Here is a 57,671-nt window from a genome sequence, read left to right on the forward strand (position 1 = left end):
TGATGGTGACCAGGTAGACCGTATTGCCTAATGAAGGGATCAATTCATCAATTAGCACTGAGCCAAGCAGTTGGCCTGCTGTTGACGCTACGCCCAGCATCAATAGTCCTAAGCCTCTCACCAGAATCGCCATTAGCCCGATGGACAGCAGACCCAGCGGACCACCGAGATACATCCACCATGTATCGGGTAACTGGATGGTGACATGGCCTAATGCGATACGTATCGCCAGCGCCGCGCCCAGGACACAAAAGCCGACGATGAAGTTCCATGTAATGGACACCAGCATGGAGCCCGTTGCCTCGGCGACTTTCGCATTTCCTGCAGGCTGCCAGCCAGCGAGTAACCCTGCCAAAAAGGGGAGGATAGCGAGCAGGATAAACGAGGTTGAGTGCCACTGTGGCGACACGACAAAAATGGTGGCGATAACGGCGAACAATGCGCCAGTAATGCGCCATGGCGTAAAATATTTCTTCTCCTCCACACCGATGCCAAAACGGTCGCACAGCAGGCCGGAAAGGAGCAGGGCGGAAATTAATGCCGTTTGAAAGGTGGCAACGCCCAGCGCGCTGGCGGATGCGCCTTCAGAAAATACGACCATCGCCCCGCATAATCCTGCAAACCAATTCCATAGCGGGATTTTTCTCTTTTTAATCAGAGTAGGGATTGAGGCGAATTGCTGGCGTGTTTCTTTGCGCGCAATAATAATAAAAAACATGACGACCAGACCGCTGGCAAACGAGATTACTGCGCAAGCATTACCGTCTTGTAACCAATGTCCTAACTGCCCATTAACGGCAGACTGCATCGGGGAAAGCATACCGGCTAAGATGGTGGCAAGCATCAGTAAGGGGGTTGAGTACTTATTCTTGTTCATACATCAATCCTTATATTTTATAAAAGGAGTAACTTTCGTTACTCCATTGTTTTTTATTTTCTGGCGATGAATTGAAGCGTGTTGACCCACAGGTCGGTATAAAATGGCCATGACATAAACTGCTGGGTTCCCCAGTGTGGGGAGCAGTCACTCATAAAGCAGGCGGTTTTACCCTGTTGGTATTCACCGAACACTAACAATGGGTCATTATTTATTGTTAATACGACATCGGCATCGTCTCTGGCGACGGCCTGGTTATATCCAAGAAATACCGGGTAATCTGAGAACCCGTTAACAACAGGATGTTCAGGTGAGACAGCCTCAGCACAGATACCCTCGGGCTTTTCTACCCGGTCATCGCCATCAAGCATAATAACTGGCAGAACCTCAGCAAGAACGGTGTTCTTATAATTGGCTTTTGCCTCAATACCCATGAATGACAGATAACCGCCAATCATGAGTAGTCCACCGCCATTTTTGACGTACTCTTTAATAGACTCCAGAGCGTTTGGTTTTATTTTTAGCTGATAAAATGTCTCGTTTTGCAACAGGAAGGTATTACTACCAATGTCGCTAATAACAATCACATCGTAACGGTTTAATTCGTCAATACTCTCTGGAAAGGCAATTTGTACCGTGTGGGCAGGCATGTAATCAATATCAACGCCGCCCTTCCTCAAGCATTCCAGTAACCATGTGGCGCCTTCTTCATATTTACTGGAGGTGAAACTGTCATAACCTTTTGAATGAATCATATGAATATGCCAGGATTCTCCAATAAAGAGCACCTTTAGTTTTTTCTGCGTATTGTTCATAGTCTGCTCCTTGATTTAGTGAGTAGAGATAGTTTGTTTGTAATGTGAACCCTGAATACGATGAAGAACGGAGTCGTTTTCCGGCATATCAGAGGCATTAGGCGTTTCAACCGCAAGTGAGGCAAATGCGCTGGCGTAGCACAATGCGGATGCCAGTGACTTTCCTTTTGCAAGGCCAGATGCGAGGGCGCCATTGAAAGCGTCACCCGCTCCCGCCGTATTTTTTACAACTGCCGGAAATGCCGGGGAATAGATGAATTGTGTGCCGTCATAAGCAAGCGAACCTTTGCTACCTAATGTAATAATGGTATTTTTGACGCCTTTCTGATGAATAATTTTGGCCGCGCATTTGGCTGATTCGATATCATTAACCGCCATATTGGCCAGCAGGCCTGCTTCCGTTTCATTTGGCGTAATATAGTCAATGTTATCAATGATGGTGTTAACCATGTCATTGTACGGCGCTGGATTGATGATGACCGGTATGTCATTTTTTTGTGCGAGACGAATTGTTTGCTGCAGCGCTTCGTAATTCGTCTCCAGTTGGACAAGAACAATATCTGAATGAACAATGGCTTCTTTCTGAATGGTGATTTCATCAGGGGAAATTGTCATGTTGGCGCCAGGGTAAATAGCGATGACGTTATCTCCGGTATCTCCATTCACCATGATGGTTGCTGTACCTGTTTGTGTTTCTTTGGTCTGGTAGATAACACTTTTATGGATTTTTGATGAGTTTATAAAATTAATGGCGTAATCACTAAAATGATCTGAGCCTACTTTAGTAATAAAATGCACATCAGAATCGGCATAGCTTGCTGCTAATGCCTGATTACATCCCTTACCGCCGGGTGAAAAAATAAATTTATCGGCCAGCAATGATTCTCCCGTTGAGGGTAATCTCGGTAGATAACTGATAATATCAACATTGAACGAGCCAATAACACATACATTATTTTTCATGGCAGAGAGACCTTTTTTTATTTTCTGCGCTGATTCATATTTTTCCAGCACATAAGCAATTTCATTTTTTGCGACGTTATCAAGAGAATCAAGGGTAATAAATGCACCACCATGACAGCGAGTAAGATATCCCTGTCCGGCAAGTTCATTGAGATCTGAACGAATAGTTTCCTTTGTTACCTTGAGACTTTTCGCCAGATTTGAAACTTTTACAACTCCCGAAATACTGAGTTCCTTCAATATTCTATGATGGCGTTCAAATTTCATTTTTTACCTCACCGTGGTTAAATTAGTCCCGGGAGGAGTATATTGTTGTGATTGTCACCATAAAGTGATGGCAGAAACCAAAAAAAAACAAAAATGTAATATTAATATTGCTAAAATTACGGAAAAAACGGTGATAAAGCTTAAAGCGGCAATAACCATGAAATTCAGGTGGTTATTGTTTTGATATAGGGGAAGTAGGTTGCAATAACTGGGATGTTGTGAAGGTTTGTGACGTTTCGCCCCACAGGGTGGGGCGGGGAAGCGCTATTTCACGCGCGCCATAAAGTACGCATCAACGTACTCACCGTTGCGCAGGCCGTATTTCTTACCGGTGCCTTCGATTTCAAAGCCGTACTTCTTATACACCGCCACCGCGGGCTCGTTATCAACAAACACCGTTAACTCAATACGCTCGACGCGCAGCCAGTTGTCGCACATGTCGATCATGGTGTGGATCAGCGCGCTGGCAATGCCACGATTGTGCCACCGGGCATCCACGCAGATACCAAAATCGGCCACGTGGCTGCGACGGGGACGTTGGGTGACCTGAATAGAAAGATGGCCAACGACAATATCGTCAATGCAGGCAACCAGTTGTTTAACCCCGGCTTGCTCGGTTAGCCGCGCCTGCCACATTTCGAGGGAAGGATGAGGAACCTGTAGCGTGTTGTGGTACACCTCCGGCTGGGCGTGGATCTGACGAATGGCGTCGTAATCTTTCGGTTCAGCGTGGCGTATCACTATTTCACTCATTCCTTATCTCCTGCAGGGGTAATTGTGTATTTACACTCGCTGAGAAAGAAAATTCCGTCAACTGCATTTTTTTGCAAAAAGAAGTAGACAAGTGCGAATGAGAATGATTATTATTGCCTTGCATTCAGGGGAACCCCTACGGAGAACCTGAAAGCACGACATTGCTCACATTGCTTCCAGTATTATTTTGGCCAGCTTTTGCTGGCTTTTTTTTTGGGTTTTGTTTCAGCCTGGCTTACTTGTCATTTTGTCCCCGGGAAGTGCTCGTGCTCCTCACGTACATTTAGTACGCTCCGGGCCCTGCGCGCTTGCCGTGAACAATCTGCCTGCGCCACTTACGCCCGATCTTGAGGCATCTGCTTTTGTAGGCCCAAAAAGGCAACGCCGCATCCGGCAAAGAATCCAACATTCAGTCTCCTCACGCTTTGCGCTATGGTGTAAACAATCATCTTCAAAAGGATCGTCTCATGACCTTACACTGCGCATTTATTGGATTCGGCAAAAGTACCACCCGTTACCATCTCCCCTATGTTCTGAATCGTAAAGATACCTGGCATGTCGCGCATATTTTCCGTCGTCACGCTAAACCGGAAGAGCAGGCGCCACAGTATTCACATATTCACTTCACCAACGATCTGGATGAGGTGTTGGGCGATCCGCAGGTAAAGCTGGTGATCGTCTGTACGCATGCTGACAGCCATTTCGAATACGCCAAACGCGCGCTGGAAGCGGGTAAAAATGTGCTGGTTGAGAAACCTTTCACGCCGACGCTGGCGGAGGCAAAAGTGTTGTTCGACCTGGCGCGAAGCAAAGGACTGACCGTCACGCCATATCAGAATCGGCGTTTTGATTCCTGTTTTCTCACTGCTAAAAAAGCGATAGAGAGCGGGAAACTGGGCAAGATTGTCGAAATTGAAAGCCATTTCGATTATTACCGCCCGGTAGCAGAAACCAAACCGGGCCTGCCGCAGGACGGCGCATTCTATGGACTTGGCGTCCACACTATGGATCAAATTATTTCGCTATTTGGCCGCCCGGATCATGTCGCGTATGACATTCGTAGCCTGCGTAATAAAGCGAATCCGGATGACACCTTTGAAGCGCAACTGTTTTATGGCGATTTGAAGGCTATCGTTAAAACCAGCCATCTGGTGAAAATCGACTATCCGAAGTTTATTGTTCACGGCACCAAAGGTTCGTTTGTGAAATACGGTATCGATCAACAAGAAACCAGCCTGAAAGCGAACATTATGCCTGGCGAACCCGGTTTCGCCGCTGACGAATCCGTCGGTGTGCTGGAGTATGTCAATGACGACGGCGTTACGGTGAAAGAAGAGGTGAAACCGGAAACGGGTGACTATGGTCGTGTTTATGATGCGCTGTACCAGACGTTGACCGTCGGTACGCCTAATTACGTCAAGGAATCTGAAGTTCTTACCAACCTGGAAATCCTCGAACGTGCCTTCGAACAGGCAACGCCTGCGACGATAACCTTGGCTAAATAGCCCTTACAGACTCCTCTGCGCTTATTCATATTTTTTGAACAGAGGAGTCAATTTTCACCCTCTATGATCCCGGACGGAATGAGTCCACACTTATTCCATCGAAAACATCTGGGGGTGAACACAATGATCTACTTACGCAAAGCAAACGACCGCGGTCATGCGAATCATGGCTGGCTTGACTCCTGGCATACCTTTTCTTTTGCCGATTATTACGATCCGAACTTTATGGGGTTCTCGGCGCTACGTGTGATTAACGACGATGTGATCGACGCAGGCCAGGGTTTCGGCACGCATCCGCATAAAGACATGGAAATTTTGACCTATGTGCTGGAAGGTGCCGTAGAACACCAGGACAGTATGGGCAATAAAGAACAGGTTCCGGCAGGTGAATTCCAGATTATGAGCGCCGGGACCGGCGTTCGCCACTCCGAGTACAACCCGAGCAAAACGGATCGTCTGCGGCTGTACCAGATCTGGATCATTCCGCAAGAAACCGGCATCACGCCGCGCTACGAACAGCGTCGCTTCGACGCCGCGCAGGGCAAGCAACTGGTGCTTTCGCCAGATGCTCGCGATGGTTCGCTGAAGGTCCACCAGGATATGGAGCTGTACCGCTGGGCGCTGCTCAAAGATGAGCAGTCGGTGCATCAGATTGCCGCTGAGCGCCGCGTCTGGATACAGGTGGTAAAAGGTAACGTGACCATTAACGGTACCAAAGCGACGACCAGCGACGGCCTGGCGATTTGGGATGAGCAGGCAATCTCGATTCATGCCGATAGCGACAGTGAAGTGTTGCTGTTTGACTTGCCGCCAGTTTAACGTGCTGTAACCTTTTGTAGGCCGGATAAGACGCGAAAGCGTTGCCATCCGGCTTTTCATCGTTTGTCATTAATTCCGCACGTCCGTGGTAAACTGGGCAAATCTATCCCTTTTATACCTTTCAGGACGATGAAAAAGAAAAGACCCGTACTTCAGGATGTAGCCGACCGCGTGGGCGTGACCAAAATGACGGTCAGCCGCTTTTTGCGTAACCCGGAGCAGGTCTCCGTGGCGCTGCGGGGCAAAATTGCCGCTGCACTTGATGAGCTGGGTTATATTCCCAATCGCGCTCCTGATATCCTTTCTAACGCCACCAGTCGCGCTATCGGCGTGCTGTTACCGTCTCTCACCAACCAGGTTTTTGCGGAAGTGTTACGCGGCATTGAGGCCGTCACCGACGCGCATGGTTATCAAACCATGCTGGCGCACTACGGCTATAAGCCCGAAATGGAGCAGGAGCGCCTGGAGTCGATGCTCTCCTGGAATATCGACGGTCTTATCCTCACTGAGCGTACCCATACGCCGCGCACCTTAAAAATGATCGAAGTCGCCGGGATTCCGGTGGTGGAACTGATGGACAGCCAGTCGCCGTGTCTCGATATTGCCGTTGGTTTTGATAACTTCGAGGCCGCCCGTCAGATGACCGCCGCGATTATCGCGCGTGGTCATCGTCATATCGCCTATCTGGGGGCGCGCCTCGACGAACGTACTATCATCAAGCAGAAGGGCTATGAACAGGCGATGCGGGACGCAGGCCTGGTTCCTTACAGTGTGATGATGGAGCAATCTTCATCCTACTCTTCCGGTATCGAACTCATGCGCCAGGCGCGACGTGAATACCCACAGCTTGACGGTATTTTTTGCACCAACGATGACCTGGCGGTGGGGGCGGCCTTCGAATGCCAGCGCCTGGGGCTAAAAATCCCGGACGACATGGCGATCGCCGGGTTCCACGGTCATGACATCGGCCAGGTGATGGAACCGCGTCTGGCAAGCGTCCTGACGCCGCGCGAGCGAATGGGCAGCATTGGCGCGGAACGTCTGTTGGCCCGCATTCGCGGCGAAACGGTCACGCCGAAAATGTTAGATTTAGGTTTCACCTTGTCACCGGGCGGATCTATTTAGTCTGACAACTTTGAAGTAGCTCACACTTATTCACTTTTGGCACGAATGGTCATTGCGTCGTGAATGGTGCGGCTGGACAATGTTACCGATAACAGTTACCCGTAACAAATTTTGCAACTTGTAGAGTGGGGGCCCGCTTTGAGCACGACTAATCATGATCACCACGTTTACGTTCTGATGGGCGTATCAGGCAGCGGTAAATCCGCTGTCGCAAGCGCCGTGGCGCATCAGCTTCATGCCGCGTTTCTGGACGGCGATTTTCTGCATCCGCGCTGCAATATTGAAAAAATGGCTTCCGGCGAGCCGTTGAATGATGATGACCGCAAACCGTGGTTACAGGCGCTGAACGACGCCGCTTTCGCGATGCAGCGTACCAATAAAATCTCGCTGATCGTCTGCTCCGCACTGAAAAAACACTATCGCGACCTGCTGCGCGAGGGAAACCCGAACCTCTCCTTTATCTACCTGAAAGGTGATTTCGACGTCATTGAAAGCCGTCTGAAAGCGCGCAAAGGTCATTTCTTCAAAACCCAAATGCTGGTGACGCAGTTTGAAACGCTGCAAGAGCCGGGTGCCGACGAACGCGATGTTCTGGTGGTGGATATCGACCAGCCGCTGGAAGGCGTCGTGGCGAGCACCATTGAGGTCATCAATAAAGGCAGTACGCTGTGAGTACATTAACACTGGTTTTAACCGCCGTCGGTTCCGTCTTACTGCTGCTGTTTTTGGTGATGAAGGCGCGTATGCACGCCTTCGTCGCGTTAATGGTCGTCTCGATGGGCGCGGGGCTTTTTTCAGGGATGCCGCTTGATAAAATCGCCGCGACCATGGAAAAAGGGATGGGCGGCACGCTGGGATTCCTGGCGATTGTGGTCGCGCTGGGGGCGATGTTCGGCAAGATTCTGCATGAAACCGGCGCGGTCGATCAGATAGCCGTCAAGATGCTTAAATCCTTTGGCCATAACCGCGCGCACTATGCGATTGGCCTGGCCGGGCTGATTTGTGCGCTTCCGCTGTTCTTTGAAGTGGCGATTGTGCTGCTGATAAGTGTGGCATTCTCTATGGCGCGTCATACCGGCACAAACCTGGTGAAGCTGGTCATTCCGCTGTTTGCGGGCGTGGCGGCAGCCGCGGCGTTTTTGTTGCCTGGGCCTGCGCCGATGCTGCTGGCTTCCCAGATGCATGCTGATTTCGGCTGGATGATCCTGATTGGGCTGTGCGCCGCTATTCCTGGCATGATTATCGCCGGGCCGCTGTGGGGGAATTTTATCAGCCGTTACGTTGAGCTGCGTATTCCTGACGACATTACCGAGCCGCATCTGGGTGAAGGTAAAATGCCTTCTTTCGGCTTCAGCCTGTCGCTGATCCTGCTGCCGTTGGTGCTGGTAGGGCTGAAAACGATCGCCGCGCGTTTTGTGCCGGAAGGTTCCACCGCTTACGAATGGTTTGAGTTTATCGGTCACCCCTTCACTGCGATTCTGGTCGCTTGTCTGGTAGCGATTTATGGCCTGGCGATGCGTCAGGGGATGCCGAAAGACAAAGTGATGGAAATCTGTGGCCACGCGCTGCAACCGGCGGGCATTATCCTGCTGGTGATTGGCGCAGGCGGGGTGTTCAAACAGGTACTGGTTGACTCCGGCGTCGGCCCGGCGCTGGGCGAAGCGTTAACCGGTATGGGACTGCCGATTGCCATTACCTGCTTTGTGCTGGCGGCGGCAGTGCGCATCATTCAGGGTTCCGCGACCGTGGCGTGTTTAACCGCGGTCGGTCTGGTGATGCCGGTCATAGAGCAACTGAATTTCTCCGGCGCGCAGATGGCTGCGCTCTCTATCTGTATCGCCGGCGGTTCAATTGTGGTTTCTCATGTTAACGACGCTGGCTTCTGGCTGTTCGGTAAATTTACCGGCGCGACCGAAGCGCAGACGTTAAAAACCTGGACGATGATGGAAACTATCCTCGGTACGGTCGGCGCGATTGTCGGGATGATTGCTTTCCAACTGCTGAGCTGAGTCTTGTTGCCCGGTGGCGCGGTGCTTACCGGGCCTGGAAACGGGCACATATCGACACCGTAAGCCGGGTAAGGCGTAATCGCTACCCGGTTTTTTATTGAGGTGTGCATGGCAATCGCCCAACGACATTTTGCCTCGCCATGTTTCAGTACGCGCATAAAAGCAGGCAAATTTCTACGCTGATCCATAATTAGGATCAATAAAACAGCGACGGAAATGATTCCCTTCCTAACGCAAATTCCCTGATAATCGCCACTGGACTTTCTGCTTGCGCGGTAAGGCAGGATAAGTCGCATTACTGATGGCTTCGCTATCATTGATTAATTTCACTTGCGACTTTGGCTGCTTTTTGTATGGTGAAGGATGCGCCACAGGATACTGGCGCGCATACACAGCACATCTCTTTGCAGGAAAAAAACGCTATGAAAAATGTTGGTTTTATCGGCTGGCGCGGAATGGTCGGCTCTGTTCTCATGCAACGCATGGTAGAGGAGCGCGATTTCGACGCTATTCGCCCTGTTTTCTTTTCTACCTCCCAGTTTGGACAGGCGGCGCCCACCTTCGGCGACACCTCCACCGGCACGCTACAGGACGCTTTTGATCTGGATGCGCTAAAAGCGCTCGATATCATCGTGACCTGCCAGGGCGGCGATTATACCAACGAAATTTATCCAAAGCTGCGCGAAAGCGGATGGCAGGGTTACTGGATTGACGCGGCTTCTACGCTGCGCATGAAAGATGATGCCATTATTATTCTCGACCCGGTCAACCAGGACGTGATTACCGACGGCCTGAATAATGGCGTGAAGACCTTTGTGGGCGGTAACTGTACCGTTAGCCTGATGTTGATGTCGCTGGGCGGTCTCTTTGCCCATAATCTCGTTGACTGGGTATCCGTCGCGACCTATCAGGCCGCCTCCGGCGGCGGCGCGCGCCATATGCGCGAGCTGTTAACCCAGATGGGTCAGTTGTATGGCCATGTCGCCGATGAACTGGCGACGCCGTCTTCCGCAATTCTTGATATTGAACGCAAAGTTACGGCATTGACCCGCAGCGGCGAGCTGCCGGTTGATAACTTTGGCGTACCGCTGGCGGGAAGCCTGATCCCCTGGATCGACAAACAGCTCGATAACGGCCAGAGCCGCGAAGAGTGGAAAGGCCAGGCGGAAACCAACAAGATTCTCAATACTGCCTCTGTGATTCCGGTTGATGGTTTGTGCGTGCGCGTCGGCGCGCTGCGCTGTCACAGCCAGGCGTTCACCATCAAGCTGAAAAAAGAGGTATCCATTCCGACGGTGGAAGAACTGCTGGCGGCACATAATCCGTGGGCGAAAGTGGTGCCGAACGATCGTGATATCACTATGCGCGAATTAACCCCGGCGGCGGTGACCGGCACGTTGACTACGCCGGTTGGTCGTCTGCGTAAGCTGAACATGGGGCCAGAGTTCTTGTCGGCGTTTACCGTAGGCGACCAGTTGTTATGGGGCGCCGCCGAGCCGCTGCGTCGAATGCTGCGCCAGTTGGCGTAGTAGCTATTGCAGCGCTTATCGGGCCTGCGTGTGGTTCTGTAGGCCGGATAAGGCGCGTCAGCGCCGCCATCCGGCGGGGAAATTTGTGTTAAACCAGGGGTGCATCGTCACCCTTTTTTTGCGTAATACAGGAGTAAACGCAGATGTTTCATTTTTATCAGGAGTTAAGCAGAGCATTGGCTATTCTTTAAGGGTAGCTTAATCCCACGGGTATTAAGCCTAACCTGAAGGTAGGACGACGCAGATAGGATGCACAGTGTGCTGCGCCGTTCAGGTCAAAGAAGTGTCACTACCTGATGTTGAATTCAGTGAGATGGAGTGACGCCACAAAACAGGATGACAAACCATGTCCAGTCGTATCGATAGAGACGTGATTAATGCGCTAATTGCAGGACATTTTGCGGACCCTTTTTCCGTACTCGGAATGCACCAGACCCAAGCCGGACTAGAAGTCCGCGCCCTATTACCTGACGCCACCGACGTATGGGTGATTGAACCCAAAACCGGACGTAAAGTCGGCAAACTGGAATGTCTCGACGCTCGCGGTTTTTTCTGCGGCGTTTTACCCCGACGTAAAAATTTCTTTCGCTATCAGCTCGCCGTGACCTGGCACGGACAGCAGAACCTCATCGACGATCCTTACCGTTTTGGTCCATTAATACAGGAAATGGATGCCTGGCTATTGTCGGAAGGCACCCACCTGCGTCCTTATGAAACGCTGGGCGCGCACGCCGATACGATGGATGGCGTCACCGGCACCCGTTTCTCCGTTTGGGCGCCTAATGCTCGTCGCGTTTCGGTTGTCGGGCAATTCAACTATTGGGATGGGCGTCGCCACCCGATGCGTCTGCGCAAAGAGAGCGGTATTTGGGAGCTGTTTATCCCCGGCGCGCATAATGGACAACTGTATAAATTCGAGCTGCTTGATGCGAACGGTAATCTGCGCATTAAAGCCGATCCCTATGCTTTTGAGGCGCAGATGCGTCCGGAAACGGCGTCGATGATTTGCGGACTGCCGGAGAAAGTGACGCCAAGCGAAGAACGACAAAAAGCCAATCAGTTTGATGCGCCGATCTCGATTTATGAGGTGCATTTAGGTTCATGGCGCCGCCATACGGATAACAATTTCTGGCTGAGCTATCGTGAGCTGGCGGATCAGCTTGTGCCTTACGCCAAATGGATGGGCTTTACGCACCTTGAACTCTTGCCGGTCAACGAACATCCGTTTGACGGCAGTTGGGGCTACCAGCCGACCGGCCTCTACGCGCCGACCCGCCGCTTTGGTACGCGGGACGACTTCCGCTATTTCATCAATGCGGCCCATGCGGCGGGCCTTAACGTCATTCTCGACTGGGTGCCGGGCCATTTCCCGTCCGATGAATTTAGCCTCGCGGAGTTTGACGGCACCCACCTCTATGAGCACAGCGACCCGCGCGAGGGCTATCACCAGGACTGGAATACGCTGATCTACAACTATGGTCGTCGTGAAGTCAGTAATTATCTGGTGGGCAACGCCCTGTACTGGATGGAGCGTTTTGGGATTGATGCGCTGCGTGTCGATGCGGTGGCCTCTATGATCTACCGCGACTACAGCCGCAAAGAGGGCGAGTGGATACCGAACGAGTTCGGCGGTCGTGAAAACCTGGAAGCCATTGAGTTTCTGCGTAATACCAACCGCATTATTGGCGAGCAGGTGCCCGGCGCGGTCAGCATGGCGGAAGAGTCGACAGACTTCTCTGGCGTGACGCGTCCACCGGAAACGGGTGGGCTGGGGTTCTGGTACAAGTGGAATCTGGGCTGGATGCACGACACGCTGGACTACATGAAGCTGGACCCGGTGTACCGCCAGTATCATCACGACAAGCTGACCTTTGGTATGTTGTACAACCATACCGAAAACTTTGTTCTGCCGCTGTCGCACGATGAGGTGGTTCACGGCAAGAAATCCATTCTCGATCGTATGCCGGGCGATGCGTGGCAAAAATTCGCCAACCTGCGCGCCTATTATGGCTGGATGTGGGCCTTCCCCGGCAAGAAACTGCTGTTTATGGGGAATGAGTTTGCCCAGGGACGCGAGTGGAACCATGACGCCAGCCTCGACTGGCACCTGCTGGAGGGGGGCGATAACTGGCACCACGGGGTTCAGCGTCTGGTGCGCGATCTCAACCACACCTATCGCCACCATAAAGCGTTGCATGAGCTGGATTTTGATGCTTACGGCTTTGAGTGGCTGGTGGTCGATGACAATGAACGCTCGGTACTGATTTTTGTACGCCGTGATAAAGCCGGTAACGAGATCATCGTCGCCAGCAACTTTACGCCCGTGCCTCGCCACGACTACCGCTTTGGCATCAACCAGCCGGGACGCTGGCGTGAAATTCTCAATACTGATTCGATGCATTATCACGGTAGCAACACCGGCAATGGCGGCGTGGTGCACAGCGATGAGATCGAAAGCCATGGCCGTCAGCACTCTCTTAGCCTGACGTTACCGCCGTTGGCGACGATCTGGCTGATGCGGGAGGGGGAATGACGCAGCTTGCGATCGGCGAAGCAACGCCGCATGGCGCAACGTATGACGGTCATGGCGTGAATTTCACGCTCTTTTCCGCCCATGCGGAGCGCGTAGAGCTGTGCGTTTTTGATTCCCGAGGGAATGAGCGTCGCTATGACCTGCCAGGACGTCGCGGCGATGTCTGGCATGGTTATCTGGCAGGCGCCAGGCCAGGTTTGCGCTATGGCTATCGCGTACATGGCCCGTGGCAGCCAGCGCAGGGGCATCGGTTTAATCCGGCGAAGTTACTGCTTGATCCTTATGCGCGCCGGGTCGAGGGCGAACTAAAAGATCATCCGCTGTTGCACGGCGGACACGATGAACCGGACTACCGCGATAACGCGGCGGTGGCGCCGAAAAGCGTGGTAATCAGCGACCATTATGACTGGGAAGATGACGCCGCGCCGCGCACGCCGTGGGGAAAAACGGTCATCTATGAAGCGCATGTCAAAGGGCTTACCTACCTGCATCCGGAACTCCCCCAGGAGATACGCGGCACCTATAAAGCGCTCGGTCATCCGGTCATGGTGGCGTACTTCAAGCAGCTTGGCATTACGGCGCTGGAACTGTTGCCGGTGGCGCAGTTTGCCAGCGAGCCGCGCCTGCAACGTATGGGGCTGACCAATTATTGGGGTTATAACCCGATGGCGATGTTCGCGCTGCATCCCGCCTGGGCCAGTTCGCCCGAGACGGCGCTGGACGAGTTTCGCGATGCGGTGAAAGCGCTGCATCGCGCGGGGATTGAGGTCATTCTGGACATCGTATTAAACCATAGCGCCGAACTGGATCTGGACGGTCCAACCTTCTCCCTGCGCGGAATTGATAACCGTAGCTATTATTGGATAAGGGACGATGGCGATTATCACAACTGGACGGGGTGCGGCAACACGCTCAATTTAAGCCATCCCGGCGTGGTGGAATACGCGTGCGAGTGTTTGCGCTATTGGGTGGAAACCTGTCATGTCGATGGTTTTCGTTTTGATTTGGCGTCCGTCATGGGGCGCACGCCGACGTTTCGCCAGGATGCGCCGCTGTTCGCCGCGATTAAAGCGTGTCCTGTGTTATCAACGGTCAAGCTGATTGCTGAACCGTGGGATATTGGCGAGGGCGGCTATCAGGTCGGGAATTTTCCGCCACCGTTTGCCGAGTGGAACGACCATTTTCGCGATGCGGCCCGCCGATTCTGGTTGCCGCGTAACCTGACGACCGGGGAGTTTGCCTGTCGTTTCGCCGCTTCCAGCGATGTGTTTAAACGCAATGGCCGCGCGCCCGGCGCCTCTGTCAATCTGCTCACGGCGCATGACGGTTTTACGCTCCGGGACTGCGTCTGTTTCAATCAGAAACACAATGAGGCGAACGGTGAGGAAAATCGCGACGGCACCAACAGCAATTACAGCGACAATCATGGTAAAGAAGGATTAGGCGGTCCGCTTGATTTAATGGAGCGGCGGCGCGACAGCATTCATGCCCTGCTGGCGACGCTACTGCTCTCTCAGGGAACGCCGATGCTGCTGGCAGGCGATGAACACGGCCATAGCCAGCACGGCAACAATAACGCCTACTGTCAGGATAATGCCTTAACCTGGCTGGACTGGCAGCAGGCAAACCGTGGGTTAACCACGTTTACCGCCGCGCTGATTCGTTTGCGTCAGCAGATACCGGCTTTAACCGGCGATAGCTGGTGGGAAGAAGGCGATGGCAACGTGCGTTGGCTAAATAAAAACGCGCAACCCTTGAGTGCGGATGAGTGGCAAAACGGGCCTAAGCTGATGCAAATTCTGTTGTCGGACCGTTTTCTGATTGCGATAAATGCCACGCTTGAGGTGACAGATATAGTTTTACCCGAAGGGGAATGGCGCGCCGTTCCCCCATTCGCTGGAGAGGATAATCCGGTGATAACGGCGGTCTGGCAGGGACCTGCGCATGGACTGTGTGTGTTCCAGAGAGGATAAAAAAGGAGTTAATCATGGTGAGTTTAGAGAAGAACGATCGTGTAATGTTGGCGCGCCAGCTGCCATTGAAATCTGTTGCCCTAATCCTGGCCGGCGGCCGCGGCACGCGTCTAAAAGATTTAACGAACAAACGCGCCAAACCAGCCGTCCACTTTGGTGGGAAGTTCCGCATCATCGATTTCGCCTTATCTAATTGTCTGAACTCCGGGATTCGCCGTATCGGCGTGATCACTCAGTATCAGTCCCATACGCTGGTGCAGCATATTCAGCGCGGCTGGTCACTGTTTAGCGAAGAGATGAACGAATTTGTCGATCTGCTGCCAGCCCAACAGCGTATGAAGGGCGAAAACTGGTATCGCGGCACGGCAGACGCGGTGACCCAGAACCTGGATATTATTCGTCGCTATAAAGCGGAATATGTCGTCATCCTGGCAGGCGATCATATCTATAAGCAGGACTACTCGCGTATGTTGATCGATCACGTTGAAAAGGGCGCGCGTTGCACGGTGGCCTGTATGCCGGTGCCGATCAAAGAAGCGACGGCGTTCGGCGTGATGGCGGTCGATGAAAGCGACAAGATTATTGATTTTGTCGAAAAACCGGCGAATCCCCCCGCAATGCCTGGTGACGCCAGCAAATCGCTGGCCAGTATGGGCATTTACGTTTTTGACGCCGATTACCTGTATGAATTGCTGGCGGCAGACGATAAAGATGACGCTTCCAGCCACGATTTCGGTAAAGACATTATCCCCAAAATCACCCGCGAAGGTATGGCTTACGCGCATCCTTTCCCGCTCTCCTGCGTGCAGTCCGATCCGCAAGCCGAACCGTACTGGCGCGATGTAGGTACGCTGGAAGCTTACTGGAAGGCGAACCTGGATTTAGCCTCGGTGACGCCGGAGCTGGATATGTATGACCAGAACTGGCCTATCCGTACGCATATGGAATCGCTACCGCCTGCGAAATTCGTGCAGGACCGCTCAGGTAGCCACGGTATGACGCTGAACTCGCTGGTCTCCGGCGGCTGCATTATCTCCGGTTCGGTGGTGGTGCAATCTGTGCTCTTCCCACGGGTGAGAATAAATTCTTTTTGTAATATTGATTCGGCAGTGTTGTTACCTGAGGTTTGGGTAGGGCGCTCCTGCCGTTTACGTCGCTGTGTTATTGACCGTGCCTGTATTATCCCGGAAGGCATGGTGATTGGTGAAAATGCGGAAGAGGACGCTCGTCGTTTCTACCGTTCAGAAGAAGGTATTGTACTGGTCACGCGTGAAATGCTGCGCAAACTGCAGGTCAAACAGGAGCGATAATGCAGGTTTTACATGTATGTTCAGAGATGTTCCCCCTGCTGAAGACTGGGGGGCTGGCGGATGTGATAGGCGCGTTGCCTGCGGCACAAATTGCGGATGGTGTTGATGTTCGCGTTCTGCTTCCAGGGTTTCCCGATATCCGTCGGGGGATACCCGACGCGCATGTGGTGAGCCGCCGCGATACTTTCGCAGGTAAGATATCGCTGCTGTTCGGGCATTATAACGGCGTGGGCATTTATCTGATCGACGCGCCGCATCTGTACGAGCGTCCAGGCAGTCCCTATCACGATACGAATTTATATGCCTATACCGATAACGTGCTGCGCTTTGCCCTGTTAGGGTGGGTCGGCTGTGAAATGGCCTGCGGACTTGATCCATTCTGGCGCCCCGACGTGGTGCACGCCCATGACTGGCACGCTGGGCTGGCGCCCGCCTATCTGGCGGCGCGCGGGCGGCCGGCGAAATCGGTCTTTACCGTACACAACCTGGCCTATCAAGGCATGTTTTATGCAAAGCATATGGATGACATCGAACTGCCGTGGTCATTCTTTAATATGCATGGGCTGGAGTTCAACGGACAACTCTCCTTTTTGAAGGCCGGTTTGTACTATGCCGACCATATTACGGCGGTGAGCCCGACCTATGCGCGTGAAATTACTGAACCGCAGTTTGCTTATGGTATGGAAGGCCTGCTGCGCCAGCGTCATCTGGAAGGGCGCTTGTCCGGCATACTGAACGGCGTGGATGAGAAGATCTGGAATCCGGAATCCGATCTGCTGCTGGCGTCGCGCTACACGCGCGATACCCTGGAAGAGAAGGCGGAAAACAAACGTCAGCTACAAATTGCGATGGGGTTGAAGGTTAACGACAAAGTGCCGCTGTTTGCCGTGGTAAGCCGTCTGACCAACCAGAAAGGTCTGGATCTGGTGCTGGAGGCGTTACCGGGGCTGCTGGAGCAGGGCGGGCAGTTGGCGCTACTCGGCGCGGGCGATCCGGTGCTTCAGGAAGGGTTCCTCGCGGCGGCGGCGGAACACCCAGGGCAGGTTGGCGTACAGATCGGCTATCACGAAGCTTTCTCGCATCGCATTATGGGCGGCGCGGACGTTATTCTGGTGCCCAGTCGTTTCGAACCGTGCGGCTTAACGCAGTTATATGGCTTAAAGTATGGCACGCTGCCTCTGGTGCGGCGTACCGGGGGGTTGGCCGATACGGTCTCCGACAGTTCGCTGGAAAATCTGGCGGACGGTATCGCCAGCGGTTTTGTCTTTGAAGACAGTAATGCCTGGTCGTTGCTACGCGCGATTCGGCGTGCTTTTGTGTTGTGGTCACGGCCTTCGCTTTGGCGGTTTGTACAACGGCAGGCGATGGCGATGGATTTTAGCTGGCAAGTTGCCGCGAAATCATACCGCGAGCTGTACTATCGCTTGAAATAGTCATCCAGGAATCATTTATATGAATGCTCCGTTTACTTATGCATCGCCCACTCTCAGCGTTGAGGCGCTTAAGCATTCTATTGCCTATAAGCTGATGTTTACGATTGGTAAAGACCCGGTCATTGCCAATAAACATGAATGGCTGAACGCCACGTTGTTCGCGGTGCGCGATCGTCTGGTGGAGCGCTGGCTGCGTTCTAATCGAGCCCAATTATCGCAGGAAACCCGGCAGGTTTATTACCTGTCGATGGAGTTTTTGATTGGTCGTACCCTCTCTAACGCGCTGCTCTCGCTGGGCATTTATGATGACGTTAAAGGCGCGCTGGAGGCCATGGGCTTAGATCTCGAAGAGCTGATCGATGAAGAGAATGACCCAGGGCTTGGCAACGGCGGCTTAGGACGGCTGGCGGCTTGCTTCCTGGACTCGCTGGCGACGCTAGGATTACCGGGTCGCGGGTATGGCATTCGCTACGATTACGGCATGTTTAAGCAGAATATTGTCGACGGGCGGCAAAAAGAATCTCCGGATTACTGGCTGGAATATGGCAACCCGTGGGAGTTCAAGCGCCACAATACGCGCTATAAGGTGCTTTTTGGCGGGCGCATTCAGCAGGAAGGTAAAAAAGCGCGCTGGATTGAGACGGAAGAGATTCTGGCCGTCGCGTATGATCAGATCATCCCCGGTTACGACACCGACGCCACTAACACACTGCGGCTGTGGAATGCGCAGGCCAGTAGTGAAATCAACCTCGGTAAATTCAACCAGGGCGACTACTTTGCGGCGGTGGAAGATAAAAACCACTCTGAGAACGTTTCACGGGTGCTCTACCCGGACGATTCCACCTATTCCGGACGCGAGCTGCGCCTGCGCCAGGAGTATTTTCTGGTCTCGGCGACGGTACAGGATATCCTGCACCGTCATTATCAACTGCATAAAACCTATGAGAATCTGGCGGATAAAATCGCCATTCACCTCAATGATACGCATCCGGTGCTGTCAATTCCGGAGCTGATGCGCCTGCTGATTGATGAACATAAATTTAGCTGGGACGACGCGTTTGAGGTGTGCTGTCAGGTCTTCTCTTATACCAACCATACGTTGATGAGCGAGGCGCTGGAGACCTGGCCTGTCGATATGCTGGGGAAAATTCTGCCCCGTCACCTGCAGATTATCTTCGAGATTAACGACTATTTCCTGAAAACGTTGCAGGAGCAATATCCCAACGATACCAGCCTGCTTGGACGCGCGTCGATTATTGATGAGTCGAACGGCCGCCGGGTACGGATGGCCTGGCTGGCGGTGGTGGTCAGCCATAAAGTCAACGGCGTTTCTGAACTCCATTCCAACCTGATGGTGCAGTCGCTGTTCGCGGATTTTGCGAAGATTTTTCCGACCCGTTTTTGTAACGTCACTAACGGCGTTACGCCGCGCCGCTGGCTGGCGCTGGCAAACCCGCCGCTGTCTGACGTGCTGGATGAGAATATTGGTCGTACCTGGCGTACCGATCTTAGTCAGCTCAGCGAGCTAAAGCAGCATTGTGATTATCCGCTGGTCAATCATGCGGTGCGTCAGGCGAAGCTGGAAAATAAAAAACGGCTGGCGGTAGTGATAGCGCAGCAGCTTAATGTGGTGGTTAACCCGAAGGCGCTGTTTGACGTGCAGATCAAGCGTATTCACGAGTACAAACGTCAGCTGATGAACGTGCTGCATGTCATTACCCGCTATAACCGCATTAAAGAAAATCCGGAGGCCGACTGGGTGCCGCGGGTGAATATTTTTGCCGGTAAGGCGGCTTCCGCCTATTACATGGCAAAACACATTATTCATCTGATCAACGACGTGGCGAAAGTGATTAACAACGATCCGCAGATTGGCGACAAGCTGAAAGTGGTGTTTATCCCGAACTACAGCGTCAGCCTGGCGCAGGTGATCATTCCCGCTGCCGACCTGTCTGAGCAGATTTCGCTGGCAGGGACAGAAGCTTCCGGCACCAGTAATATGAAATTTGCCCTGAACGGCGCGCTCACCATTGGTACGCTGGATGGCGCGAACGTAGAGATGCAGGAGCATGTCGGCGAGGGGAATATCTTTATCTTCGGTAATACTGCCGAAGAGGTGGAAGCGTTGCGCAGGCAGGGTTATAAGCCTCGCGACTATTATGAAAAAGATGAAGAGCTACATCAGGTACTGACGCAGATTGGTAGCGGCGTCTTTAATCCGGAAGAGCCAGGCCGTTACCGCGATCTGGTAGATTCGCTGATTAACTTTGGCGATCACTATCAGGTGCTGGCGGACTACCGCAGCTACGTGGACTGCCAGGATAAGGTGGATGAGTTGTATCGTCGCCCGGAAGAGTGGACGACGAAAGCGATGCTCAACATTGCCAATATGGGCTACTTCTCATCGGACAGAACCATCAAAGAGTATGCCGAAAATATCTGGCATATTGATCCGGTGCGGTTGTAGCGGTTTAACGCTTGAGAACGGGGCCAAACGGCCCCGTTTTTTATCGTGGTATATTCGGGGGGTATGCCGATATTCGTCTGCTGAATCTGTTAGCGGCACTTGGTCTCTGTCATGGAAAAAGGGTTGAGTACTGGTGTATAGTATTAGCAGAAAAATCCATAATTAATTGATAATAATATGAAAAAGATTACGACATCTATTCCGGCTCTCGATAAAATTATGCGCGTATTTGCTTACCTTCTGGAGTGCGATGGCGCAACGTTTACCCAGATCCATCAAAATTCAGGGATTGCGAAAAGCAGTACCTCATCTTTGCTCAACGGCATGGTGGAGCATGGGTTATTACGCCAGGAAAAAGACAAGTATTATCTGGGGCTACGCCTGTATGAATTAGGTAATAAAGCGGCGGAACAGTATGACATTAAAAAAATCGCGTTACCGATTCTTGAAGAGATTCGCGATAACACCGGCCTGACCTGCCATCTTGGCGTTCTGGAGGGCGATGCCCCCATTTATCTTCTGAAAGTCGAAAGCCCACAGGCTATTGTGATTCGAAGCTGGGAGGGCAAGCGCCTCTCATTACATAGCTCAGGGCTGGGGAAGGTGCTGATTGCATGGCTTAGCGGGGAAGAGCTGGAGGAGTTGCTGCCTCCAGATCAGATATTAACGCGTTTTACGGATACGACGATCACGGATGTGAATATCCTTAAGCAGGAGTTAGCAGGAATTCGCCGTCGCGGCTGGGGTTATGATAATGAAGAAGACTCCCTTGGCGTGCGCTGCATTGCGGTGCCGGTATTCAATACGCAGGGGAAAGTGATCGCCGCCCTGAGCGTATCCGGCGTTACGTTCCAGATCCCCGATGATAAACGCGAGTCGCTTGCTACGCTGATGATGGATGCCAGCCGTAGCCTGACGCGTCTGATGTGCTGAAATAAAAAGACATAGCGGGCAAGAAGCCCGCTTTCGTCATCGCTTAAAGTCCCGCACGCTGTAAGATCTGCTTCAAATTCGAAATATGTTCTTCATTTGCCGGCAAAACGGGGGGCATTACATGAGTTGAAATATCGACTCCGCTAAGCTGAATTGCCTTTTTGATTATCCCGAAGAAAGGTGAATCCAGGCTGTAAATAGTGGAAAGCGCGGACAGCCGGCGCTGTAATCCGAACATTGTCTCATACTCTTTTTCACACCACGCGCGGTAGATCCCGCAGGTTAGCTGCGGCGCAAAGTTCGCTGTCGCTGGGATCCCGCCGTTGCCGCCTAAGATAAGTGTATCCATCATATATTCATCATAGCCGGAGAAAATAACGAAGTCCGGACGCACTGGCCTGACATTATTGATGATTTCACGAATATGGCTGATATTATCAACGGTATCCTTAATGCCGATAATATTGGGGTGATCTTGCGCCAGCCGGGTAATTAAATCAACGCTAAGGTCCTGTCCCGTCAATGCTGGAAAGTTGTAGAGAATCACCGGGCTTTTTATGTTATTAGCCACGGTTTTGAAATGATGATAAATATACTCATCGGTCAATCTGGCATAGTAGGGATTGAGTACCAGCACGGCATCGACTTCGAGTCGGTCGGCATGCTGACCATACTCAATCACTTCCTGCGCGCTGGTGCTGCTAATACCTAATAGTACTGGAATACGGCGGTTAATATGACGGACGCAAAACTCTGCGGTTTCCAGACGCAGCGCATTGGTCATATGGCAAAATTCCCCTCCACTGCCCAGCAGTAATACGCCATTGACCTTGCTTGCAATAAGATGATCCAGCAAGGTTGCCATGCCGACTTTATCTAACTCTCCCTGCGCATTAACAATGGTCGGAACTGGCGGAAATACGCCGTGAAATTTCGTAATCTGAGTCATGTATTGATCCTTAAAACAGGCGAGCCGTAGCCCGCCAGGGATATTATTTAAGCCAGGCTCCGGCCATTAATGATGTTGCATTAGCGGTGAACTGTTTAAAGACGCCGCGACGGTTTGAATAATCAGGTTTCTTCCAGCTTGCACGACGCTCTTCAAGACAGCGGCGTATTTCCTCTTCTGTTTTAAACACTCCGTCGATCCCTACGATATTGAGCTTACGGCCTTTCACATCCATTTCGATTAAATCACCATCTTCCACCAGGGCAATCGGCCCGCCATCAGCGGCTTCTGGCGAGACGTGTCCGACACATGGCCCGCTGGTCGCTCCAGAGAAACGACCGTCGGTAATCAATGCGACTTTTCCGTCGAGGCGTTTGTCATACACGATGGCATCGGTGGTCATCAGCATTTCCGGTGCGCCAGAGCCTTTTGCGCCTTCGTAGCGAATGAAAATGACGTCGCCGGGTTCGATATGGTTATGGATGATGGCCTGCTGAGCGTCTTCTTCGGAGTTAAAGACCCGAGCAGGACCGGTATGGTGGTGCATATCCGGCGCACAGGCCGCGTATTTAATGACCGCTCCTTCAGGCGCGATGTTGCCTTTCAGTACCGCAATCGACCCTTTTTTGGTGGCATTTTCTGGTTTACGGATCACCTCCTCCGGACTGACTTTGTAATTGTTGAGGTAACCGTGGTTACGGGTAAAGAAGCCAGATTGATGGAGCATTTCCAGGTTGTCGCCGAGCGTACGGCCAGTCACGGTAAGAACATCAAGATCCAGATAATCGCGCAGATACCATTGCACCATTGGCACGCCGCCAGCGAACCACATCATTTCGGTAACGTATTCACCGCTGGGCTGAATATTGGTCAGATAAGGGATTTCGTTATTGATCCGATCAAACAGTTCGGGCTTCAGCTCCCATCCAAGTTCATGAGCGATGGCCGGAAGGTGGATCATCGCATTGGTGCTGCCACCAATAGCAGCATGGACTTTGATAGCATTTTCAAACGCCGCAGGAGTCAGGATCTTATGGGTGGTGATATTTTTCTCCGCCAGATACAGCGCCTGGTGGCCTGCGGTTCTGGCAACGCGGCGAATTTCCGCCAGGGTCGATGGCAGCAAAGCGCTGCCTGGCAGGGCCAGCCCCAAGGCCTCCGACATGCACTGCATGGTACTGGCCGTTCCCATAAACTGGCAGGCTCCGGCGGTGGGGCAACCGCATTGCTGCATGGCTTCCACTTGCTGAATGCCGATTTCGCCTTTCTTCAACTTAGCAGTGATCCCGCCGAGGTCAGAAGTACTCATATTCGGTGCCGGACGCATAGAACCGCCGGGAATATGCAGCAGCGGCAGGTTCAGGCGTGCGGCGGCAATCAGATGCGCCGGGATAGATTTATCGCAGCTTGAGATCAGAATACCGGCATCATAAGGCACCACTGAGGCATGAATTTCGACCATGTTGGCAATAGCTTCTCGAGATGCCAGGATGTAATTCATCCCATCGTGGCCCTGACCCCAGCCGTCGCAGATATCCGTCACATGGTGACGGACCGCGCGACCGCCGCTTTCATGAACACCCAGCACGGCTTCATCGCCCAGTTGGTTAAGATGGAAACTGCCCGGATGACTTTCGCCATAGCAATCATCCACCAGGACCTGCAGTTTATTGACATCTTCTTTGCTGTAATTCATTCCAAGACGCAGGGCGTCGAGCTGCGACCACAGGTCGCGAGCATGTTGACATTTTTGGCTCATTTGGCGATTCCTTCCTGTTTAAGTGACGCACCCGGCGTCGAGGTGTTAGGTGTGTTACTGCTACCTGCAGGACGAGCGGTAACAGAAGGTAAGCTGAAAAGCAGTCCAACGGCGATAAGCAGGGCGGCAACCAGTACGGTCATTCCTGCTGTTTGCGAGAACGTCACCGTTAACAGCCCGACGAGGTACGGACCGATAAAGCCGCCAATGTTGCCCAGGGCGTTGATCGTGCCGCGCACGCCGCCCAGAACGTTGGGGGCGAAGAGTAATGGCGGCAGCGTCCAGAATGGACCGGCATAGGCTTGCAGGAAGAACCCGCAAATAACCATCATGCCGTAGGCGAGCCAGACGTTATCTTTCAGTAATAAGGAGAGGGCGAGGCAGACCGCGAAACCCAGCAGAGGAATAGCCGTGTAAAGGCGGCGATTCATCGTTTTATCACACCATTTGGCGATGTAATACTGACCGATAATGCACAGAACGTAAGGCGCCGCAGTGAGTACCCCAACGATGGTCATGCCGCTGCCGGTCAGGTGTTTAATCAGATTTGGCATCCATAGCGCGAAGCCATAGAAGCCGACCTGTACGAAGAAATAGATACCGACAAGCTTCCACAGGTTGATGCTTTTTAATACGCCGCGAATGCTGCTTTGCTCTCCGCCAATACTCAACGCGCGATCGGCCAGCAATTTTTGTTCGATCCAGGCGCGCTCTTTCGGATCCAGCCACTTTGCCTGATGCGGGTGATCGGAAACCAAAGGTAGCCAGACAAAGAGCAGTCCCAGAGAGAGCAAGCCTTCGATGATAAACATCTCCCGCCAGCCGTAGGTTTCAATAAGCCAGCCGGAAAGCGGCCCGGTAATAATAGAAGCGACGGCCAGGTTCATCTGGAAATAGGCGATAGCCCTGGCGCGCTCCTCATTTGGGAACCAGTGGCCAATCAGCGCCAGAATGGCGGGATACACAGCACCTTCCGCCACGCCGAGCACAAAGCGGATAATCAACAACTGCGTCGGTGTCTGAACAAAACCGGTCAGCAGGGCAAAGCCACCCCAGGCGACGATTGTCCAGGCAATTAACTTTTTGGCGCTTAGCCGCTCGGCTATCTGACCGCCGGGAATTTGCAGGAAGATATAACCAATAAAGAAGATCCCGGCGACCAGACCGGCAAAAGAAGCCGTCATGCCTAAATCTTCATCCATGCCGCCTGCGATCCCAATGGCGATATTGGTCCTGTCCATATAGGCCACGATATAAACGAGGATCGTGGCTGGAATAATATGCAGCCAGCGCCCTCGTGTGGTCGGTTTCTCTATTTCAATGCTCATCATTGCATCCCTTTAGTATCAAAAATGTGTTCTGTATATGGAACTACTGTTCTGTATATTGACACTATGCCGACGTATTCATACAGCGTCAATTCCATACTCTAAGGAAGGTTATATTTTGTGATTTGCTTCAAAAATGAACGGAGGTAAGGTGAGAAAGAGCGGATAACCCAATGGAAACTGCTCATCGGTCTAATACATAGCCAAAATTGTGCGCTGCCTCACAGGATAAGATTATGCTCTCACCTGGTCATTGTGCGTTCAGAGTAAACAGCATTAAATTCTTTATGTGGAATTTGTGTTCTGTATATTGAACTTTAATGCTTTTTAAGGAGAAACAATGGTTACTACCGCGATCTTTCCGTCACGATATGTTCAGGGTAAAGGAGCGTTGACAACGCATCTCCCGCAGGAATTGGCCGCACTCGGTCATAAGGCGCTGATTTTGCAGGATCCTGTTGTTCACAGCACCTACCGGGATGCGGTTGCAACAGCACTGCACGGGGTGATTGAATTTGATATCGAAGTATTCAGTAGCGAGTGCAGTGATGAGGAAATTGCTCGCATCTCCGCACGCGCGCAGGAAATTGGCGCCGATGTGATTGTCGGTATGGGGGGTGGGAAAACCCTGGATACGGCAAAAGCAACCGGCGCCAGCCTGCGGCTGCCTATTGCCGTGGTTCCTACTCTGGCCTCAACGGATGCGCCGTGCAGTTCACTGGTTGTTATCTATACGCCAGAAGGGAAATTCAAACGCTACCTGATGATTCCACGTAACCCGACGCTTGTGCTGGTGGACAGCAGTATTATTGCTGCCGCGCCGGTACGCTTTTTGGTTTCCGGGATAGGCGATGCGCTGGCAACCTGGTTTGAAGCGGAAGATTGCCGCATCAAAGGGGCAGGCAATATGACCACCAGGCCAGGACCGATGACCGCATTTGAGCTGGCGCGCTTTTGCTACACCACCTTAATGCGCTATGGGCGCCTGGCGAAGCTTGCCTGTGAACAACATCAGGTTACTCCGGCGCTCGAACATGTTATCGAAGCGAATACACTATTATCCGGGCTCGGTTTTGAAAGCGGTGGGCTGGCGGCGGCGCACGCCATTCATAACGGTCTGACGGTACTGCCCGCCACGCACAAATACTGGCATGGGGAAAAGGTTGCGTTTGGCACGCTGGCAATGCTTATGCTCACCGATAGAGCGCCTGAGCTTATCGAGGAGGTTTATCAATTTTGTGAAGATATAGGCTTGCCCACCACGCTGGCGGATATTGGTCTGGCTGGCGTTAGCGATGATGAACTGCTGGCCGTTGCCAGGGCGTCTTGTCAAACTGGGGAAACGATGCACAACGAGCCGTTTACCATTACGCCGGAGGCTGTGCAGGCGGCATTGCGGGCCGCCGATGCTGTTGGGCAGGCGCGGAAAAAGATCGATCTTGCAGGTTAATGTGAGCCTGTAAATAAAAAACGGCAGCCGGAACTTTCAACTTCTGTCTGCCGCTATCGTGAATGTTTTAACGTCGTGATTTCAGAAAAATGCTTGGAGGGTGCTCAGGACTACCGGGTTTATACTTCCGTTATCGCAGGGATTAGCGGATAGAAAAATGAAAAATGCTAATTGGCTTTTTTTGTCAATCATAATGGCGTTTATCGGCGTGCCGCTGCTGGTGAACATTATTACGATTATCGTGGGGGGAATGTGGGCGTGCATTAGCGTTCTTGAAAATAGTATCCCCGTCGCGCAATCTATTGAGAAGGCTACCATTATCCCGGTAGTGCTTCTGGGCGTAGGGTTAATTTTTCTTTGTGGCCGGATATGGGGAAAGGGAAATGCATCAGAGGTAAATCCAGAATGGCGTGATTGCTGCCTGCTTATGCCCGCTCTGGTGGTGCTGATGGGGTGGGTCATCCTGATGTTTCTCACCGATCTTAATATTCGCGCGATAGGGCGTAAACCCATCGCCCAGGTGGTGCAAACGCTTTGGTTAGTACCCAGCGTAATATCCTTTTTCAACGGCTGGGTATGGGCAGTGTTGCTCATCCCGGTTGGCTCGCAGCTCTGTTTTGCATTAGGGTATGGCGGTGCGCGTTGGGGAGTGCTACGCGGCGGTGCGGGCTACTCTTGTCGTAATCTGCTGGTGATTTGCCTGCTGTTTTTCGGGAGCTGTGCCGTATACCAGTCACATCTTTATGCCGTGAAGTATCCCGCTCCCGAGAGCAGTGAATATCTTTATTTCCGCGATTATCAGGCGCACACATGGGGCAACAAGCTAACCGGGCTGCGCGATGAACCGACACTTCTGCTCACCCAAAATTGGCCGCGGCTCGATGGCGCAACGGCTGGCTTGCCGTTATACGCCTCGGCTTTTTATGCGCTTACGCGCTTTCCGGATGATATCTGCCCTGAAGACTACCTTGAAAACCAGGGAACCATTGAAGCCTATCAAAATATCCTTAACGGCAATGCCGATCTTATTTTTGTCGCCCAGCCTTCCACTGCTCAAAAGCAATTGGCCGAGGCCAGTGGCGTAAAACTGGTTTACACCCCCTTTGCACGTGAAGCGTTTGTGTTTATCGTCAACCAAAACAATCCCGTGTCATCGTTGAGTGATGTACAAATTCGCGGCATTTTTAGCGGAAGAATCACCCACTGGAATGAGGTGGGCGGAGAGGCAATCGACATTAAGCCCTGGCAGCGACCGGAAAACTCTGGCAGCCAAACGGCGATGCTGGCGAAGGTAATGAAAGAAACGAAGCTGATGCCAGCGCAAACAACATCAGTGGCAACCGCGATGGGGGAAATGGTGGATATCGTGGCTGAGTATCGCAATACGCACAACGCCATTGGCTATACCTTTCGTTATTACGCTACGCAGATGCACAGCAATAAAGAGATTAAATTACTGGCGATAAACGATGTTGCGCCGACGGTTGAAAATATTCGTAACGGCAGTTACCCGTACACGGTTGATGTTTATATGGTCACCCGTGAACACCCCACAGCGGAAACACAAAAGCTGGTGGACTGGTTTCTAAGCCCGCAGGGACAACAGTTGGTGCAGGATGTGGGATATGTGCCGCTGTATCCGGCCGCGAAATAAAGGGACTAAATGGAAGATGTTAAACTATATGTGGAACGGGTTGGCGTAGACCCGATCAGCGGCGCTGGTATTCGTATTGCACGGCGTGAATCCACTTCGTGGCATAAAGATATTGTTGCTGAGCTGATTAATCAGGTTCTCCGGTGTGGCGCGGCATTAATCATCGTCGCTGTGCTGACCGCCTGCGATGATCGCCAGGTAAGCTATTTTCCTGATTATGCCGCCATACCGGAGCAATCCGGTATCTGGACCTGGCTACCTGTGTTCTTTCCATCGTCCGCCAGTGAAATAGAGATGACGTTTAACCTGGACAGCAATCTTTTTTATGCTGACTTTAGCGTGGCCGACGGTGATAAACGCGCGCATTTTGAAAGCGTACTGGGGGAGGAGAGCGTGGTTCATTATGCCAACTTTTCTCATAAAAGCTGGTGTAAAACGGGGAAAACTCTCTGGAATAGCGAAGCGCGGGCAAAACCCTTTTTTATTACCAAAATAAGTGTCGATCGCTACCGTATCACTAATCATATGCCCGGCTGTACAAAACCCGGCGAGTGAATGCGGTATGTGGCGAAAAGGGCGGTATAAACCGCCCCGGATTTTATTACGACGCCAGTGAAAGTTGGTGTTTCTCAACATACGTCGCCAGCCACTGGGTGATGCGGGATTGCTGCTCGGCGGTCAGCCACATGCCTTCTTTGGTGCGACGCCAGATAGCATCTTCAGTACGGCGCACCCATTCGTGATCCACCAGGTACTTGAGTTCCGCTTCGTAAAACTCATGACCGAAATCTTCGCCTAAATCAAGCAGCGACGTGGCTTCGCCGAGAATCCACTCCGTGTTGCTGCCGTAAGTGCGCGAATAGTGGCGCGCCAGCGATTCCGTCAGGAACGGATAACGACGACGCAGCTTCGCCGCGTAATCTTCGCGGCTGCCGTCGATGTCGCCGCCGGGCAGTACGCACGTTTTGGTCCATGCCGGGCCGATGCCTGGATAATAAGACGCCAGTTTTTCCATCGCATGTTCGGCCAGCTTACGGTAGGTCGTGAGCTTACCGCCAAACACGGAAAGCAGCGGCGCTTTGCCGTTTTCATCATGAATATCAAGGGTATAATCGCGAGTGATCGCCTGCGGTGAGTCGGACTCATCATCGCACAGCGGACGGACGCCGGAGTACGTCCAGACGATGTCATCGCGCCCCAGTTGTTTCTGGAAGTGCGCGTTATAAACCTTCAACAGGTAATTAATTTCGCTCTCTTCAATTTTTACCGCTTTCGGATCGCCTTTATATTCGACATCGGTTGTGCCAATGATCGAAAACTCTTCCATCCACGGAATGACAAAGACGATACGCTTATCTTCGTTTTGCAGAATATACGCCTGCTTCTGATTATGGACGCGCGGCACGACGATATGGCTGCCTTTGATCAGGCGGATGCCATACGGTGACGGCAGGTGCATCCCTTCGTCGAAGAACTGTTTGACCCACGGTCCGGTGGCGTTAACCAGTCCGCGCGCCTGCCAGACATATTTTTTACCGGTGTCGATATCTTCCGCTTCGACAATCCACAGGCCATTTTCCCGACGAGCGGCGGTTGCGCGAGTACGGGTAAGGACTTCGCCGCCTTTACGCACCACCATCTGTGCGTTAGCCAGCACCAGACGCGCATCGTCTACCCAGCAGTCGGAATATTCGAATCCGCGCACGATTTCCGGTTTGAGCACCGAATCTGCGCCAAACCGCACACCGGTGGAACCGGGTAAACTGGTACGTTTGCCGAGGTGATCGTACATAAACAGACCGATGCGGATCATCCAGGCTGGACGTAAATGCGGGCGGTGCGGCAGACGAAAACGCATCGGGAAGGCGATGTGCGGCGCCATTTTCAACAGCACTTCACGTTCGGCCAGCGCTTCGCTGACCAGACGGAACTCGTAGTGCTCAAGGTAGCGTAAGCCGCCGTGGATAAGTTTCGAACTGGCGGAAGAGGTTGCGCAGGCCAAATCCTGCGCTTCCAGCATGAGTACGGACAAACCGCGCCCGGCGGCATCAGCCGCGATGCCTGCACCGTTAATGCCCCCGCCTATCACGATCAGATCTTTGGTTTCCATGCTGCCCTCTTGCACTTTCGTTAAAGTTCAAAAATGTTCGTTATCGAACATAATAGCAAAGAAACGCGCTATTGGTAACATCGAAAAAACATTTTAGAGTGATATGTATAACATTATGGCGCTAAGCTACTCCGTCAACGTACACTGGGCGATAAAATGCCTTAATTGGCTTCACCGGCAATAATGAAAGAGCGATTCATGGAACAATTTGAATGTATCACTGTAGAAGAGGCGTATCAGAAACTGCACCAGGGCGCGGCGGTGCTGGTCGATATTCGCGATCCGCAAAGTTATGCCATGGGTCATGCGCCGCAGGCGTTTCACTTGACTAACGATACGCTGGGCGCGTTTATGCGTGAGCATGGTTTCGATACCGCCGTGATGGTAATGTGCTATCACGGCAACAGTAGTAAAGGCGCCGCGCAGTATCTGCTCCAGCAAGGCTATGATGCGGTTTACAGCATTGACGGCGGGTTTGAGGCCTGGCATCGCCGTTTCCCTGCCGATGTCGCGAATGGCGCGTAATCCCATAAAGATGCAGCCTCCGACGAGAAGGGTATATATACTGTCTTCTTTTGTATGGACTAAGCGACAGCAATAATGTTGATGATTACTTCCTTTGCGAATCCTCGCGTGGCGCAGGCATTTGTTGATTACATGGCCACCCAGGGCGTCATTCTTACTATTCAGCAACATAATCAAAGCGATATCTGGTTGGCAGATGAATCGCAGGCCGAACGTGTGCGGGGCGAGCTGGCGCGGTTTATAGAAAATCCCGGCGATCCGCGTTATCTGGCGGCTAGCTGGCAGTCCGGGCAGACTAACAGCGGGCTACGCTATCGCCGTTTTCCCTTTCTCGCCACGCTGCGTGAACGAGCCGGCCCTGTTACCTGGATCGTGATGCTCGCCTGCGTGCTGGTCTATATCGCGATGAGTCTCATCGGCGATCAGACGGTGATGGTGTGGCTGGCGTGGCCGTTCGATCCGGTTTTAAAATTTGAAGTCTGGCGCTACTTCACCCATATCTTTATGCACTTCTCACTGATGCATATTCTTTTTAACCTGCTGTGGTGGTGGTATCTCGGCGGGGCGGTAGAGAAGCGCCTGGGCAGCGGTAAATTAATCGTCATTACGGTGATAAGCGCACTGCTAAGCGGCTATGTACAGCAGAAATTTAGCGGCCCGTGGTTTGGCGGACTGTCTGGCGTCGTCTATGCGCTGATGGGTTACGTGTGGCTGCGTGGAGAGCGCGATCCGCAAAGCGGAATTTACCTCCAGCGCGGCTTAATTATTTTTGCATTATTGTGGATAGTCGCTGGTTGGTTTGACTGGTTTGGCATGTCTATGGCGAACGGCGCGCACATCGCCGGGCTTATCGTCGGTTTAGCGATGGCCTTTGTTGATACGCTGAATGCGCGAAAACGAACGTGAGGCGTATCCGGCCTGTGGTCGAGATATTTTTCCAGGCCGGGTAGGGCGAATGCCGCTATCCGGCGCAAGGTTGGTTACTTTCAGAGATTATTCATGAAACAAACACAACGGCATGACGCGATCATTGAACTGGTAAAAAAACAGGGGTACGTCAGTACGGAAGAGCTGGTGGAGCATTTTTCTGTCAGCCCGCAAACCATTCGTCGGGATCTTAACGATCTGGCGGAACAGAATATGATTTTGCGCCACCACGGCGGCGCGGCGTTGCCCTCCAGCTCGGTGAACACGCCGTGGCACGATCGTAAGGCGACGCAAACGGAAGAAAAAGAGCGCATCGCTCGCAAAGTCGCGGCCCAGATCCCCAATGGTTCAACGCTGTTTATTGATATCGGCACGACGCCGGAAGCCGTAGCGCACGCCCTGTTAGGGCACAGTAATTTGCGGATCGTGACCAACAATTTGAACGTAGCGAACACGCTAATGGCGAAAGAGGATTTTCGTATTATCCTCGCCGGCGGTGAACTCCGTAGCCGCGACGGCGGCATTATTGGCGAAGCGACGCAGGACTTTATCGCCCAGTTCCGTCTCGATTTCGGCATTCTCGGTATTAGCGGTATTGATAGCGACGGCTCGTTGCTGGAATTTGACTACCATGAGGTACGCACCAAGCGCGCGATTATCGAAAATTCGCGCCACGTGATGCTGGTGGTGGATCACTCCAAATTTGGTCGTAATGCGATGGTAAACATGGGCAGCATTAGTATGGTCGATGCGGTCTACACCGATACTCTGCCGCCGCCGGGCGTGATGCAGGTGTTGACGGAGAACCATATCCAACTGGAGCTGTGTTAAAGAGACTGTCTTATCAGGCCTACACTCTGCGCGTGATCGTAGGCCTGATAAGCTCATCAGGCATTAATTTAAACCCCATACCCCATCATCTTCAGCAACTGCTGCGCGTGCTGTACCGCGTCCTGACGGTGCGCGACGCCGAGTTTCTGGTAGAGGTTGCGGATATGCGTCTTAATGGTGGTCGCGGCCACCGCCAGTTCGCCGGCAATCTGTTCGTTGCTGTAACCGGAATAGATAAGCCCTAACACCTGCCATTCACGCTGGGTGAGCGGGCTGGTGCGAATAAGCTCCGGGACATCCGGATGGTTAAGCAGGCGCTCGACGAAGCCTTCGTCAAAATGGGCGAATTTATGCCGGTGATGTTGGTTAATCTCTCGCAGGATGCGCTGCGCGCGATGCTGCTCCATCTCCGGTAGCGTATTAAGCTGGATAAGCTGACGCAATTGTTGCGCCATGGCTTCGCCTTCAATCACAAAATGGCTGATAAATCCGGTGCGGTTGGCAAGCTGTAAGGCATCAAGCAATACGCGCTGGGCGTCGTTTTTCCGCCCGGATTGCCAGTAAAGCTGATTGAGTAACAGCAGATTGCGGTTTAAATCGCTCATTAAGCGCAGGCTACGGGCATTCTCATTTAACTCTTCCAGCACGATTTCCGCAGGCTCGAATTCGCCCAGCAGGATCTGCGCGCGGGCGATATTCCGCCATTGCCCTTGCAGAAAATGGTTATTGGCAAACGCCGGTTTGGGCGTATGACGTAACCAGTTGGCGGCGGATTTTTTGTCGCCGGTTAACTGCCAGTAAATGACACGCACCTTATCGGCGTTAGAGATCCAGTCGCAGTGATAACGGCCATTGCCTAATAAATTTTCCAGTCGGTTAAGCTGACTACGGGCATTATCCAGATCGCCGCGCGCCAGCGAGCACTGCACCAGTAACGTCAGGCACTGCAACTGTTGTTGCGGCTGGAAGGTGGACAGCACAGCGATACCGCTGCGCGCCGAGGCCTCCGCTTCGTCAAGGCGCGCCCACGCCCACAGCAATTGCGCGCGGATACGTACCAGAAACTCATGCATCGGCAGTTGTTCCAGATGTTGCTCTTTGATCAACTGGAAGGCTCTCTCCTGCGTTTCCCATGCGGCCTGCAGGAATCCCTGGGCGAACTGAATTTCACTTTGTTGAATTAAGCTCCACAGCGCGTAATGCCAGACGTCATGATGGCGCGCCATTTGTTCGGTTTGCTGCATCAGCGATAAAGACTGGCTGAGATCGCCTTTACAGTGCAGCACTTCGCCGTGAACGGAGGTCGCGACAATACGGCTATAAAACCAGGCGAGAGGAAGCTCATCCAGCGCCAGTTTCGCCAGCCGCTCTGCCTCTTCCGGATTGCCGTCGTTGATGGCGACCTGGGCGCGCAGCGCGTTAAATTCAGCATGTAGCGTGCCGTCCATGACCCCTTTGATCTCTTGCTCGGCGCGCGCCAGCAGCGTATTCACTTCGCTGTAGCGGTGTTGGCTTTGCATCAGCCAGGCCTGTAACAACACCAGCCGCGGATTTTCCAGCAGGCTTTCCCACGGCAGCGCTTTTAATGACTCTTCCAGCAGCGCCAGTTCACTGTGATTAAACAGCCCCCACGCATGGTTAAGCAGGATATCGCGCAGCATTTGCGCGTCACCCGCCGCCAGCGCATGATGAATAGCTTCGCTGGGAAAACCCTGTTCCATCCAGCTTTCTGCGGCCGCGCGGTGGATCTCCGGCAGTTCCGCCGCCAGTTCCCACTGGCAACGCTGGCGCAGAAAGCTACCAAACAACGGGTGATAGCTAAACCATTCGCCCGTGTCGTCCATGCGTTGCAGGAATAACCCCTGGCGCTCAATCTCCTCCAGCCGCATCTGGCCGTTTTCTTCGCCGGTCACGCGCACGATCAACGCGTCATTCATTGAGCGTAAAATCGCGCTTTTAAGTAAAAAATGTCGGGTGCTGACATCCACGTTATCCAGTACTTCGTCCACCAGATAATCAGAAAGGTGGCTGGCATTAATCCCGGCAAGACGGCGGGCGGAGTGATGCGCAGAGGTATGGTTCTGGCGCGCGGAAAGGGCGATCAACTGTAGCGCAGTGGCCCAACCTGCCACATCGTCGCACATGCGGCTGCTCTCAGCGGCTTCAATGGGCGACGAAAGACGACGGTCAAAAAATTGCTTTGCTTCCTGATGGTTAAAAGCCAACTGCTGGCTGCCGATTTCCAACAGCTGATCGCGCACGCGCAGGTTAGCGATGCCCAGTTGCGGCAAATTACGCGATAACACCACCAGGGTGAAATTTTCCGGCTGATGCCGTAAGAAAAAGCGCATCGCGTCGTGAATCACCGGATTGGTAATCAAATGGTAGTCGTCAATCACCAGATAAAGCGGGCGATGCCACTGCGCCAGTTCAATAAAGAGCTGTGCGAAGAGGGACGTCAGGCTGGCATACTGACGTTTTTGCGCCATCGCTTCGCTGGTAGAGCAGTGTCCGCCAGTGGCCTGTTGGATAGCGGCAATTAAGTAGCTGGCGAATCGCTCTTGCTGGTTATCGCCTTCGTCGAGAGAGTACCAGCCTAATTCATTTTTGCCCGCCGCCCACTGTGAGACAAGCGTGGTTTTCCCATAGCCAGCAGGACTGGTTACCAGGGCGAGCCTGAAATTGTTCGCGCCGGAAAGTTTAGCCAACAGCCGCTCACGAACCACGGTATGGTCGAGACGAACCGGACGACTTAATTTAGACGGAATCAACATAGCAATCACTTCACTGTGGGAAATGGGGGGAACTGCGATTTTTTTTGCGCTTCGTAATTAATAGATATAAGGTCGGCCAGAAAGCATTTTAATGCAAGCTAAGCAGACTTTTTATGTGTCTGAATTTGCACTCTGTCACAATTCTAAATAACGGTATTAAAAAAGTATTCGGCGCGGTTGAAACGAGCGTCAGAGCTGGGCTGAGGTCATATTTCCGTTATTGTAAATAATGTCCTGGACAGGATGCGGATTTAACACAATGGCGATACCAGGCGTTTAATTAATTATGTTAAGTTAGTGAACCTCCCGCTGCTGAATATTTCAGGTAAGAAACTATTTCGGCGTTCATATAATCTTCGAAAATATCCCTTCGCGATTTACTGTTATTTCTGTTTATTCATTTGATTATGCGTAACACTGGGTGTCGTTGACAGGAATCGGCGCGTTTATACAGGGGGAAGTGGCGGCGATCACACTTTTATGCTCATCCCCGCTCCTCCTCCCTCCCTAATCATTGCCGGGAGGAGGAAGGTCAACATCGAGCCTGGCAAACTAGCGATAACGTTGTTTTATTACCCGAGGACGGATTTCCTATGTCACAGCCAACCTTCAATAAAGATCAATTCCAGGCCGCCCTGACGCGTCAGTGGCAGCGTTTCGGTTTACTGTCGGCGTCCGACATGACGCCTCGTCAGTGGTGGCAGGCCGTTAGCGGCGCACTGGCGGAATTACTGAGCGCGCAACCGGTAGTGCAGCCGACGAAAGGCCAGCGTCATGTGAACTACATTTCGATGGAATTTTTGATTGGCCGCCTGACGGGAAATAACCTGTTAAATCTGGGATGGTACCAGGACGTTAGCGATGTGCTGAAAGCGCACGATATTAATCTGACCAATCTGCTGGAAGAGGAAGTCGATCCGGCGCTCGGCAACGGTGGTCTGGGACGTCTGGCCGCCTGCTTCCTCGATTCGATGGCCACCGTCGGGCAGTCCGCTACGGGCTATGGTCTGAACTACCAGTATGGGCTGTTCCGTCAGTCATTTGTTGAGGGCAAGCAGATGGAAGCGCCGGATGACTGGCATCGCGGCAGCTATCCGTGGTTCCGCCACAACGAGGCGCTGGACGTCCAGGTTGGAATCGGCGGTAAAGTCACCAAAGAAGGGCGCTGGGAGCCAGGTTTTATGATTACAGGCCAGGCCTGGGATCTGCCGGTGTTAGGCTATCGTAACGGCGTCGCGCAACCGCTGCGTTTGTGGCAGGCGACCCACGCGCATCCGTTTGATCTGACCAAATTCAACGACGGCGCTTTCCTGCGGGCGGAACAGCAGGGTATCGATGCGGAAAAACTGACGAAGGTGCTTTATCCCAACGATAACCACACGGCGGGTAAAAAACTGCGTCTGATGCAGCAATACTTCCAGTGCGCCTGCTCGGTAGCGGATATTCTGCGTCGCCATCATCTGGCCGGACGCAAACTGCATGAGCTGGCGGATTACGAGGTCATTCAGTTGAACGATACTCACCCGACTATTGCCATCCCTGAACTGCTGCGCGTGCTGATTGACGAGCACCAACTGAGCTGGGATGACGCCTGGGCTATCACCAGCAAAACCTTCGCCTACACCAACCATACCCTGATGCCGGAAGCGCTGGAGTGCTGGGACGAGAGGTTAATCAAAGCGCTGTTGCCGCGTCATATGCAGATTATCAAGCAGATTAACGATCGCTTTAAGACGCTGGTCGATAACACCTGGCCTGGCGATAAGCAGGTATGGGCAAAACTGGCGGTGGTGCATGACCGTCAGGTACGCATGGCCAATATGTGCGTGGTCAGCGGCTTTGCGGTCAACGGTGTGGCGGCGCTGCACTCCGATCTGGTGGTGAAAGATCTGTTCCCGGAATATCACCAGCTTTGGCCGAACAAATTCCACAATGTCACCAACGGCATTACGCCGCGTCGCTGGATCAAACAGTGCAATCCGCAGCTTGCGGCGTTGCTGGATAAAACGCTGAAAAAAGAGTGGGCTAACGATCTCGACCAGTTGATCAACCTCGAAAAATACGCTGACGATGCGAAGTTCCGTCAGCAGTATCGCGACATCAAACGGGCGAACAAAGAACGGCTGGTGAAATTTATCCAGGCCCGTACCGGGATTGAGATTTCGAGCCATGCGATTTTTGATATTCAGATCAAACGTCTGCACGAGTACAAGCGTCAGCATCTGAATCTGTTGCATATTCTGGCGCTGTACAAAGAGATCCGCGAAAACCCGCAGGCTGATCGCGTACCGCGCGTATTCCTGTTTGGCGCGAAGGCGGCGCCGGGCTATTACCTGGCGAAGAACATCATTTTTGCTATCAATAAGGTTGCGGAAGCCATTAATAACGACCCGGCGGTGGGTGACAAGCTGAAGGTGGTTTTCCTGCCGGATTACTGCGTCTCGGCGGCGGAAATGCTCATTCCGGCGGCGGATATTTCCGAGCAAATTTCCACTGCCGGGAAAGAGGCGTCCGGCACTGGCAACATGAAACTGGCGCTGAACGGGGCGTTGACAGTGGGAACGCTGGACGGCGCTAACGTTGAAATCGCTGAGAAGGTGGGTGAAGAGAATATCTTTATCTTTGGCCATACTGTGGAAGAGGTCAAGGCGCTCAAAGCCAAAGGCTACGATCCGGTGAAATGGCGTAAAAAAGACAAAGTGCTGGATGCGGTGCTAAAAGAGCTGGAAAGCGGTCAATACAGCGATGGCGATAAACATGCCTTTGACCAGATGCTGCATAGCCTCGGCAAACAGGGGGGCGATCCGTACCTGGTCATGGCGGACTTCGCCGCTTATGTCGAGGCGCAAAAGCAGGTGGATGCGCTGTATCGTGACCAGGAAGCGTGGACGCGCGCCGCGATCCTCAATACCGCGCGCTGCGGTATGTTCAGTTCCGATCGCTCTATTCGCGATTATCAAGCCCGTATCTGGCAGGCAAAACGCTAAGGGAGCGCGATGGAAAATAAACGTCTCGATAGTGCCGCGCTGGCGGCGGGGATCAGCCCCAGTTACATCAATGCTCATGGCAAACCGCAGTCTATTGGCGCTGAAACCAAGAGACGTTTGCTGGCGGCGATGCACGGCACGACAACAGGACCACAGGCGGTCGTGCCGAATGTGAAGGTTTATACCGCGGGTAAAAAAATGGCGTTGCCGGTAGAGGGGCGCGGTGAGTTTTCCTGGCTGCTGACTACGGAAGAGGGCGAGCATTACAAAGGGCGCGTGACGGGCGGTAAAAAACTTAACCTGCCGGCTACGTTGCCGGAGGGCTACCACACCCTGACGTTGACCCAGGATGAACAGCGTACGCACTGCCGTATTATCGTCGCCCCGCCGCGATGCTATGAGCCGCAGGCGCTGCTGGAAGGGAAAAAACTGTGGGGGGCCTGCGTCCAGCTTTATACTCTGCGTTCAGAAAAAAACTGGGGTATTGGCGATTTCGGCGATTTGAAGTCGATGCTGGTCGACGTGGCGACACGCGGCGGCGCGTTTATCGGCCTGAATCCGATCCACGCGCTTTATCCGGCGAATCCGGAGAGCGCCAGTCCCTACAGCCCCTCGTCTCGTCGCTGGCTGAACGTGATATATATCGACGTCAACGCCGTCGAAGATTTCCGCCTGAGCGAAGAGGCGCAGGCATGGTGGCAAATGCCCGCCACACAGCAAAAGCTGCGACAGGCGCGCGATGCGCAATGGGTGGATTACGCTACCGTTACCGCGCTGAAAATCACGGCGCTGCGGATGGCGTGGACGCGCTTTGCCGCTCGCGACGATGCGCAAATGGCGGAGTTTCGTCACTTTATCGCCCGCGAAGGCGAAAGCCTTTACTGGCAGGCGGCATTCGACGCGCTGCATGCGTATCAGGTGAAAGAGGATGAGCAGCGCTGGGGCTGGCCAGCCTGGCCGGAGGCGTACCAGTCGGTAGAGTCTCCCGCTGTAAAACAATTCTGTGAAGCGCACCGCGAAGAGGTGGAGTTTTATCTCTGGCTTCAGTGGCTGGCCTGGCGCCAATTCGCCGCCTGCTGGGATACCTGCCAGAGTTTTAAACTACCGATTGGTCTGTACCGCGATCTGGCGGTTGGCGTAGCGGAAGGCGGCGCGGAAACCTGGTGCGACCGGGAGCTGTACTGCCTGAAAGCATCTGTCGGCGCGCCGCCGGATATCCTCGGCCCGCTCGGTCAGAACTGGGGGCTGCCGCCAATGGACCCGCATATCATTGTCGCCCGGGCGTATGAGCCCTTTATCGACCTGCTGCGCGCCAATATGCAAAACTGCGGCGCGTTGCGCATTGACCATGTCATGTCGTTGCTGCGTCTGTGGTGGATACCGTATGGCGAAACAGCGGATCAGGGGGCTTACGTCCATTATCCGGTAGATGATTTGCTTTCTATTCTGGCGCTGGAGAGCCAACGTCACCGCTGTATGGTGATAGGCGAAGATCTGGGGACGGTGCCAGTTGAGATTGTCGGCAAGCTGCGCGATAGCGGGGTCTATTCTTATAAAGTGCTGTGGTTTGAAAATGACCTTGAGAAAAACTTCCGCGCGCCAGGTGCGTATCCGCAACAATCGATGGCTGTCGCCTCGACGCACGATCTCCCCACGCTGCGCGGCTATTGGGAATGCGGTGACCTGACGTTGGGTAAAGCTCTGGGGCTTTATCCGGATGAAGTGATTCTGCGCGGGCTGTATGAGGATCGCGAGCGGGCGAAACAGGGGCTATTGGACGCGCTGCATAAATATGGCTGTCTGCCAAAACGCGCCGGGCATAAGGCATCGTTAATGTCGATGACGCCAACGCTAAATCGCGGACTTCAGCGCTATATCGCCGACAGTAACAGCGGTCTATTGGGGCTTCAGCCGGAGGACTGGCTGGATATGGCCGATCCGGTTAACGTACCGGGCACCAGCGATCAGTATAAAAACTGGCGGCGGAAGCTCACCGCCACGCTGGAGCAGATGTTTGCCGATGAGGGCGTAAACAAGCTGATTAAGGATTTGGATAAGCGCCGAAAAGCGGCCGCGAAGAAGAAGTAATAAAGCCGGGGATTTCCCCGGCTTTATTATGGTGAGAGCACGTAGGTCTGATAAGCGCAGCGCCATCAGGCAATCCTGGCGCACATTGCTGCCTTATCCGGCCTACAAGCTGTCTCGCTTAAACCACCATACCCAACAGCAGACAGCCGATCAGGCCGCAGACGGAGATGATCGTTTCCAGCATCGACCAGGATTTAATGGTCTCGCCGATAGTCAAATTGAAATACTCTTTGAACAGCCAGAAGCCCGGGTCGTTGACGTGAGAGAAAATCACGCTCCCGGAACCGACTGCGATAACCATCAGTTCAGGGCTAACGCCGGTAGTGGCGATCAGCGGCGCCGCAATGCCGCCTGCGGTAATCGCCGCGACAGTCGCGGAGCCCAGCGCGATACGCAGCACCGCCGCGATAGACCACGCCATTAACAGCGGAGAGACATTGGTTTCATGCATCATTGAAGCGATGTATTTATCCACGCCGCTATCGACCAGCACCTGCTTGAACGCGCCGCCGCCGCCGATGATCAGCAGCATCATGGCGATAATTTTGATGGAAGAGACCAGCGTATCGTTAATCTGATCCATTGAACGCCCGCGGTTCAGGCCAAAGGTGAACATCGCAATCAGTACGGCAATTAACGTAGCCATTACCGGGTCGCCCAGGAACTCGGCAACGGGCAGGAAAGCGTGGCCTTTTGGCAGAATCATCTCGGCAATCGCACGCATCGCCATCAGAATAACCGGAACCAGCGACGTCCAGACGCTGACGCCAAAGCCCGGCATCTCTTCTTCCGTAAAAGTTTTCGCGCTGTACAGGCCTTCCGGGATCGGCTTATCGATACCTTTCAGGAAACGGGCGTAAACCGGTCCGGCAAGGATCACGGTCGGGATTGCCAGAATCGTACCAAACAGCAGCGTCTTACCCATATCGGCATGGAAAATCGTGGCGATTGCGGTTGGGCCCGGGTGCGGCGGCAGGAAGCCGTGTGTGACGGAAAGCGCCGCGGCCATCGGCACGCCGACGTACAGTAACGGGATATTCGCTGCTGCGGCAATGGTGAATACCAGCGGCAGCATCAGAACGAAGCCCACTTCATAGAACAGAGCGAAGCCGACGGTAAAGCCGGTTAACACTACGGCCCACTGAATATGCTTTTTACCAAATTTCGCGATCAGGGTAGTGGCGATACGTTGAGCGCCGCCGCAGTCGGCAAGCATTTTGCCCAGCATGGCGCCGAACCCCATAATCAGGGCCAGACTGCCAAGCGTACCACCGACACCGGCTTTGATGGAGCCGATGACTTTATCCAGCGGCATTCCCTGCATCAACCCGACAGCGAGCGCTACCAGGACAAGGGCGATAAATCCGTTCATTTTGAAGCGGATCATCAGAAGAAGTAACAAGATAACACCGATAGCAACGATGACTAATGGCATGATTTACCTGGCCTTTACTTTGTTATGGGTAACGTCATTGTTTCGACGACAAATTCCTGTTGTTCCCGACGGGAACAGAGTCGCAATAGCACCAATACTGATTACCGTTGAAACGAATGAGCGTAGTCAGATGTTATATGGATGTTAGGTGCCCATAAGAATGATACGGGTAACATATGGGTGTTGAAAATGACCCTGGCAGGCAAAATTTAAATTATGAGACACAGGTCATGTTATCGGCGAAAGGAGAAGGACCATCGTTCTGAGTTGTGGCTGATAGCGCAGGATGGCGGCGTAAACGCCTTATTCGGCCTACGGTGGGGCAGACAAGGCCCGACAGGCGCAAGCGCCATCGGGCATGGATGCGGGGAAAATCTTAGTAGTAGGAGTGCTCGCCGCGCTGGTGTTCGGTCAGATCGCGAACCCCTTTCAGTTCCGGGAATTCATTCAGCAACTGTTTCTCGATTCCTTCTTTCAGCGTGACGTCAACCATCGAGCAACCGTTACAACCGCCGCCAAACTGCAGAATTGCATAGCCTTCATCGGTAATTTCCATCAGCGAGACGCGACCGCCGTGGCCCGCCAACTGCGGGTTAATCTGCGATTGCAGAGCATATTCCACGCGCTCCATCAGCGGCGCGTCATCGGCCACTTTGCGCATCTTCGCGTTTGGCGCTTTCAATGTGAGTTGAGAACCTAGCTGGTCGGTCACGAAATCAATTTCCGCGTCTTCCAGATAGGGCGCGCTCAGCTCGTCGACATAAGCGGTCAACAGGTCAAATTTCAGTGCAGTATCGGTGGCTTCTACGGCGTCGGGCGGACAATAAGAAACGCCGCACTCTGCGTTAGGAGTGCCGGGATTAATGACAAATACGCGGATTTGCGTCCCTTCTTCCTGATTTGCCAGCAGTTTGGCAAAGTGCGCTTGTGCAGCATCGGAAATACGGATCATAGTAATGGCCTAATAGTTGACTATTTTAGTTGGTTATAATACGCCCATCATCGAGGCTCTACAAGGTTCGACACAGGCACCATACCTGGACAGTCGCTGCGCCGTTGCGCAAAAGCAGTTGCGCGATTTCCGCGACGGTACTTCCGGTAGTGACGACATCATCCACAATAACCATATGGAGACCCTGTACCGGCAATTCAAGGCGAAACGCGTTTTTCAAATTGCGTTTCCGTAACCTGGCGCTGAGATGATGTTGTGTTGCGGTCGCCCGTACCCGCGTGATGGTCTGGCTGTCCCACGCGCAGCCCAGCCAGTGCGCTAACGGTTGGCATAACAGATCGCTTTGGTTAAATCCCCGCCGCCAGTGTCGGCGCGACCAGAGCGGAACGCTGACGATTCTGTCGGGAAGCTGCAAGCCAGTGCTGCGGCGCGCCATGAGGACTTCCTGCAACAGTAGACGCGCCAGAGCGGCGGCAATTTCGTTACGGCGGGTAAATTTAAGCTGATGCACCAGTAAACTCAAGGGCGGCGTATAGTTACTGACGCTCACCAGACGCTGCCAGGGCGGCGGTTTTTGCAGGCAGCGACCGCAGGGGAGCGAAGGATGCCTGGCGGGTAATCCACATTGCGGACACACGCTGACGCGCTGGCGGACGGCGCGCGCGCATACGGAACAAATCCCCCAGTGGCTTAACGCCAGCGGCATTCGGCATAGCCAGCATAATCCCGGTACTGTTAGCATAGGTGCATCCTTGTTAGACAAAAGAGAACAGTAACTGATGAATGACATCTGGTGGCAGACCTACGGCGAGGGAAATTGTCATCTTGTGCTGCTGCACGGATGGGGATTGAACGCGGAGGTATGGCATTGCATTCGCGAGGAACTCGGCTCGCATTTTACGCTGCATCTGGTCGACTTGCCGGGCTATGGTCGCAGCTCGGGGTTTGGCGCCATGACGCTTGAAGAGATGACGGCGCAGGTAGCGAAAAACGCGCCGGACCAGGCTATCTGGCTTGGCTGGAGCCTGGGCGGCCTGGTGGCGAGTCAGATGGCGCTCACCCACCCTGAACGCGTTCAGGCGCTGGTGACAGTCGCCTCTTCGCCATGCTTTAGCGCGCGTGAGGGGTGGCCGGGAATAAAACCGGAAATCCTCGGCGGATTCCAGCAGCAGCTTAGCGACGATTTTCAGCGCACGGTGGAGCGTTTTCTGGCGCTGCAAACGTTAGGGACGGAGACGGCGCGTCAGGATGCCCGCACCTTAAAAAGCGTGGTGCTGGCGCAGCCTATGCCGGATGTAGACGTGCTCAATGGCGGACTGGAAATCTTAAAAACGGTCGATCTACGAGAAGCGCTTAAAAATGTGAACATGCCGTTTTTGCGTTTGTATGGTTATCTGGACGGTCTGGTGCCGCGTAAAATCGTGCCTTTGCTCGATACGTTATGGCCGCACAGTACATCACAGATAATGGCGAAGGCGGCCCATGCGCCGTTTATCTCGCATCCGGCGGCGTTTTGTCAGGCGCTGATGACGCTAAAATCATCGCTGTAACCAGGGCGTTGCCGGGCCCGGACCATTCTGCAAGGTTAATGGCTTTCAGACGCCAGATCGGCAGGCGCCAGCCCGGTAACCCTAAGCACGGTATCGCGATCGAAACCATCGTTTAGCATGGAGCGGGCAATGCGCAATGCGGCGAGCCGTTGGCCTTCCTGCTTGCCTTGCTGTAACCCGTTACGATGTCCTTCCTGACGTAATCTGTCTGCGATAGTCATGATCTTCTCCTTATGCTGTGGGATACGCATAGCCACCTGGCGGATAAACGTATTGAAGCGCGCGGCGTCGCCAGTGTGCATCATGTAATTAAACAAACTTTGAAGCTGGGTGTCATTAGCGTATCCCTTAACCAGCAGGGCGACCAGCTGTTCGACAAGCCCCATCAGATCGCGCTGGCGGATGTGTTTTTGTATGAGTTCCAGCAGCGCGACCCGTCGGTGCCGCATAATCTCGTCGTCCGGCACGACCGTAATATCGACCAGAGGAAAGGCGGTGGCGTATAGCTTACGCGCCATCACCGGGTCGGCAAATTCATCCAGCCAGCATAATGAGAACGGATAGGGGCTTCGGTTTCCGTGGTAAAACAGCATTGGCACCACTAACGGCAACGTCTTATGCCCGGCCTCCAGGTGCCGTTGCATTGCAGCCATTGCGTAACGCATCAGCCGAAATGCCATATGCGCGTCCGGCGTACTCTGATGTTCAATAACCACGTAAATGTAACCTTCACCTTCACTTGTTTCCAGCGACCACAGAATATCGGAATAATGGGGGCGTAAATCCTCTTCAATAAAGCTACCGGACTCCAGCCGTAACGTATTCAGATTACAGATTTGACGTAATGTCGTCGGGAGATGAATTTCCAAAAAATCCCGTGCAGTATCGGGGTGGCATAGAAACTGTTTGAATACCGCGTCATGCGGCGTGGATGTTGTTGAGGTCGCCATATCGATCCGTCATCGGTGAAGTTCAATGGCGTGACACTACGCGCAGACCGGGCTGATTGCAGTAGAGGATTAGTGCGCTTGCGAGGTGCGTGGGGAGATAAATGCGCACGGCGGTAACGCTTTCATCTTTGTGGAAGGCATGACGCAAAATTGCCCGGCAGCGTGACGCGTACCGGGCAACATAACGCGGGATAAAGGCCGGATAAGACGCGTTACGTCGCTACCCGGCGAAGGTTAACGCAAGGCCCACCATTCGCGCAGGCAGGCTTTACCTTCCGGACAACTTTTACAGCTGCCTGAAAGGCAGCCGTCCGGTTCTTCCGGGATACGTACCGCTTTACCCATGATCTCCAGTTGATTCAGCATGGCGTCGATCATGGGCTGCGGAGCGTGCAGCGTATGGCTGATCTGCGTTGCCTCCATACGCCCCCGTAGCGCCAGTAGATCGCGAACCTGTATCAATGAAGCCATTTTTTACATCCCTTAGTGACAATTGCCCGCAGTGCCCGAACAACAGGAACTGACGTTTTTGCGGGTTGCCAGCAGTTCAATGTCTACACGGCTGCGGGCGCGGCGCAACAGGCTTAACACCACAACGTTAAAGACGATCACTGCCAGAATACAGATCAGGCTGTACGTCGGGTGCTGACTGAAGCTGGTAACCTGGTAGAACAGCGTGGCGAGCGAATAGGCGATATTCAGCCCCCACAGGATGGAGAAGCCCATCCAGCCGCGGCTGGACTCGCGGGCGATAGCGCCCATTACCGAGATACACGGTACGTAAAGCAGGACGAAAATCAGGTAACTGTACGCCGCCGCGGCGCTGCCGAATTTTTGATCCATCACGCCCATCGCGCCGGTCGCCATTTCGCCGTCACCTTTACTCGCTTCGATCGGGTTAGCCAGTACGCTCAGGCTAAAGGTGTCTTTCAGGCTTTGCCAGGTATCGTCAACCGCGCCCAGCAGTTCATCGCCGAGGTGGACGTCGGCAGGATTAAACGCTTCGTCCTGAATATTTTCGGCGGTGTAGAGCGTGTTCAGCGTACCGACGACAACTTCTTTCGCCATGGCGCCTGTAAACAGACCCACGGTCGCTTGCCAGTTATCCTCATGGACGCCGATCGGTTTAAAGACTGGTGTGATGACCCGGCTTACAGAGGCGAGGGCGGAGTCATTAATGTTATCGACGATTTTGCCGCTCAGCGAGAAACTGTTAAACGCGCTCAGGAAAATACTCACGATGATAATGACTTTACCGGCGCGTAGTACAAAACCTTTCAGGCGTTGCCAGGTCTGGATGATCAGGCTCTTGATATGCGGTACGTGGTAAACCGGCAGCTCCATCACAAACGGAGAGGCTTCGCCGCGCATAATGGTATGTTTCAGCATCAGGCCGGTTAATACCGCCATGACAATACCCAGCACGTATAGCGAGAAGACCGCCAGCGCGCCGTTTTGCCCGAAGAAGGCGGCGGCAAAGACGGCGAAAATCGCCAGGCGCGCGCCACAGGACATAAACGGCGCCATCATGATGGTCATCAGGCGTTCGCGCGGAGCGTCAAGCGTGCGGGCGCCCATCACGGAAGGTACGTTACAGCCGAAGCCGACAATCAGCGGCACGAAGGATTTACCCGGTAGTCCCAGCGCCTGCATCAGGCGATCCATGACGAAGGCCGCGCGCGCCATATAACCGGAGTCTTCAAGGAAGGAGAGGAACAGGTACATCATCCCGATTTGCGGCACCAGCGGCAGGACGGTATTGATCCCGCCGCCAAGACCTTGCGCCAGGAAGATGGTTAACCAATCCGGGAAGTGCAGCGTGTAGCCAATCCATTGAATGCCATGAATAAAGATGGCGACGGAACCGGCATCAAACAGAGGTTGCAACGCGCCGCCGATGTTAATGGCGAGCAGGAACATCAGGTACATCACGAACAAAAAAATCGGTAAGCCGAGGAAGCGGTTCAGGATAATTTTATCGACCGCCCTGGTGAAGCGGCTGGGTTCGGCTGTCAGGGTATTGCTGACCACGTCGCAAATAGCGGCGATACACTGGTAACGGGCGTCGGCGATATGCAGCGCCGGGTCGTCCATTTCGTCCTTCAGACGGGCCAGGGAGGTGTCCAGGTTTTGCGCCGCCTCGCCTGCGTAAGCCCGGCTGTAGATATCGCCCTCCAGCATTTGCAGACCCAGCCAGCGGCGCTGTTGTAAAGGCATCTCCTGGGCCATCGCGTCGGCTAGGAAACCTGCTTCGCGCAGCAGCGGCTGGGCATAATGCACCAGTTCGACGTTGTCATTAGCGTTGTGACGGTCAATGGCCAGTTTCAGCGCCTCGATACCGCGACCGCGAGTCGATACCAGCGGTACGACAGGGCAACCCAGACGCGTGGACAGAGCGTCGACATCAATACGAACCTGCTGTTTTTCGGCGATATCCAGCATGTTGAGCGCGACAATACAGGGGATACCCAGCTCCAGCAGTTGCAGCGTCAAATAGAGGTTGCGCTCCAGATTGGAGGCGTCCACAACGTTTATCAACAGATCGGCGTCGCCGCTCAGGATGTAGTGGCAGGCGATCTGTTCGTCGAGAGAGGTTTGTGACGAGATGGTCGTCAGAGAATAGGTGCCGGGTAAATCTACCAGCGTGACCTGGTGGTCAGTTGTCGCGAACTGGCCCTCTTTACGCTCGACGGTGACGCCCGCCCAGTTCCCCACGCGCTGACGCGCGCCGGTGAGTTGGTTAAATAAGGTGGTCTTGCCGGAATTAGGATTACCAATTAAACCAATGGTTAATTTTTTCATTTTTATAGACTCACTGTATTAACAGGAAACCGCTTCCACTTCTATTAACGCCAAATCCTTTTTACGTAAAACCAGACTCACGCGTCGTGTTTCGATATGGATCGGATCGCCTAAGGGCGCGACGCGGACAACATTAAATGAAGAGCCGGGCAACATGCCGAGCGAAAGCAGTTTTTGACGATACGCCGGGCTGATTTCACGCGCAAAGCCGGTGATTTTCCACGCAGTGTCAGGAGTGAATTGCATACGACCTACTTGTTTCTTACTAACTGGATGTATACCTCATGCGGCGCTCAGGGGGGCGGCAGGAGACCCGATGTTTAGCCAACGAAGGAAAGAGTAAATAATCAACAACACAATGATAATGAGAATGGTTTCTATCTTCAACGATTAAAATGTGACGGAATGTACAAATAAGCGATAATTTGCGCCGATGTTGATATGGCTCAACATTTATTTGTCTTTTTGCAAATACCCCTAATGTGCAAATATCCACCGTTTTTAATGTTTAATTAAGGTTTCATCTGTTAATAAAGTGATAATTAATAGTGCAGATAGCAGAAGAAAATTAATTAACAGATTCTAATGGGTAAGATTTAATTGTTAATTAAAAAAGAAAGGGTTGGACGTATTGCAAAATCGCAGGCCGGATAAGAAGTAACCCGGCCTGCGTATTACCCGATTAGCGTTTTTTTCCCATTGCGGCTGCCAGCGCGTCCATCATGGCGCTGTTACCGGCTGGCTGGGCGTCACGACCGCGCGGTTTCGCCGCTTTTGATGCCGGGCGGTTGCCCTGAGCGCGATCGGCGCCGCCGCCGCGGCGAGCGGCGGTTTCGCCGGGCTGTTCGTCCAGACGCATCGTCAGCGCAATACGCTTACGTTGCAGATCCACTTCCAGCACTTTCACCTTCACGATGTCGCCCGCTTTTACCACGGTGTGTGGATCGTCGACGAACTTAGTCGACAGGGAAGAGATGTGGACCAGGCCATCCTGATGAACGCCGATATCGACAAATGCGCCGAAATTGGTGACGTTAGTGACCGCCCCTTCCAGAATCATCCCCGGCAGCAGGTCGTTCATGGTTTCGACGCCATCGGCGAATTGCGCGGTTTTAAATTCAGGACGCGGGTCGCGGCCCGGTTTTTCCAGCTCTTTGATGATATCGCTCACGGTCGGCACGCCGAATTTATCGTCGGTAAAATCAGCGGCCTTGAGGTGACGCAATTCGTTGCTGTTGCCCATCAGATCTTTTAGCGCTTGCTGCGTCGCCGCCAGAATGCGTTCGACAACCGGATAGGCTTCCGGGTGGACGGTGGAGGCATCCAGCGGGTTATCGCCGTGGTTAATACGCAGGAAGCCCGCGCACTGCTCAAACGCTTTCGGCCCCAGACGGCTCACCTTCAACAGTTGCTGGCGATTCTGGAACTGACCGTTCTCATCGCGCCAGGCGACGATGTTTTGCGCCATCATGCGCGTTAAGCCCGCGACGCGGGTCAGCAGCGGCACGGAGGCGGTATTCAAATCGACGCCGACGGCGTTTACGCAGTCTTCGACCACCGCATCCAGCTTACGCGCCAGCTGCGTCTGGCTGACATCGTGTTGATATTGGCCGACGCCGATCGATTTCGGATCGATTTTCACCAGTTCCGCCAGCGGATCCTGCAGACGACGGGCGATAGAGACTGCGCCGCGCAGGGAGACGTCGAGATCCGGAAACTCCTGCGCCGCCAGCTCAGAAGCGGAATACACGGACGCCCCCGCTTCGCTGACGATCACTTTCTGCGCCGTCACGTTCGGGAACTGTTTCTGTACGTCGAGATAGAAGCGTTCGGTTTCACGCGAGGCCGTACCGTTGCCAATCGCGACCAGTTCGACGTGGTATTTTTCGCACAGCGCGGCGATCACGGTAGCCGCTTTGGCCGCCTGACCGGTATGCGGATAAATGGTATCCGTCGCCACCAGCTTGCCGGTGCCGTCAACGACAGCGACTTTTACGCCGGTACGCAGGCCAGGATCAAGGCCCATCGTGGCGCGCAGGCCTGCGGGGGCTGCCATCAGCAGGTCGTGCAGGTTACGCGCAAACACGTTAATCGCTTCGTCTTCCGCACGTTCGCGCACGGTGCCCATCAGTTCGGTTTCGAGGTGCATTAAGACTTTGATACGCCACGTCCAGCTCACTACGCCTTTGCGCCAGCTATCCGCCGGGGCGTTATTTAGCCGCAGGCCGAGATGGTCCATGATGATTTGCTCGCAGTAGCTTTCTTTTGGCGGCTCATCAAACTGTGGGTCGGCATTGAGCGAAAGTTGCAGAATGCCTTCGTTACGACCACGGAACATGGCCAGCGCACGGTGAGACGGGACGTTAGCAATGGGCTCATGATGGTCGAAATAGTCGCGGAATTTTGCCCCTTCTTCCTCTTTGCCGCTCACGACGGTGGCGACCAGATGGGCGTTCTTCCACAGGTAATCACGCACTTTCGCCAGCAATGCGGCGTCTTCGGCAAAGCGCTCCATCAGAATGTAGCGTGCGCCGTCGAGCGCGGCCTTCGTGTCCGCCACGCCTTTGTCGCCATCAATGTACTTTGCCGCTTCCACGTCAGGATCGTGGGACGGCTCGTTCCAGAGCAGATCGGCCAGTGGCTCAAGGCCGGCTTCAATGGCGATTTGTCCACGGGTGCGGCGTTTAGGTTTATAGGGCAGGTAGAGGTCTTCGAGCTCGGTCTTACTTAACGTAGCGTTGATGGCGCCAGCCAGCTCATCGGTCAGTTTGCCTTGTTCGGAAATGGACTTGAGGATGGCCTGACGCCTGTCTTCCAGCTCACGCAGATAGCCCAGACGCGTTTCCAGGTTACGCAACTGCGTGTCATCCAGACCGCCGGTGATTTCTTTACGATAACGTGCGATAAACGGCACGGTGTTCCCTTCGTCAAGCAGGCGAACGGCAGCTTCAACCTGCCCGGCATTTGCCTGGATTTCACCCGCAATAATGCGGCAGAAAGAATCATTCATCATGGGTTAGCTTCGTCTTCAGGATAAAAATCAGGGGATAGTTATACGGATTGGCTGGCAAAAATGCCAGCCATCAGCGGGGGCTTAGGATTCTTCTTGTCTTATTTGACGTATTCGATCGCATTGACGTACCAGTTTGCTTCGCCGACAGGGGTGTTGACCACCGCCAGATCGCCCACTTCTTTTTTCAGTAGCGCCCGCGCCATCGGCGAGTCGATAGAGATGTAATCCTTACGTCCGAAAATTTCATCGTAGCCGACAATGCGGAACTTCAGCGTATCGCCGTCATCATTTTCAATTTCCACCCAGGCGCCGAAGAAGACTTTGCCCTCCTGCTGCGGGGAATAATCCACGATTTTGAGATTTTCCATGCATTTGGTCAGATATCTGACGCGTCTGTCGATCTCACGCAGGCGCTTTTTATTATACTGATAGTCGGCATTCTCGCTGCGGTCGCCCAGACTCGCAGCCCAGGTCACTTTTTTGGTGACCTCCGGGCGCTCTTCACGCCAGAGATAATTGAGCTCTTGTTTGAGTGTTTCGTACCCTTCGCGGGTGATCAGGGGCGTTTTCATCTCGTTGATTTACCTTTGCTGTCGATATTGCGCACACGGGGTATAACGTGATCGTCCCGACAGAATAAATAATGGGGTTGCCGATTAATTGTATATTTAAGCTGCTGTTAAATATGCTTTGTAACAATTTAGCCTGAAATTCATACCAGAATTTGCTGGTGACTCACGTGAGCTTTTTTAAGAATACACACTTACATTTGTTGCGAACCTTTGGGAGTACAGACAATGCAAGAGAATTATAAGATTCTGGTGGTTGATGACGATATGCGTCTGCGGGCGCTACTGGAACGTTATCTGACCGAGCAGGGCTTCCAGGTTCGAAGCGTCGCTAACGCCGAGCAGATGGATCGTCTGCTGACCCGTGAATCTTTCCATCTCATGGTACTGGATTTAATGCTGCCAGGTGAAGATGGTCTGTCGATTTGTCGTCGCCTGCGTAGTCAAAGTAATCCAATGCCGATCATTATGGTCACGGCGAAGGGTGAAGAGGTTGACCGTATCGTCGGGCTGGAAATCGGTGCCGATGACTACATTCCTAAACCGTTTAACCCGCGCGAGCTGTTGGCGCGTATTCGCGCCGTGTTGCGTCGTCAGGCAAACGAACTGCCCGGCGCGCCGTCGCAGGAAGAGGCCGTTATCGCGTTCGGTAAGTTTAAACTGAACCTCGGTACGCGCGAGATGTTCCGTGAAGATGAACCGATGCCGCTGACCAGCGGGGAGTTTGCGGTACTGAAAGCGTTAGTCAGCCATCCGCGCGAGCCGCTCTCTCGCGATAAGCTGATGAATCTGGCCCGTGGTCGCGAGTATTCCGCGATGGAACGCTCCATCGACGTCCAGATCTCCCGCCTGCGCCGTATGGTGGAAGAAGATCCGGCGCATCCGCGTTATATTCAGACCGTATGGGGCCTGGGCTACGTCTTCGTACCGGACGGTTCTAAAGCATGAGGCGAATGCGCTTCTCGCCGCGAAGTTCATTTGCCCGCACGCTGTTGCTCATCGTCACCTTGCTGTTCGTCAGCCTGGTGACGACCTACCTGGTGGTGCTGAACTTCGCGATTTTGCCGAGCCTCCAGCAGTTTAATAAGGTTCTGGCTTACGAAGTCCGTATGCTGATGACCGATAAGCTGCAACTGGAGGACGGCACGCAGTTAGTCGTGCCGCCTGCGTTTCGTCGGGAAATCTATCGCGAGCTGGGGATCTCTCTCTACACCAACGAAGCCGCTGAAGAGGCCGGGCTGCGTTGGGCGCAACACTACGAATTCTTAAGCCACCAGATGGCGCAGCAATTAGGCGGCCCGACGGAAGTGCGCGTTGAGGTCAACAAAAGCTCGCCCGTCGTGTGGCTCAAAACCTGGCTGTCGCCCAATATCTGGGTGCGCGTGCCGCTGACTGAAATTCATCAGGGCGATTTTTCTCCGCTTTTCCGTTACACGCTGGCGATCATGCTCCTGGCGATAGGCGGCGCGTGGCTGTTTATTCGTATACAGAATCGACCGTTAGTGGATCTTGAACATGCCGCTTTGCAGGTAGGGAAGGGAATTATTCCGCCGCCGCTGCGTGAATATGGCGCCTCTGAGGTGCGCTCTGTGACCCGGGCGTTTAACCATATGGCAGCCGGCGTGAAGCAATTGGCCGATGACCGTACGCTATTGATGGCGGGCGTCAGCCACGACTTGCGCACGCCGTTGACCCGTATTCGTCTGGCGACGGAGATGATGGGCGAGGAAGACGGTTATCTCGCGGAGTCGATCAATAAAGACATCGAAGAGTGTAACGCCATTATCGAACAGTTTATTGACTATCTGCGTACCGGTCAGGAAATGCCAATGGAGATGGCGGATCTCAATTCCGTGCTGGGCGAGGTGATTGCGGCGGAAAGCGGCTATGAGCGTGAGATTAACACTGCGCTTCAGGCAGGCAGCATCCAGGTGAAAATGCACCCGCTCTCGATTAAGCGCGCGGTGGCGAATATGGTGGTCAATGCTGCCCGCTATGGCAACGGCTGGATTAAGGTCAGCAGCGGCACCGAGTCGCATCGCGCCTGGTTTCAGGTAGAAGATGACGGGCCGGGCATTAAGCCGGAGCAGCGTAAACATCTGTTCCAGCCTTTTGTGCGTGGCGACAGCGCCCGTAGCACCAGCGGCACAGGGCTGGGGCTGGCGATTGTGCAGCGCATTATCGATAACCATAACGGGATGCTGGAGATTGGCACCAGCGAGCGTGGCGGATTGTCAATTCGCGCCTGGCTACCGGTTCCTGTGGCTCGCGTCCAGGGGACGACAAAAGAGGCATAAGAAAGGGAGGTATTACCCTCCCTTTCTTCTCAACGCCGGATGACGCCGTTCAAAGCCGCCATCCGGCCTGTTCCTTACAGCTTCGGTCCGGCGCTAACCAGCGCTTCGCCTGCCGGGGTATCCGTATACTTCTCGAAGTTCTCAATGAACAGTTTCGCCAGCGCGGTGGCTTTTTCCTGCCATTGTTCCGGCGACGCGTAGGTGTTACGCGGGTCGAGAATGTGGGTATCCACGCCTGGCAGTTCAGTCGGGATCGCCAGATCGAACAGCGGCAGACGGAAGGTTTCCGCGTTATCAAGAGAACCGTTCAGAATGGCGTCGATAATTGCGCGCGTATCTTTGATGGAGATACGTTTGCCGGTGCCATTCCAGCCGGTGTTAACCAGATAAGCCTGCGCGCCCGCTGCTTGCATACGTTTCACCAGCACTTCAGCATACTGCGTCGGGTGCAGCGTCAGGAACGCGGCGCCGAAGCAGGCGGAGAAGGTGGGGGTCGGTTCGGTGACGCCGCGTTCGGTGCCGGCCAGTTTAGCGGTGAAACCTGACAGGAAGTGGTACTGCGTCTGGTTAGCGGTTAAACGGGAAACCGGTGGCAACACGCCGAAGGCGTCCGCCGTCAGGAAGATAACCTTGGTGGCGTGACCTGCTTTGGACACAGGCTTAACGATGTTATCGATATGATAGATCGGGTAAGAGACGCGGGTGTTTTCGGTTTTGGAACCATCGTCGAAATCAACGGTGCCGTCTTCGCGCACGGTGACGTTTTCCAGCAGCGCATCACGGCGAATCGCATGATAAATTTCTGGCTCCGCTTCTTTCGACAGTTTGATGGTTTTGGCGTAGCAGCCGCCTTCAAAATTGAACACGCCGTCGTCATCCCAACCGTGCTCATCATCGCCAATCAGACGACGTTTCGGGTCGGTGGAGAGAGTGGTTTTTCCGGTACCGGAAAGGCCGAAGAAGACCGCGACATCGCCTTTTTCACCCACGTTGGCGGAACAGTGCATTGAGGCGATACCTTTGAGCGGCAGCAGGTAGTTCATTACCGAGAACATCCCTTTTTTCATTTCGCCGCCGTACCAGGTGCCGCCAATAAGCTGAATACGTTCAGTCAGGTTGAACGCCACGAAGTTTTCCGAGTTCAGCCCTTGCTCTTTCCACTGCGGGTTGGTGCACTTCGCGCCGTTCATGACAATAAAGTCAGGTTTGAAGCCTACCAGCTCTTCGTCCGTTGGGCGAATGAACATATTTTTAACGAAGTGGGCCTGCCAGGCGACTTCCGTAATAAAGCGCACGGAAAGACGCGTATCGGCATTTGCGCCGCAGAACGCATCAACAATGAATAAGCGTTTACCGGAAAGCTGATGCGTCACCAGACCTTTCAGGTGTTGCCAGGTTTCCTGGGAAAGCGGCTTATTATCGTTTTTACCTTTACCCTTATCGGACCACCACAGCGTATCACGCGTGGTGTCGTCGCGAACAATATACTTATCCTTAGGCGAACGACCGGTAAAAATACCGGTATCAACGGCAACAGCGCCCAGGTTAGTTAACACGCCACGCTCATAGCCTTCCAGACCAGGATTAAGTTCTTCCTGATAAAGGGTGTCGTAGCTGGGATTGTAAACGATATCCTGGACGTCGTTGATACCATAAGCCTTGAGATCTTGCGGGGTTAAATTGTTAACGCGCATATCACTGCTCCTTAGCCAATATATATTACCGAAAATAGTAAGGTTTTTTGAGGTTGGTTAACCGCGACAAGGCTCATAGATTTACGTATCTGGACAAAATCACGATTGACGAAAAACACTGTGACTCCTGTCACGCAGCGGCGGTTATTATGGCAGGAAACCTACTTTTGTTGTGGAAAATGTTCTGAAAACGTTAAAAGGAAGTGTTTTTGACCGACATAATGTGACTGTAATCGCATTCATGTAAGAAAGTTACGTAACACCAACATGAACAATATCGATTCACCTCTCTGCGTTTTTTTCTGAATTATGCATGACGACGCCTGGCGGTGAACAGATGGTGCAATAATGCGGCTTTCTCATCATTCTGGATAACGACATGGAAAGTGTAGCGCTTTCACGTACTACTCGCTGGGGTATGTTGCTCACCGGTTTGCTGCAGGGCGTCTTGTGCTACCTGCTGATGGCCTGGCTGGTACCACAAAATAGCGACTGGCTGTTCTATGGTATGCCTGCGACGATAGCGTTGTCGTCAATGCTAGTGCTTACCGTGGTTTCTTTTAAACAGCGCGCGCTGTGGGGCTGGCTGGGGCTGACCTTTGTGGTCGTGCTGGCAATGAGCGGCTGGCTGAAATGGCAGGTTGAGACGGTGGAGAAATGGCGCCTGGCCGAGCTCCTCTGGCTGTATGGTCTCCGGCTTGTGTTGATGGCGATGCTGGTCTTACCCTGGATGCAATATCAGTTACATTCGCAAACCGGTTCGGCGCGTTATCCCCAGTTTTATCTGCGGTTATGGCATAACGTACTGACATTGTTTATCGTCCTGGTCGCCAACGGACTGTTCTGGCTGGTGCTTCTGCTCTGGAGCGCGCTATTCAGGCTGGTGGGCATCCGCTTTTTCAGCACCCTTTTCTTTGAAACTGAAGCCTTTATTTATGTGACCATCGGCCTGATTACGGCGCTGGCGGTCATTCTCGCTCGCACGCAGTCGCGCCTTGTGGCGGCGGTGCAAAAGCTGCTGACGCTGATCGCGACGGGTTTACTGCCGGTGGTGTCGCTGCTGGCATTGCTGTTTATTGTGACGTTACCCTTTACCGGACTGGAGGCGATTTCTGCGCGTGTTTCCGCTGCGGGGCTGCTATCCACGCTGACGCTGATGCTGCTGCTCCTCGTGGCGATTGTCAACGAACCGCAAAAGCGCGTATTACCCTATCCGCGCGTATTACGCGGTTTGATTAGCGCCTCGCTGTGCGTTGCCCCGATATATATGCTGCTGGCGGGCTGGGCGTTATGGGTACGCATTCAGCAATACGGCTGGACGCCGGATCGTCTGTATGGCGCGCTGACGGTGTCTGTCTTGCTGGTATGGTCCTTCGGTTATCTGATCGGTCTGTTACGCCGCGGACGCGACCCTGGTGAGTGGCAAGGCAAGGTGATACTGAGCGTCTCTTTGTTGACGCTGGTGATATTGCTGTTGCTGGCCTCGCCTGTACTTGATGTCTGGCGTATTAGCGTCAACAGCCATATGGCGCGTTACCATAGTGGTAAAATTACTGCGGATCAGATCAGCCTGTATATGCTGGATCACAGCGGCAAACCTGGCCAGGAAGCGCTGAAATCGTTGCGGGATGACGAGGCGTTTACGCAGAACAGAAAGCGCAATCGTGAACTGATGACGTTTTTGCAGAGAAATAAGGTCTCTCCGACGGCGGACGA

43 protein-coding genes and 1 pseudogene (2 of these 44 only partly in view) are annotated in these 57,671 nt (G+C 53.4%); 24 read left to right on the top strand and 20 right to left on the bottom strand.

The genetic code is table 11. The features are described 5' to 3' along the window. The 4 genes from ACLJRS_RS17635 to yhhY form a co-directional block, all read right to left on the bottom strand. A protein-coding gene (locus tag ACLJRS_RS17635) for a DMT family transporter (protein WP_001038949.1) crosses the window boundary here: on the bottom strand, positions 1-877 show its 5' portion. It extends 95 nt beyond the left edge of the window; the window shows 877 of its 972 coding nt (coding positions 1-877); the start codon lies at positions 875-877; its stop codon lies off the left edge, out of view. A 53-nt stretch (positions 878-930) separates the two neighbouring features. Then, entirely contained in the window at positions 931-1,692 is a 762-nt protein-coding gene (locus tag ACLJRS_RS17640; protein WP_001066509.1) for a glutamine amidotransferase, read from the bottom strand. Positions 1,693-1,707: 15 nt separating this feature from the next. Continuing rightward, positions 1,708-2,922, bottom strand: coding sequence for a PfkB family carbohydrate kinase (locus ACLJRS_RS17645; RefSeq protein ID WP_000667440.1), 1,215 nt, complete (start codon positions 2,920-2,922; stop codon positions 1,708-1,710). Between the two features lie 264 nt (positions 2,923-3,186). Then, a complete protein-coding gene (gene yhhY / locus ACLJRS_RS17650) occupies positions 3,187-3,675 on the bottom strand; it encodes an N-acetyltransferase (protein ID WP_001290277.1) in 489 nt (162 codons plus the stop codon). 467 nt (positions 3,676-4,142) lie between these two features. Here yhhY and ACLJRS_RS17655 point away from each other — a divergent pair, with 467 nt between their 5' ends. The 5 genes from ACLJRS_RS17655 to gntU all read left to right on the top strand — a co-directional run bounded on the left by ACLJRS_RS17655 (position 4,143) and on the right by gntU (position 9,133). Continuing rightward, positions 4,143-5,180, top strand: coding sequence for an oxidoreductase (locus ACLJRS_RS17655; RefSeq protein ID WP_000172389.1), 1,038 nt, complete (start codon positions 4,143-4,145; stop codon positions 5,178-5,180). Positions 5,181-5,303: 123 nt separating this feature from the next. Then, on the top strand, positions 5,304-5,999 hold the full coding sequence (locus ACLJRS_RS17660) for a pirin family protein (RefSeq protein ID WP_000639789.1): 696 nt from the start codon (positions 5,304-5,306) through the stop codon (positions 5,997-5,999). Between the two features lie 129 nt (positions 6,000-6,128). Then, positions 6,129-7,124, top strand: a complete 996-nt coding sequence (gene gntR, locus ACLJRS_RS17665) for a gluconate operon transcriptional repressor GntR (protein ID WP_000730239.1) — start codon at positions 6,129-6,131, stop codon at positions 7,122-7,124. A 138-nt stretch (positions 7,125-7,262) separates the two neighbouring features. Further along, positions 7,263-7,796 (top strand): gluconokinase, encoded by a 534-nt coding sequence (gene gntK / locus ACLJRS_RS17670; RefSeq protein WP_000108342.1) that lies wholly within the window; start codon positions 7,263-7,265, stop codon positions 7,794-7,796. Next, positions 7,793-9,133, top strand: coding sequence for a gluconate transporter (gntU, locus tag ACLJRS_RS17675; RefSeq protein WP_000105950.1), 1,341 nt, complete (start codon positions 7,793-7,795; stop codon positions 9,131-9,133). The genes gntK and gntU overlap by 4 nt, the downstream gene beginning before the upstream one ends. Here gntU and ACLJRS_RS17680 read toward each other — a convergent pair. Continuing rightward, positions 9,050-9,429: pseudogene (locus ACLJRS_RS17680) on the bottom strand (MarC family protein). The gene gntU and the pseudogene ACLJRS_RS17680 overlap by 84 nt on opposite strands. 126 nt (positions 9,430-9,555) lie before the next feature. Between ACLJRS_RS17680 and asd the strand changes: the two are divergent. The 7 genes from asd (at position 9,556) to ACLJRS_RS17715 (ending at position 21,311) form a co-directional block, all read left to right on the top strand. Continuing rightward, positions 9,556-10,662, top strand: coding sequence for an aspartate-semialdehyde dehydrogenase (gene asd, locus ACLJRS_RS17685; RefSeq protein ID WP_000799940.1), 1,107 nt, complete (start codon positions 9,556-9,558; stop codon positions 10,660-10,662). 346 nt (positions 10,663-11,008) lie between these two features. Beyond that, entirely contained in the window at positions 11,009-13,195 is a 2,187-nt protein-coding gene (gene glgB, locus ACLJRS_RS17690; RefSeq protein WP_000098553.1) for a 1,4-alpha-glucan branching enzyme, read from the top strand. After that, positions 13,192-15,168, top strand: a complete 1,977-nt coding sequence (gene glgX / locus ACLJRS_RS17695) for a glycogen debranching protein GlgX (protein WP_000192490.1) — start codon at positions 13,192-13,194, stop codon at positions 15,166-15,168. The genes glgB and glgX overlap by 4 nt, the downstream gene beginning before the upstream one ends. Positions 15,169-15,182: 14 nt before the next feature. After that, the gene (glgC, locus tag ACLJRS_RS17700) at positions 15,183-16,478 is read left to right on the top strand and encodes a glucose-1-phosphate adenylyltransferase (protein WP_000253995.1); all 1,296 of its coding nucleotides are present in this window, start codon (positions 15,183-15,185) and stop codon (positions 16,476-16,478) included. Further along, on the top strand, positions 16,478-17,911 hold the full coding sequence (gene glgA, locus ACLJRS_RS17705; protein ID WP_001197669.1) for a glycogen synthase GlgA: 1,434 nt from the start codon (positions 16,478-16,480) through the stop codon (positions 17,909-17,911). Before glgC ends, glgA begins: the two co-directional genes overlap by 1 nt. Positions 17,912-17,930: 19 nt before the next feature. Then, positions 17,931-20,378, top strand: coding sequence for a glycogen phosphorylase (gene glgP / locus ACLJRS_RS17710; RefSeq protein WP_410957869.1), 2,448 nt, complete (start codon positions 17,931-17,933; stop codon positions 20,376-20,378). A gap of 177 nt (positions 20,379-20,555) precedes the next feature. Continuing rightward, positions 20,556-21,311: an IclR family transcriptional regulator gene (locus ACLJRS_RS17715; RefSeq protein ID WP_000724553.1), complete on the top strand. Its 756-nt coding sequence runs from the start codon at positions 20,556-20,558 to the stop codon at positions 21,309-21,311. A 43-nt stretch (positions 21,312-21,354) separates the two neighbouring features. Here the strand turns inward: ACLJRS_RS17715 and ACLJRS_RS17720 are convergent, their stop codons facing one another. From ACLJRS_RS17720 to ACLJRS_RS17730, 3 genes are read right to left on the bottom strand one after another with little or no spacing between them, the layout of a single operon-like run. Continuing rightward, positions 21,355-22,260, bottom strand: coding sequence for a dihydrodipicolinate synthase family protein (locus tag ACLJRS_RS17720; RefSeq protein WP_000192191.1), 906 nt, complete (start codon positions 22,258-22,260; stop codon positions 21,355-21,357). Positions 22,261-22,303: 43 nt separating this feature from the next. After that, the gene (ilvD, locus tag ACLJRS_RS17725; protein WP_000078496.1) at positions 22,304-24,019 is read right to left on the bottom strand and encodes a dihydroxy-acid dehydratase; all 1,716 of its coding nucleotides are present in this window, start codon (positions 24,017-24,019) and stop codon (positions 22,304-22,306) included. Beyond that, positions 24,016-25,350, bottom strand: coding sequence for an MFS transporter (locus tag ACLJRS_RS17730; RefSeq protein ID WP_001518078.1), 1,335 nt, complete (start codon positions 25,348-25,350; stop codon positions 24,016-24,018). The genes ilvD and ACLJRS_RS17730 overlap by 4 nt, the downstream gene beginning before the upstream one ends. Before the next feature lie 337 nt (positions 25,351-25,687). Between ACLJRS_RS17730 and ACLJRS_RS17735 the strand changes: the two genes are divergently transcribed. The 3 genes from ACLJRS_RS17735 (at position 25,688) to ACLJRS_RS17745 (ending at position 29,006) form a co-directional block, all read left to right on the top strand. Further along, a complete protein-coding gene (locus ACLJRS_RS17735) occupies positions 25,688-26,797 on the top strand; it encodes a glycerol dehydrogenase (protein ID WP_000258846.1) in 1,110 nt (369 codons plus the stop codon). Between the two features lie 157 nt (positions 26,798-26,954). Beyond that, complete coding sequence (locus tag ACLJRS_RS17740; protein ID WP_000786255.1) at positions 26,955-28,451, top strand: PstS family phosphate ABC transporter substrate-binding protein; 1,497 nt, start codon at positions 26,955-26,957, stop codon at positions 28,449-28,451. 9 nt (positions 28,452-28,460) lie between these two features. After that, positions 28,461-29,006 (top strand): hypothetical protein, encoded by a 546-nt coding sequence (locus ACLJRS_RS17745; protein ID WP_000390378.1) that lies wholly within the window; start codon positions 28,461-28,463, stop codon positions 29,004-29,006. A gap of 46 nt (positions 29,007-29,052) precedes the next feature. On the opposite strand, the gene glpD is transcribed toward ACLJRS_RS17745, so the two are convergent. After that, entirely contained in the window at positions 29,053-30,561 is a 1,509-nt protein-coding gene (glpD, locus tag ACLJRS_RS17750; RefSeq protein WP_000448180.1) for a glycerol-3-phosphate dehydrogenase, read from the bottom strand. Between the two features lie 198 nt (positions 30,562-30,759). Here glpD and glpE point away from each other — a divergent pair, with 198 nt between their 5' ends. From glpE to ACLJRS_RS17765, 3 genes are all read left to right on the top strand, one after another. After that, positions 30,760-31,086 (top strand): thiosulfate sulfurtransferase GlpE, encoded by a 327-nt coding sequence (gene glpE, locus ACLJRS_RS17755; protein ID WP_000434523.1) that lies wholly within the window; start codon positions 30,760-30,762, stop codon positions 31,084-31,086. A gap of 75 nt (positions 31,087-31,161) precedes the next feature. After that, a complete protein-coding gene (gene glpG / locus ACLJRS_RS17760) occupies positions 31,162-31,992 on the top strand; it encodes a rhomboid family intramembrane serine protease GlpG (protein ID WP_000928699.1) in 831 nt (276 codons plus the stop codon). A gap of 93 nt (positions 31,993-32,085) precedes the next feature. Continuing rightward, entirely contained in the window at positions 32,086-32,844 is a 759-nt protein-coding gene (locus ACLJRS_RS17765; RefSeq protein WP_000815085.1) for a DeoR/GlpR family transcriptional regulator, read from the top strand. Positions 32,845-32,912: 68 nt separating this feature from the next. Here ACLJRS_RS17765 and malT read toward each other — a convergent pair whose 3' ends face one another. Then, positions 32,913-35,618, bottom strand: coding sequence for an HTH-type transcriptional regulator MalT (gene malT, locus ACLJRS_RS17770; RefSeq protein ID WP_000907030.1), 2,706 nt, complete (start codon positions 35,616-35,618; stop codon positions 32,913-32,915). A gap of 593 nt (positions 35,619-36,211) precedes the next feature. On the opposite strand from malT, the gene malP reads away from it, so the two are divergent. Both malP and malQ read left to right on the top strand, forming a co-directional pair. After that, positions 36,212-38,605 (top strand): maltodextrin phosphorylase, encoded by a 2,394-nt coding sequence (gene malP / locus ACLJRS_RS17775; protein WP_000082267.1) that lies wholly within the window; start codon positions 36,212-36,214, stop codon positions 38,603-38,605. 9 nt (positions 38,606-38,614) lie between these two features. Continuing rightward, positions 38,615-40,693 carry a 4-alpha-glucanotransferase gene (malQ, locus tag ACLJRS_RS17780; RefSeq protein WP_000428728.1) on the top strand — a complete coding sequence of 693 codons (2,079 nt, stop codon included), beginning with the start codon at positions 38,615-38,617 and terminating at the stop codon, positions 40,691-40,693. A 118-nt stretch (positions 40,694-40,811) separates the two neighbouring features. On the opposite strand, the gene gntT is transcribed toward malQ, so the two are convergent. From gntT to gntX, 3 genes are all read right to left on the bottom strand, one after another. After that, positions 40,812-42,128, bottom strand: coding sequence for a gluconate transporter (gene gntT, locus ACLJRS_RS17785; RefSeq protein ID WP_001131737.1), 1,317 nt, complete (start codon positions 42,126-42,128; stop codon positions 40,812-40,814). Between the two features lie 376 nt (positions 42,129-42,504). Next, a complete protein-coding gene (gene nfuA, locus ACLJRS_RS17790; protein ID WP_000619387.1) occupies positions 42,505-43,080 on the bottom strand; it encodes a Fe-S biogenesis protein NfuA in 576 nt (191 codons plus the stop codon). 58 nt (positions 43,081-43,138) lie between these two features. Next, positions 43,139-43,822 carry a DNA utilization protein GntX gene (gntX, locus tag ACLJRS_RS17795; protein WP_000958742.1) on the bottom strand — a complete coding sequence of 228 codons (684 nt, stop codon included), beginning with the start codon at positions 43,820-43,822 and terminating at the stop codon, positions 43,139-43,141. 37 nt (positions 43,823-43,859) lie between these two features. Between gntX and bioH the strand changes: the two genes are divergently transcribed. Continuing rightward, on the top strand, positions 43,860-44,630 hold the full coding sequence (gene bioH, locus ACLJRS_RS17800) for a pimeloyl-ACP methyl ester esterase BioH (protein WP_000998144.1): 771 nt from the start codon (positions 43,860-43,862) through the stop codon (positions 44,628-44,630). A gap of 35 nt (positions 44,631-44,665) precedes the next feature. Here the strand turns inward: bioH and ACLJRS_RS17805 are convergent, their stop codons facing one another. From ACLJRS_RS17805 to greB, 6 genes are all read right to left on the bottom strand, one after another. Then, entirely contained in the window at positions 44,666-45,580 is a 915-nt protein-coding gene (locus ACLJRS_RS17805) for an Rpn family recombination-promoting nuclease/putative transposase (protein WP_000235955.1), read from the bottom strand. Between the two features lie 234 nt (positions 45,581-45,814). Beyond that, complete coding sequence (gene feoC, locus ACLJRS_RS17810) at positions 45,815-46,051, bottom strand: [Fe-S]-dependent transcriptional repressor FeoC (protein WP_000157589.1); 237 nt, start codon at positions 46,049-46,051, stop codon at positions 45,815-45,817. Between the two features lie 12 nt (positions 46,052-46,063). After that, positions 46,064-48,382, bottom strand: coding sequence for a Fe(2+) transporter permease subunit FeoB (gene feoB, locus ACLJRS_RS17815; RefSeq protein ID WP_000736985.1), 2,319 nt, complete (start codon positions 48,380-48,382; stop codon positions 46,064-46,066). A gap of 18 nt (positions 48,383-48,400) precedes the next feature. Then, positions 48,401-48,628, bottom strand: coding sequence for a ferrous iron transporter A (gene feoA, locus ACLJRS_RS17820; protein ID WP_001160955.1), 228 nt, complete (start codon positions 48,626-48,628; stop codon positions 48,401-48,403). A gap of 436 nt (positions 48,629-49,064) precedes the next feature. After that, positions 49,065-51,395: a Tex family protein gene (locus ACLJRS_RS17825; protein ID WP_000980662.1), complete on the bottom strand. Its 2,331-nt coding sequence runs from the start codon at positions 51,393-51,395 to the stop codon at positions 49,065-49,067. 98 nt (positions 51,396-51,493) lie between these two features. Further along, positions 51,494-51,967, bottom strand: coding sequence for a transcription elongation factor GreB (gene greB / locus ACLJRS_RS17830; protein WP_000856695.1), 474 nt, complete (start codon positions 51,965-51,967; stop codon positions 51,494-51,496). A 225-nt stretch (positions 51,968-52,192) separates the two neighbouring features. Here greB and ompR point away from each other — a divergent pair, with 225 nt between their 5' ends. Both ompR and envZ read left to right on the top strand, forming a co-directional pair. Beyond that, on the top strand, positions 52,193-52,912 hold the full coding sequence (ompR, locus tag ACLJRS_RS17835; protein WP_001157751.1) for a two-component system response regulator OmpR: 720 nt from the start codon (positions 52,193-52,195) through the stop codon (positions 52,910-52,912). Continuing rightward, a complete protein-coding gene (gene envZ, locus ACLJRS_RS17840; RefSeq protein ID WP_001253818.1) occupies positions 52,909-54,261 on the top strand; it encodes a two-component system sensor histidine kinase EnvZ in 1,353 nt (450 codons plus the stop codon). The genes ompR and envZ overlap by 4 nt, the downstream gene beginning before the upstream one ends. Positions 54,262-54,335: 74 nt before the next feature. On the opposite strand, the gene pckA is transcribed toward envZ, so the two are convergent. Next, positions 54,336-55,955 (bottom strand): phosphoenolpyruvate carboxykinase (ATP), encoded by a 1,620-nt coding sequence (gene pckA / locus ACLJRS_RS17845; RefSeq protein WP_001265689.1) that lies wholly within the window; start codon positions 55,953-55,955, stop codon positions 54,336-54,338. 379 nt (positions 55,956-56,334) lie between these two features. Between pckA and ACLJRS_RS17850 the strand changes: the two genes are divergently transcribed. Beyond that, positions 56,335-57,671 carry the 5' portion of a DUF4153 domain-containing protein gene (locus ACLJRS_RS17850; RefSeq protein WP_000446468.1) on the top strand. The gene runs 373 nt beyond the window's last position, so the window shows 1,337 of its 1,710 coding nt (coding positions 1-1,337); it begins with the start codon at positions 56,335-56,337; its stop codon lies beyond the right edge, outside the window.

It is taken from the genome of Salmonella sp. SAL00670, assembly GCF_046552235.1.
GTDB classification, from domain to species: domain Bacteria; phylum Pseudomonadota; class Gammaproteobacteria; order Enterobacterales; family Enterobacteriaceae; genus Salmonella; species Salmonella enterica.

Bases quoted from the DNA above. Each gene is read 5' to 3' on its own strand.
- ACLJRS_RS17640 (WP_001066509.1), bottom strand. From the start codon at position 1,692: ATGAACAATACGCAGAAAAAACTAAAGGTGCTCTTTATTGGAGAATCC.
- ACLJRS_RS17645 (WP_000667440.1), bottom strand. From the start codon at position 2,922: ATGAAATTTGAACGCCATCATAGAATATTGAAGGAACTCAGTATTTCG.
- yhhY (WP_001290277.1), bottom strand. From the start codon at position 3,675: ATGAGTGAAATAGTGATACGCCACGCTGAACCGAAAGATTACGACGCC.
- ACLJRS_RS17655 (WP_000172389.1), top strand. From the start codon at position 4,143: ATGACCTTACACTGCGCATTTATTGGATTCGGCAAAAGTACCACCCGT.
- ACLJRS_RS17660 (WP_000639789.1), top strand. From the start codon at position 5,304: ATGATCTACTTACGCAAAGCAAACGACCGCGGTCATGCGAATCATGGC.
- gntR (WP_000730239.1), top strand. From the start codon at position 6,129: ATGAAAAAGAAAAGACCCGTACTTCAGGATGTAGCCGACCGCGTGGGC.
- asd (WP_000799940.1), top strand. From the start codon at position 9,556: ATGAAAAATGTTGGTTTTATCGGCTGGCGCGGAATGGTCGGCTCTGTT.
- glgB (WP_000098553.1), top strand. From the start codon at position 11,009: ATGTCCAGTCGTATCGATAGAGACGTGATTAATGCGCTAATTGCAGGA.
- glgX (WP_000192490.1), top strand. From the start codon at position 13,192: ATGACGCAGCTTGCGATCGGCGAAGCAACGCCGCATGGCGCAACGTAT.
- glgC (WP_000253995.1), top strand. From the start codon at position 15,183: ATGGTGAGTTTAGAGAAGAACGATCGTGTAATGTTGGCGCGCCAGCTG.
- glgA (WP_001197669.1), top strand. From the start codon at position 16,478: ATGCAGGTTTTACATGTATGTTCAGAGATGTTCCCCCTGCTGAAGACT.
- glgP (WP_410957869.1), top strand. From the start codon at position 17,931: ATGAATGCTCCGTTTACTTATGCATCGCCCACTCTCAGCGTTGAGGCG.
- ACLJRS_RS17715 (WP_000724553.1), top strand. From the start codon at position 20,556: ATGAAAAAGATTACGACATCTATTCCGGCTCTCGATAAAATTATGCGC.
- ACLJRS_RS17720 (WP_000192191.1), bottom strand. From the start codon at position 22,260: ATGACTCAGATTACGAAATTTCACGGCGTATTTCCGCCAGTTCCGACC.
- ilvD (WP_000078496.1), bottom strand. From the start codon at position 24,019: ATGAGCCAAAAATGTCAACATGCTCGCGACCTGTGGTCGCAGCTCGAC.
- ACLJRS_RS17730 (WP_001518078.1), bottom strand. From the start codon at position 25,350: ATGATGAGCATTGAAATAGAGAAACCGACCACACGAGGGCGCTGGCTG.
- ACLJRS_RS17735 (WP_000258846.1), top strand. From the start codon at position 25,688: ATGGTTACTACCGCGATCTTTCCGTCACGATATGTTCAGGGTAAAGGA.
- ACLJRS_RS17740 (WP_000786255.1), top strand. From the start codon at position 26,955: ATGAAAAATGCTAATTGGCTTTTTTTGTCAATCATAATGGCGTTTATC.
- ACLJRS_RS17745 (WP_000390378.1), top strand. From the start codon at position 28,461: ATGGAAGATGTTAAACTATATGTGGAACGGGTTGGCGTAGACCCGATC.
- glpD (WP_000448180.1), bottom strand. From the start codon at position 30,561: ATGGAAACCAAAGATCTGATCGTGATAGGCGGGGGCATTAACGGTGCA.
- glpE (WP_000434523.1), top strand. From the start codon at position 30,760: ATGGAACAATTTGAATGTATCACTGTAGAAGAGGCGTATCAGAAACTG.
- glpG (WP_000928699.1), top strand. From the start codon at position 31,162: ATGTTGATGATTACTTCCTTTGCGAATCCTCGCGTGGCGCAGGCATTT.
- ACLJRS_RS17765 (WP_000815085.1), top strand. From the start codon at position 32,086: ATGAAACAAACACAACGGCATGACGCGATCATTGAACTGGTAAAAAAA.
- malT (WP_000907030.1), bottom strand. From the start codon at position 35,618: ATGTTGATTCCGTCTAAATTAAGTCGTCCGGTTCGTCTCGACCATACC.
- malP (WP_000082267.1), top strand. From the start codon at position 36,212: ATGTCACAGCCAACCTTCAATAAAGATCAATTCCAGGCCGCCCTGACG.
- malQ (WP_000428728.1), top strand. From the start codon at position 38,615: ATGGAAAATAAACGTCTCGATAGTGCCGCGCTGGCGGCGGGGATCAGC.
- gntT (WP_001131737.1), bottom strand. From the start codon at position 42,128: ATGCCATTAGTCATCGTTGCTATCGGTGTTATCTTGTTACTTCTTCTG.
- nfuA (WP_000619387.1), bottom strand. From the start codon at position 43,080: ATGATCCGTATTTCCGATGCTGCACAAGCGCACTTTGCCAAACTGCTG.
- gntX (WP_000958742.1), bottom strand. From the start codon at position 43,822: ATGCTAACAGTACCGGGATTATGCTGGCTATGCCGAATGCCGCTGGCG.
- bioH (WP_000998144.1), top strand. From the start codon at position 43,860: ATGAATGACATCTGGTGGCAGACCTACGGCGAGGGAAATTGTCATCTT.
- ACLJRS_RS17805 (WP_000235955.1), bottom strand. From the start codon at position 45,580: ATGGCGACCTCAACAACATCCACGCCGCATGACGCGGTATTCAAACAG.
- feoC (WP_000157589.1), bottom strand. From the start codon at position 46,051: ATGGCTTCATTGATACAGGTTCGCGATCTACTGGCGCTACGGGGGCGT.
- feoB (WP_000736985.1), bottom strand. From the start codon at position 48,382: ATGAAAAAATTAACCATTGGTTTAATTGGTAATCCTAATTCCGGCAAG.
- feoA (WP_001160955.1), bottom strand. From the start codon at position 48,628: ATGCAATTCACTCCTGACACTGCGTGGAAAATCACCGGCTTTGCGCGT.
- ACLJRS_RS17825 (WP_000980662.1), bottom strand. From the start codon at position 51,395: ATGATGAATGATTCTTTCTGCCGCATTATTGCGGGTGAAATCCAGGCA.
- greB (WP_000856695.1), bottom strand. From the start codon at position 51,967: ATGAAAACGCCCCTGATCACCCGCGAAGGGTACGAAACACTCAAACAA.
- ompR (WP_001157751.1), top strand. From the start codon at position 52,193: ATGCAAGAGAATTATAAGATTCTGGTGGTTGATGACGATATGCGTCTG.
- envZ (WP_001253818.1), top strand. From the start codon at position 52,909: ATGAGGCGAATGCGCTTCTCGCCGCGAAGTTCATTTGCCCGCACGCTG.
- pckA (WP_001265689.1), bottom strand. From the start codon at position 55,955: ATGCGCGTTAACAATTTAACCCCGCAAGATCTCAAGGCTTATGGTATC.